Source organism: Streptomyces sp. NPDC029169 (assembly GCF_055563935.1).
The window spans coordinates 56,743-113,709 of sequence record NZ_JBVHXA010000007.1; the positions used below are offsets into that span (position 1 = coordinate 56,743).

At 70.3% G+C, this 56,967-nt stretch carries 53 protein-coding genes and 3 tRNA genes (2 of these 56 cut by a window edge); 19 read left to right on the top strand and 37 right to left on the bottom strand.

Annotation, left to right across the window (positions count from 1 at the left end):
• Positions 1-287, bottom strand: partial view of an alpha-ketoacid dehydrogenase subunit beta gene (locus tag ACZ4VI_RS15285; RefSeq protein WP_467999694.1) — the beginning only. The gene continues 733 nt to the left of window position 1, outside the view; only the first 287 of its 1,020 coding nucleotides appear in the window; it begins with the start codon at positions 285-287; the stop codon falls past the left edge of the window.
• Positions 287-1,450, bottom strand: a complete 1,164-nt coding sequence (gene pdhA / locus ACZ4VI_RS15290; protein WP_467999695.1) for a pyruvate dehydrogenase (acetyl-transferring) E1 component subunit alpha — start codon at positions 1,448-1,450, stop codon at positions 287-289. The genes ACZ4VI_RS15285 and pdhA overlap by 1 nt, the downstream gene beginning before the upstream one ends.
• A 177-nt stretch (positions 1,451-1,627) precedes the next feature.
• On the opposite strand from pdhA, the gene ACZ4VI_RS15295 reads away from it, so the two are divergent.
• On the top strand, positions 1,628-2,164 hold the full coding sequence (locus ACZ4VI_RS15295) for an Lrp/AsnC family transcriptional regulator (protein WP_467999696.1): 537 nt from the start codon (positions 1,628-1,630) through the stop codon (positions 2,162-2,164).
• A 43-nt stretch (positions 2,165-2,207) separates the two neighbouring features.
• Here ACZ4VI_RS15295 and ACZ4VI_RS15300 read toward each other — a convergent pair whose 3' ends face one another.
• Positions 2,208-2,801, bottom strand: coding sequence for a TetR/AcrR family transcriptional regulator (locus ACZ4VI_RS15300; RefSeq protein WP_467999697.1), 594 nt, complete (start codon positions 2,799-2,801; stop codon positions 2,208-2,210).
• The gene (locus ACZ4VI_RS15305; protein ID WP_467999698.1) at positions 2,798-4,384 is read right to left on the bottom strand and encodes a 3-hydroxyacyl-CoA dehydrogenase; all 1,587 of its coding nucleotides are present in this window, start codon (positions 4,382-4,384) and stop codon (positions 2,798-2,800) included. The genes ACZ4VI_RS15300 and ACZ4VI_RS15305 overlap by 4 nt, the downstream gene beginning before the upstream one ends.
• Before the next feature lie 124 nt (positions 4,385-4,508).
• Between ACZ4VI_RS15305 and paaN the strand changes: the two genes are divergently transcribed.
• Positions 4,509-6,206, top strand: a complete 1,698-nt coding sequence (gene paaN / locus ACZ4VI_RS15310; protein ID WP_467999699.1) for a phenylacetic acid degradation protein PaaN — start codon at positions 4,509-4,511, stop codon at positions 6,204-6,206.
• A 47-nt stretch (positions 6,207-6,253) separates the two neighbouring features.
• Here the strand turns inward: paaN and ACZ4VI_RS15315 are convergent, their stop codons facing one another.
• Genes ACZ4VI_RS15315 through ACZ4VI_RS15325 form a run of 3 tightly spaced genes read right to left on the bottom strand, consistent with a single transcriptional unit; the run spans position 6,254 to position 8,906 of the window.
• Positions 6,254-6,916, bottom strand: a complete 663-nt coding sequence (locus tag ACZ4VI_RS15315) for a TrmH family RNA methyltransferase (protein WP_467999700.1) — start codon at positions 6,914-6,916, stop codon at positions 6,254-6,256.
• Complete coding sequence (locus tag ACZ4VI_RS15320; RefSeq protein WP_467999701.1) at positions 6,913-8,172, bottom strand: HTTM domain-containing protein; 1,260 nt, start codon at positions 8,170-8,172, stop codon at positions 6,913-6,915. Before ACZ4VI_RS15320 ends, ACZ4VI_RS15315 begins: the two co-directional genes overlap by 4 nt.
• A complete protein-coding gene (locus ACZ4VI_RS15325; protein ID WP_467999702.1) occupies positions 8,169-8,906 on the bottom strand; it encodes a DUF5819 family protein in 738 nt (245 codons plus the stop codon). Before ACZ4VI_RS15325 ends, ACZ4VI_RS15320 begins: the two co-directional genes overlap by 4 nt.
• A 114-nt stretch (positions 8,907-9,020) precedes the next feature.
• On the opposite strand from ACZ4VI_RS15325, the gene paaA reads away from it, so the two are divergent.
• The 6 genes from paaA to ACZ4VI_RS15355 all read left to right on the top strand — a co-directional run bounded on the left by paaA (position 9,021) and on the right by ACZ4VI_RS15355 (position 13,893).
• Positions 9,021-10,073 carry a 1,2-phenylacetyl-CoA epoxidase subunit PaaA gene (paaA, locus tag ACZ4VI_RS15330; protein WP_467999703.1) on the top strand — a complete coding sequence of 351 codons (1,053 nt, stop codon included), beginning with the start codon at positions 9,021-9,023 and terminating at the stop codon, positions 10,071-10,073.
• Complete coding sequence (paaB, locus tag ACZ4VI_RS15335) at positions 10,070-10,357, top strand: 1,2-phenylacetyl-CoA epoxidase subunit PaaB (RefSeq protein ID WP_260228409.1); 288 nt, start codon at positions 10,070-10,072, stop codon at positions 10,355-10,357. The genes paaA and paaB overlap by 4 nt, the downstream gene beginning before the upstream one ends.
• The gene (gene paaC / locus ACZ4VI_RS15340; RefSeq protein ID WP_467999704.1) at positions 10,354-11,097 is read left to right on the top strand and encodes a 1,2-phenylacetyl-CoA epoxidase subunit PaaC; all 744 of its coding nucleotides are present in this window, start codon (positions 10,354-10,356) and stop codon (positions 11,095-11,097) included. The genes paaB and paaC overlap by 4 nt, the downstream gene beginning before the upstream one ends.
• Positions 11,091-11,591, top strand: coding sequence for a 1,2-phenylacetyl-CoA epoxidase subunit PaaD (paaD, locus tag ACZ4VI_RS15345; RefSeq protein WP_467999705.1), 501 nt, complete (start codon positions 11,091-11,093; stop codon positions 11,589-11,591). Before paaC ends, paaD begins: the two co-directional genes overlap by 7 nt.
• The gene (locus ACZ4VI_RS15350) at positions 11,592-12,680 is read left to right on the top strand and encodes a 2Fe-2S iron-sulfur cluster-binding protein (protein ID WP_467999706.1); all 1,089 of its coding nucleotides are present in this window, start codon (positions 11,592-11,594) and stop codon (positions 12,678-12,680) included.
• Positions 12,681-12,759: 79 nt separating this feature from the next.
• Positions 12,760-13,893 (top strand): acyl-CoA dehydrogenase family protein, encoded by a 1,134-nt coding sequence (locus tag ACZ4VI_RS15355; protein ID WP_467999976.1) that lies wholly within the window; start codon positions 12,760-12,762, stop codon positions 13,891-13,893.
• 22 nt (positions 13,894-13,915) lie between these two features.
• On the opposite strand, the gene ACZ4VI_RS15360 is transcribed toward ACZ4VI_RS15355, so the two are convergent.
• The 6 genes from ACZ4VI_RS15360 to ACZ4VI_RS15385 all read right to left on the bottom strand — a co-directional run bounded on the left by ACZ4VI_RS15360 (position 13,916) and on the right by ACZ4VI_RS15385 (position 19,743).
• Positions 13,916-14,260: a rhodanese-like domain-containing protein gene (locus ACZ4VI_RS15360; RefSeq protein WP_467999707.1), complete on the bottom strand. Its 345-nt coding sequence runs from the start codon at positions 14,258-14,260 to the stop codon at positions 13,916-13,918.
• A 79-nt stretch (positions 14,261-14,339) separates the two neighbouring features.
• Positions 14,340-15,197: a hypothetical protein gene (locus ACZ4VI_RS15365; RefSeq protein WP_467999977.1), complete on the bottom strand. Its 858-nt coding sequence runs from the start codon at positions 15,195-15,197 to the stop codon at positions 14,340-14,342.
• 104 nt (positions 15,198-15,301) lie between these two features.
• A complete protein-coding gene (locus ACZ4VI_RS15370) occupies positions 15,302-16,750 on the bottom strand; it encodes a DUF2252 domain-containing protein (RefSeq protein WP_467999708.1) in 1,449 nt (482 codons plus the stop codon).
• A 319-nt stretch (positions 16,751-17,069) separates the two neighbouring features.
• Positions 17,070-17,729 carry a response regulator gene (locus ACZ4VI_RS15375; protein WP_467999709.1) on the bottom strand — a complete coding sequence of 220 codons (660 nt, stop codon included), beginning with the start codon at positions 17,727-17,729 and terminating at the stop codon, positions 17,070-17,072.
• Positions 17,730-17,768: 39 nt separating this feature from the next.
• Entirely contained in the window at positions 17,769-19,511 is a 1,743-nt protein-coding gene (locus tag ACZ4VI_RS15380) for a sensor histidine kinase (RefSeq protein WP_467999710.1), read from the bottom strand.
• A gap of 145 nt (positions 19,512-19,656) precedes the next feature.
• Positions 19,657-19,743 (bottom strand) — tRNA-Leu (locus ACZ4VI_RS15385).
• 469 nt (positions 19,744-20,212) lie between these two features.
• Here ACZ4VI_RS15385 and ACZ4VI_RS15390 point away from each other — a divergent pair.
• The 7 genes from ACZ4VI_RS15390 to ACZ4VI_RS15420 all read left to right on the top strand — a co-directional run bounded on the left by ACZ4VI_RS15390 (position 20,213) and on the right by ACZ4VI_RS15420 (position 29,529).
• Complete coding sequence (locus tag ACZ4VI_RS15390; protein WP_467999711.1) at positions 20,213-21,067, top strand: FhaA domain-containing protein; 855 nt, start codon at positions 20,213-20,215, stop codon at positions 21,065-21,067.
• Between the two features lie 10 nt (positions 21,068-21,077).
• On the top strand, positions 21,078-21,599 hold the full coding sequence (locus ACZ4VI_RS15395; protein WP_467999712.1) for an FHA domain-containing protein FhaB/FipA: 522 nt from the start codon (positions 21,078-21,080) through the stop codon (positions 21,597-21,599).
• A gap of 176 nt (positions 21,600-21,775) precedes the next feature.
• Entirely contained in the window at positions 21,776-23,284 is a 1,509-nt protein-coding gene (locus tag ACZ4VI_RS15400; protein WP_467999713.1) for a Stp1/IreP family PP2C-type Ser/Thr phosphatase, read from the top strand.
• Positions 23,285-23,310: 26 nt separating this feature from the next.
• Entirely contained in the window at positions 23,311-24,741 is a 1,431-nt protein-coding gene (locus ACZ4VI_RS15405; protein ID WP_467999714.1) for an FtsW/RodA/SpoVE family cell cycle protein, read from the top strand.
• Positions 24,738-26,204, top strand: coding sequence for a peptidoglycan D,D-transpeptidase FtsI family protein (locus tag ACZ4VI_RS15410; RefSeq protein WP_467999715.1), 1,467 nt, complete (start codon positions 24,738-24,740; stop codon positions 26,202-26,204). Before ACZ4VI_RS15405 ends, ACZ4VI_RS15410 begins: the two co-directional genes overlap by 4 nt.
• A gap of 153 nt (positions 26,205-26,357) precedes the next feature.
• Positions 26,358-28,340: a Stk1 family PASTA domain-containing Ser/Thr kinase gene (pknB, locus tag ACZ4VI_RS15415; RefSeq protein WP_467999716.1), complete on the top strand. Its 1,983-nt coding sequence runs from the start codon at positions 26,358-26,360 to the stop codon at positions 28,338-28,340.
• 178 nt (positions 28,341-28,518) lie between these two features.
• A complete protein-coding gene (locus tag ACZ4VI_RS15420) occupies positions 28,519-29,529 on the top strand; it encodes a restriction endonuclease (protein ID WP_467999717.1) in 1,011 nt (336 codons plus the stop codon).
• A 179-nt stretch (positions 29,530-29,708) separates the two neighbouring features.
• On the opposite strand, the gene ACZ4VI_RS15425 is transcribed toward ACZ4VI_RS15420, so the two are convergent.
• Genes ACZ4VI_RS15425 through ACZ4VI_RS15450 form a run of 6 tightly spaced genes read right to left on the bottom strand, consistent with a single transcriptional unit; the run spans position 29,709 to position 33,901 of the window.
• Entirely contained in the window at positions 29,709-30,386 is a 678-nt protein-coding gene (locus tag ACZ4VI_RS15425) for a class E sortase (RefSeq protein ID WP_467999718.1), read from the bottom strand.
• Between the two features lie 45 nt (positions 30,387-30,431).
• Positions 30,432-31,589 (bottom strand): class E sortase, encoded by a 1,158-nt coding sequence (locus ACZ4VI_RS15430; protein ID WP_467999719.1) that lies wholly within the window; start codon positions 31,587-31,589, stop codon positions 30,432-30,434.
• Positions 31,586-32,224: an aminodeoxychorismate/anthranilate synthase component II gene (locus tag ACZ4VI_RS15435; RefSeq protein WP_467999720.1), complete on the bottom strand. Its 639-nt coding sequence runs from the start codon at positions 32,222-32,224 to the stop codon at positions 31,586-31,588. The genes ACZ4VI_RS15430 and ACZ4VI_RS15435 overlap by 4 nt, the downstream gene beginning before the upstream one ends.
• Positions 32,221-32,391 (bottom strand): hypothetical protein, encoded by a 171-nt coding sequence (locus tag ACZ4VI_RS15440; RefSeq protein ID WP_467999992.1) that lies wholly within the window; start codon positions 32,389-32,391, stop codon positions 32,221-32,223. Before ACZ4VI_RS15440 ends, ACZ4VI_RS15435 begins: the two co-directional genes overlap by 4 nt.
• A gap of 55 nt (positions 32,392-32,446) precedes the next feature.
• Entirely contained in the window at positions 32,447-33,118 is a 672-nt protein-coding gene (locus ACZ4VI_RS15445) for a class E sortase (RefSeq protein ID WP_467999721.1), read from the bottom strand.
• A gap of 15 nt (positions 33,119-33,133) precedes the next feature.
• On the bottom strand, positions 33,134-33,901 hold the full coding sequence (locus tag ACZ4VI_RS15450; RefSeq protein ID WP_467999722.1) for a DUF881 domain-containing protein: 768 nt from the start codon (positions 33,899-33,901) through the stop codon (positions 33,134-33,136).
• A gap of 151 nt (positions 33,902-34,052) precedes the next feature.
• Between ACZ4VI_RS15450 and crgA the strand changes: the two genes are divergently transcribed.
• Entirely contained in the window at positions 34,053-34,307 is a 255-nt protein-coding gene (gene crgA / locus ACZ4VI_RS15455; protein WP_467999723.1) for a cell division protein CrgA, read from the top strand.
• Positions 34,308-34,590: 283 nt separating this feature from the next.
• On the opposite strand, the gene ACZ4VI_RS15460 is transcribed toward crgA, so the two are convergent.
• Both ACZ4VI_RS15460 and ACZ4VI_RS15465 read right to left on the bottom strand, forming a co-directional pair.
• Entirely contained in the window at positions 34,591-35,457 is an 867-nt protein-coding gene (locus tag ACZ4VI_RS15460) for a rhomboid family intramembrane serine protease (RefSeq protein WP_467999724.1), read from the bottom strand.
• A gap of 120 nt (positions 35,458-35,577) precedes the next feature.
• The gene (locus ACZ4VI_RS15465; protein ID WP_467999725.1) at positions 35,578-36,105 is read right to left on the bottom strand and encodes a peptidylprolyl isomerase; all 528 of its coding nucleotides are present in this window, start codon (positions 36,103-36,105) and stop codon (positions 35,578-35,580) included.
• Between the two features lie 185 nt (positions 36,106-36,290).
• On the opposite strand from ACZ4VI_RS15465, the gene ACZ4VI_RS15470 reads away from it, so the two are divergent.
• Complete coding sequence (locus ACZ4VI_RS15470; RefSeq protein WP_467999726.1) at positions 36,291-37,055, top strand: DUF5324 family protein; 765 nt, start codon at positions 36,291-36,293, stop codon at positions 37,053-37,055.
• A gap of 121 nt (positions 37,056-37,176) precedes the next feature.
• Here the strand turns inward: ACZ4VI_RS15470 and ACZ4VI_RS15475 are convergent, their stop codons facing one another.
• From ACZ4VI_RS15475 to ACZ4VI_RS15490, 4 genes are all read right to left on the bottom strand, one after another.
• Positions 37,177-37,554 (bottom strand): DUF6344 domain-containing protein, encoded by a 378-nt coding sequence (locus ACZ4VI_RS15475; RefSeq protein WP_467999727.1) that lies wholly within the window; start codon positions 37,552-37,554, stop codon positions 37,177-37,179.
• Between the two features lie 157 nt (positions 37,555-37,711).
• Complete coding sequence (locus ACZ4VI_RS15480; RefSeq protein WP_467999728.1) at positions 37,712-38,971, bottom strand: MFS transporter; 1,260 nt, start codon at positions 38,969-38,971, stop codon at positions 37,712-37,714.
• Between the two features lie 143 nt (positions 38,972-39,114).
• Positions 39,115-39,600 (bottom strand): SAM-dependent methyltransferase, encoded by a 486-nt coding sequence (locus ACZ4VI_RS15485; protein WP_467999729.1) that lies wholly within the window; start codon positions 39,598-39,600, stop codon positions 39,115-39,117.
• A gap of 101 nt (positions 39,601-39,701) precedes the next feature.
• Positions 39,702-39,774 (bottom strand) — tRNA-Ala (locus ACZ4VI_RS15490).
• Between the two features lie 128 nt (positions 39,775-39,902).
• On the opposite strand from ACZ4VI_RS15490, the gene ACZ4VI_RS15495 reads away from it, so the two are divergent.
• Both ACZ4VI_RS15495 and ACZ4VI_RS15500 read left to right on the top strand, forming a co-directional pair.
• Positions 39,903-40,451: a helix-turn-helix domain-containing protein gene (locus tag ACZ4VI_RS15495; protein WP_467999730.1), complete on the top strand. Its 549-nt coding sequence runs from the start codon at positions 39,903-39,905 to the stop codon at positions 40,449-40,451.
• A gap of 67 nt (positions 40,452-40,518) precedes the next feature.
• Positions 40,519-41,808 (top strand): serine/threonine-protein kinase, encoded by a 1,290-nt coding sequence (locus ACZ4VI_RS15500; RefSeq protein ID WP_467999731.1) that lies wholly within the window; start codon positions 40,519-40,521, stop codon positions 41,806-41,808.
• A gap of 12 nt (positions 41,809-41,820) precedes the next feature.
• On the opposite strand, the gene ACZ4VI_RS15505 is transcribed toward ACZ4VI_RS15500, so the two are convergent.
• The 12 genes from ACZ4VI_RS15505 to dnaA form a co-directional block, all read right to left on the bottom strand.
• Entirely contained in the window at positions 41,821-43,179 is a 1,359-nt protein-coding gene (locus ACZ4VI_RS15505; RefSeq protein ID WP_467999732.1) for a hypothetical protein, read from the bottom strand.
• Positions 43,176-45,083 carry a vWA domain-containing protein gene (locus ACZ4VI_RS15510; protein ID WP_467999733.1) on the bottom strand — a complete coding sequence of 636 codons (1,908 nt, stop codon included), beginning with the start codon at positions 45,081-45,083 and terminating at the stop codon, positions 43,176-43,178. The genes ACZ4VI_RS15505 and ACZ4VI_RS15510 overlap by 4 nt, the downstream gene beginning before the upstream one ends.
• 189 nt (positions 45,084-45,272) lie before the next feature.
• Complete coding sequence (locus tag ACZ4VI_RS15515; RefSeq protein WP_003958712.1) at positions 45,273-45,407, bottom strand: DLW-39 family protein; 135 nt, start codon at positions 45,405-45,407, stop codon at positions 45,273-45,275.
• A 260-nt stretch (positions 45,408-45,667) separates the two neighbouring features.
• Positions 45,668-45,744: transfer RNA gene (locus ACZ4VI_RS15520), tRNA-Ile, on the bottom strand.
• A 122-nt stretch (positions 45,745-45,866) separates the two neighbouring features.
• A complete protein-coding gene (locus ACZ4VI_RS15525) occupies positions 45,867-46,448 on the bottom strand; it encodes a DUF3566 domain-containing protein (protein WP_467999734.1) in 582 nt (193 codons plus the stop codon).
• A 105-nt stretch (positions 46,449-46,553) separates the two neighbouring features.
• Entirely contained in the window at positions 46,554-49,157 is a 2,604-nt protein-coding gene (gene gyrA, locus ACZ4VI_RS15530; protein WP_467999735.1) for a DNA gyrase subunit A, read from the bottom strand.
• Between the two features lie 41 nt (positions 49,158-49,198).
• Positions 49,199-51,247 (bottom strand): DNA topoisomerase (ATP-hydrolyzing) subunit B, encoded by a 2,049-nt coding sequence (gyrB, locus tag ACZ4VI_RS15535; protein ID WP_467999736.1) that lies wholly within the window; start codon positions 51,245-51,247, stop codon positions 49,199-49,201.
• A 333-nt stretch (positions 51,248-51,580) separates the two neighbouring features.
• Positions 51,581-52,138, bottom strand: a complete 558-nt coding sequence (locus ACZ4VI_RS15540) for a DciA family protein (RefSeq protein ID WP_467999737.1) — start codon at positions 52,136-52,138, stop codon at positions 51,581-51,583.
• A gap of 37 nt (positions 52,139-52,175) precedes the next feature.
• Complete coding sequence (gene recF / locus ACZ4VI_RS15545) at positions 52,176-53,297, bottom strand: DNA replication/repair protein RecF (protein WP_467999738.1); 1,122 nt, start codon at positions 53,295-53,297, stop codon at positions 52,176-52,178.
• A gap of 56 nt (positions 53,298-53,353) precedes the next feature.
• Positions 53,354-54,232 carry a phosphogluconate dehydrogenase (NAD(+)-dependent, decarboxylating) gene (gene gnd / locus ACZ4VI_RS15550; RefSeq protein WP_467999739.1) on the bottom strand — a complete coding sequence of 293 codons (879 nt, stop codon included), beginning with the start codon at positions 54,230-54,232 and terminating at the stop codon, positions 53,354-53,356.
• A gap of 120 nt (positions 54,233-54,352) precedes the next feature.
• Entirely contained in the window at positions 54,353-55,483 is a 1,131-nt protein-coding gene (gene dnaN / locus ACZ4VI_RS15555; protein WP_467999740.1) for a DNA polymerase III subunit beta, read from the bottom strand.
• Positions 55,484-56,290: 807 nt separating this feature from the next.
• Positions 56,291-56,967: the end of a chromosomal replication initiator protein DnaA gene (gene dnaA / locus ACZ4VI_RS15560; RefSeq protein ID WP_467999741.1), read on the bottom strand. Its footprint extends 1,117 nt past the window's final position; 677 of the gene's 1,794 nt are visible here — the last part of the coding sequence; its start codon lies beyond the right edge, outside the window; the stop codon is at positions 56,291-56,293.

Sequence of the window (56,967 nt, forward strand, 5' to 3'; positions counted from 1 at the left end):
AAGGCGTCGAACTGCATCTCGACGACCGGCCGCAGCCCATACATCGCCATGCCGACGGCCGTGCCGAGGATGCCGGCCTCGGCCAGCGGGGTGTCCGTACAGCGGTCCTCGCCGAACTCCTTGGCAAGGCCGTCCGTGACCCGGAAGACACCGCCGAGCGTGCCGACGTCCTCGCCCATCACATGGACGGTCGGGTCCTCGGCCATCGCGTCCCGCATCGCCCGCTGAAGGGCCTGCGCCATGGTGGCGGGCTTGGCCGCGGTCTTGGCGGGGGCCTTGGTCGTCATCACGCCTCGCTCTCGGCGTCGAGCTCGGCGCGCAGCTGCGCCGCCTGCTCGCGCAACTGCGCCGTCTGCTCCGCGTAGACGTGCGCGAACAGGTCCATCGGGTCGAGCACCGGGTCGGCGTTCATCCGCTCGCGCAGCGCCGCCGCCATCGTCTCGGCGGCCTCGGCCGCCGCCCGCTTCCCGTCCTCGTCGAGCACGCCGCGCTCCGTCAGCTCCCGCTCCAGGATCAGGATCGGGTCGTGCGCCCGCCAGGTCTCGACCTCGCTGTCCCCGCGGTAGCGGGTCGCGTCGTCGGCGTTGGTGTGAGCGTCGATGCGGTACGTGACGGCCTCGACCAGCGTCGGTCCGCCGCCGCGCCGCGCGCGTGCCACGGCCTCGGTCAGCACCTGGTGGACGGCGACCGCGTCGTTGCCGTCGACGAGCCGGCCCGGCATGCCGTACCCGACGGCCTTGTGGGCCAGCGAGGGGGCCGCGGTCTGCTTGGCGAGCGGCACGGAGATCGCGAAGCCGTTGTTCTGCACCAGGAAGACCACTGGGGCCTGCCAGACGGCCGCGAAGTTCAGCGCCTCGTGGAAGTCGCCCTCGCTGGTGCCGCCGTCGCCGACCATGGCGAGCGCGACCACGTCGTCGCCCTTGAGCCGGGCCGCGTGGGCCAGTCCCACCGCGTGCGGCAGCTGGGTGGCGAGCGGGGTGCTCAGCGGCGCTATGCGGTGCTCACGCGGGTCGTAGCCGGTGTGCCAGTCGCCTCGCAGCAGCGTCAGCGCCTGGACCGGGTCCAGGCCGCGGGCGACGGCCGCGAGGGTGTCGCGGTACGAGGGGAAGAGCCAGTCCCGGTCCTCCAGGGCCAGCGCGGCCGCGACCTCGCAGGCCTCCTGGCCGGTCGTCGACGGGTACACGGCCAGCCGGCCCTGCTTGGTGAGCGCCGTGGCCTGCGCGTTGTACCGACGGCCGCGCACCAGCTCCGCGTAGAGCCGCCGCAGCAGCTCGGGGTCGGTGTGGGCGACCGCGTCCGTGCCGAGGACACGGAACGGCTCGGCGTCGGGCAGCAGCGGGGCCGGGTCCGTGCGCGGCTTCCACGCCGGGGGCGGGGTGGGCCGGTAGGCAGGGGCAGCGGCACCGGGCGGCTCTTGGACTGTCGAACTGCGCTGTTGCAACGAGTCCACCTCCTCGTGGGAGCGGGCATAAGACCCGAAGGCGGGTGGCGCGAGTGTGGCGCGCCTCACCTACCGATTGTTCGGTCGTGGAGGCATTTTGGCTACAGGCACCCTCAGCCTGTGGACAATCGGTTCTCCACAGCCTGGGATAGAGACATGTCGTCCATGGATGAGAGGCGGGGGGACATGGCGGATGAACAAATGGCCGACGACTGGGAGCAGGTCCTGGCCCAGAGTCCGGCCGGAACACAGGCCGGAGCACAGCAGGGCCCACCGGCCCGCCCGCTCGACGCGATCGACCGCGACATCCTGCGCATCCTGCAGACGGACGGTCGCGCGTCGGTACGTTCCGTGGCCGAGCGGGTCCATGTGTCCCGGGCCAATGCCTACGCGCGGATCAACCGGCTGATCGACGACGGGGTGATCCGCGGCTTCAGCGCCCGGGTCAACCACGAGCGCGCGGGACACGGCGCCTCGGCCTACATCACGCTCAAGATCGTCCAGAACTCCTGGCGCACCGTGCGCGAGCAGCTCCAGGCCCTCCCGGGCGCCGCGCACATCGCCCTGGTCAGCGGGGACTTCGACGTCCTCCTGCTGGTCCACACGCCCGACAACCGGACGCTGCGCGAGCTGGTGCTCACCAAGCTCCAGTCGATCCCCGAGGTGCTCTCCACCCGCACGCTGCTGGTCTTCGAGGAGACAGACCTCGATCCGCACCACTGACAGCCCGCCGACGGTCGTGCGACGGGTCCTGCCGACGGTCCGCTCAGCGGGCCGTCCGCAGCCCGTCGAAGGCGAGGTGGACCACGGTGTCCGCGAGCTGCTCCCGCTCGGCGTGAGCGCCCGGCAGCGGCCGGTACCACTCCACCAGCGAGTTGATCATGCCGAAGAGCAGCCGGGTGGCGAGCTTTATGTCCACATCGGCCCGCAGGTCCCCGTCGGCCACCGCCCCCTTCAGCAGCTCCGCCACCTTGTGGTCGAACTCCCTGCGGCGCTCCATCGCCCAGCGCTCGGTGCCGGTGTTGCCCCGGACACGCAGCAGCAGCGTCACGTACGGAAGCTCGGCTATCAGCACCTCGACGGTGCGCCGCGTGACGTACTCGACCCGCTCGATGGCCCGGCCGCGCCCCGCGCCCGGCTCGTCCAGGATCCCGAAGAGCCCGTCGAGCGCACGGCTGACCGCCCGCCGCAGCAGCTCCTCCTTGCCCGCGACATGGTGATAGATCGAGGACTTGGAGATCCCGGCGGCCTTGGAGAGGTGCTCCATGGACGTGCCGTCGTAGCCGCGCTCGTTGAAGACGCCCACGGCGACGGAGAGCAGCGTCTCGGGGGTGTACGTGTCGCGCTTCGCGGTGGTCATCGGGCGTCCTCCGCTTCCTCGGCATAGCCCCGGCGGACGAGGGCGAGGCTCGGCGCGTACCTGCCCGCCGGATAGCGTTCCTCCAGCGCCCTGAGCAGGGAGCACACCCGCCGGTACCCCACCTTCCCGCCCCACTCCAGCGGCCCGGCCGGGTAGTTGACCCCGAGCCGCATCGCCGTGTCCACGTCCTCGGCGGTCGCGACCCCCCGGTCGACGGCGTCGGCCGCGAGATCCGCCAGCATCGCGACCGTACGGGCCACGATCATGCCGGGCACGTCACCGACCACGGACACCTGCTTGCCGAGCGCCTGGAAGAGCCCCACCGCTTCCGCGAGGACCTCGGGGGCCATCCCCTCCCGGGTGGACAGGACGATCCGGCTCGCGCGCGCGTAGTCGAGCGCGAGGTCGAAGTAGATGACCTCGTCGTTCCAGTACTCGAAGGAGGTCTCGCCGTCCGCGAGGCTCAGCCGGCCACCTCCGGGGAGCAGGATCTGTCCGTCGCCCCGCTTGCGCCGCACCGCGATCCCGGCCTCCTCGAAGAGGCCCACGAGCGGTTCGGCGGGGCCGAGGTCGCCGCGGACGACGATCCTGCCCGGAGCCTCCGCCGGCGGCGCCGTGTGCGGCTCGGGGGCCGCCGCGCCCTCCCCGTACGGGAACCAGCCGTGCCCCGACTTGCGGCCGAGCCGCCCCGACTCCACCAGCCGCCGCTGCGCCAGCGAGGGAGTGAACTTGGGGTCCTGGTGGAAGGAGTCCCAGACGGACCGGGTGACGGCCTCGTTCACGTCCTGGCCGATGAGATCGGTCAGCTCGAAGGGGCCCATGCGGAAGCCGCCGCACTCGCGCAGGGCGGCGTCGATGGTGGCGGGGTCGGCCGCGCCCTCCTCGTACACCCGCAGCGCCTCCGCGTAGAAGGGCCGGGCGATCCGGTTCACGATGAAGCCGGGGGTGTCGGCGCAGCGCACCGGTGTCTTCCCCCAGCTCTTCACGGTCTCGTACGCGCGCGTGGCGGCCGATTCGTCGGTGGCGAAGCCGCTGACGACCTCGACGAGCGGCAGCACCGGCGCCGGGTTGAAGAAGTGCAGTCCGACGAACCGGCCGGGCAGCCGGAGCCCTCCCGCGATCGCGGTGACGGAGAGGGAGGAGGTGTTCGTGGCGAGCAGCGTGTCGTCGCCGACGATCTTCTCCAGCTCGGCGAAGAGCTGCCGCTTGACCGGGAGTTGCTCGACGATCGCCTCGACGACCAGCGCGGCGTCGGCCAGATCCGTCAACTCGGCGGCGGCGTGCAACCGAGCCACGGCGGCCTCGCGCGCGGCACCGTCCATCCGCCCCTTCTCGACCAGGCGGTCCAGGCGGGCGGAGAGCGCCGCCACGGCCTCCTCGGCCCGGCCGGGGGCACTGTCGTAGAGCCGTACGGGATGTCCGGCAACCAGGGCGACCTGGGCGATTCCCTGGCCCATGGTCCCCGTGCCGACGACGGCGACGGTACGGCTCCGGTCGAGGGCTCCGGCACCGGAATCCGGCGCCGCGGCCGGTCCGGCGTCAGGCCTGGCGTCCGGCGCGGAGTCGCTCATATTGGCGGTCATACGACTGATCCTCCCCGATGGGTTGTCCACAGCTTCGACAGACCCCCTTGTCCCGACCGATCGTTCGGTTACTCTAACTCTGTCAGTCACTCACTGCCCAGCTCGACGAGGAGTTGGTCCTGCAATGGCCACCGCTCAGCTGACCACCGACGCCCTGGCCGAGAAGCACCGGTCCACACTCGACCAGGCTCTCGACACCATCCGCACCCGTGCCTACTGGTCGCCCCACCCCGAGCACGCCAAGGCCTACGGCGAGAACGGCTCGCTGGACGCCGCCGCCGGCCTCGAGGCGTACAAGGCGCTCCTGAACACCCGCTTCGAGCTGGACCAGCCCGGCACGGACGGCTGGACCGGTGACGAGATCTCGCCGTACGGCCCGGCCCTCGGCATCGAGTACCCGCACGCCGACATCGACGTCCTGCTGCCCGCGATGCGCGCCGGCATGAGTGCCTGGCGCGACGCCGGCCCCGAGGTCCGCGCCCTGGTCTGTATGGAGATCCTCGCCCGGATCTCCGCCCGCACCCACGAGTTCGCGCACGCCGTCATGCACACCAGCGGCCAGGCGTTCATGATGGCGCTCCAGGCCGGCGGACCGCACGCCCAGGACCGCGGTCTGGAAGCGGTGGCCTACGCCTACGCCGAGCAGACCCGCACCCCCGGCAGCGCCGCCCACTGGTCCAAGCCCCAGGGCAAGCGCGACCCGCTGGAGCTGACCAAGGAGTTCACCCCCGTCGCCCGCGGCATCGCGCTGGTCATCGGCTGCAACACCTTCCCGACGTGGAACGGCTACCCCGGCCTCTTCGCCTCCCTCGCCACCGGCAACCCCGTCCTGGTCAAGCCGCACCCGCGCGCCGTCCTCCCGCTGGCGCTCACCGTCCGCGTCGCCCGCGAGGTCCTCGCCGAGACCGGCTTCGACCCGAACCTGGTCGCGCTCGCCGTCGACCGGCCCGGGGAGGGCATCGCCAAGACCCTGGCCGTCCGCCCCGAGATCCGGATCATCGACTACACCGGCTCCACCGCCTTCGGCGACTGGCTGGAGGCCAACGCCCGCCAGGCGCAGGTCTACACGGAGAAGGCCGGCGTCAACACGGTCGTCGTCGACTCCACCGACGACTACAAGGGGATGCTCTCCAACCTGGCGTTCTCCCTGTCGCTCTACAGCGGCCAGATGTGCACCACCCCGCAGAACCTGCTGATCCCCCGCGACGGCATCACCACCGACGCCGGCCCCAAGTCGTACGACGAGGTGGTCGCCGATCTCGCCGCGGCGGTCGGCGGGCTGCTGGGCGACGACGCCCGGGCGAACGCCCTGCTCGGCGCCCTGGTCAACCCGGACGTGAAGGCGCGCCTGGAGGCCGCCGCGGGCCTCGGCGAGGTGGCCCTGGCCTCCCGCGAGGTGGCGAACCCGGACTTCCCCGACGCCGTCGTCCGTACACCGGTCATCGTCAAGCTGGACGGCACCAAGCCGGACGCGGACGCCGCGTACTTCTCCGAGTGCTTCGGGCCGGTGTCCTTCGCCGTCTCCGTCGACTCGACCGCCGACGCGCTGGAGCTGCTGCGGCGCACGGTCCGCGAGAAGGGCGCGATGACGGTCGGGGCGTACACCACCTCGGCCGAGACCGAGCGCGCCATCGAGGAGGTCTGCCTGGAGGAGTCGGCCCAGCTCTCGCTGAACCTGACGGGCGGGGTGTACGTCAACCAGACGGCGGCGTTCTCCGACTTCCACGGCTCCGGCGGAAACCCGGCCGCGAACGCGGCACTGTGCGACGGAGCGTTCGTCGCCAACCGCTTCCGGGTGGTGGAGGTCCGCCGCCAGGCGTGACCCCCGGTGCTCGCGGGGGCCCTACGGGGCCTCCGCGAGGCCTCCGCTCACGCGCCCGGGGTGATCTCGGCGTACCGCTGCACCCACGCGTGCATCGCGATCGCCGCCGCGGCCCCGGCGTTGATCGACCGGGTGGAGCCGAACTGGGCGATCGAGCAGACCATCTCCGCGTGCTTGCGGGCCTCCTCGGTGAGGCCCGGCCCCTCCTGCCCGAAGAGCAGCACACAGCGCCGCGGCAGGACGGTACGCTCCAGCGGCACCGCGCCCGGCAGATTGTCGATCCCGATGATCGGCACGCCCTCGGCCGCCGCCCACGCCGTCAGCGACTCGGTGTCCGGGTGGTGGCGCACATGCTGGTAGCGGTCGGTGACCATCGCCCCGCGCCGGTTCCAGCGCCGCCGCCCGACGATGTGGATCTCCTTCGCCAGGAAGGCGTTGGCGGTCCGCACCACCGACCCGATGTTGAAATCGTGGCCCCAGTTCTCGACCGCGACATGGAAGTCGTGGCGCCGGGTGTCCAGGTCGGCGACGATCGCCTCCCGCGTCCAGTACCGGTACCGGTCGACGACATTGCGCCGGTCCCCGCCGGCGAGCAGCTCGGGGTCGTAGCGCTCGCCCTCCGGCCAGGGCAGCGGATGCGGCCCCACGCCGACCTCGGGGGCGTACCCGTCGTCGTACTGGATCGGCTCGGACTGTTCAGCGGTGCTCACCCCACGAGGGTACGGGGGGCGGGTTCCTCACCCGTACGGCGCTGCTCGGGCAGCTCGCCGCGCGGCCGGGACAGCAGCCGGTCCCTGCCGCGCGCCCCCCGCGCGCCCAGCCACACCAGGAACGCCGTCGGCAGGAACACCGCGTCCGCAGAGATCATCGCGAGCGAGAACAGCGGCAGTCCGAGGAGGACGGCGATGCCGGCGTGCTCCAGCATCATCGCGACCAGCAGGACGTTCTTGACCTTGCGGTTGAACAGGGTGAACGGGAAGGCGACCTGGATCAGCACGGTGCCGTAGGTCAGCACCATCACCATCACCCCGCTGGAGCCGAGCAGATCGGACAGGGCGGGCCAGGGCGTGAAGTAGTCCAGCTGGAGCGGGTAGTAGAGCGCGGTGCCGTCCTGCCAGCGCGAGCCCTGGATCTTGTACCAGCCGGCTGTCGCGTAGATAAGACAGACCTCGGCCATGATCACGACGAGGGCCGCGTTGTGGGTGAGGTTGGCGAGGACGTCGAGGAGGGTGCGCGGCTCGCCCGGCGCGTAGCGGCACACCGCCCACCACAGCGCCTGCGCCAGCCACAGCACCCACAGCAGCACCAGAAGCCACATCGAGCCGGTGGTGCCGGCGAAGTACGTGGCGGCGAGCAGGAAGCCGCCAAGGACCGTCCACAGGGGCGGGCCGACGACATCGCGGCGGGTCTGCGCCCGCCCCTCCTCCGCCGCACGTGCCTCGCGGGCGGCCCGGCGAGCGTCCAGGGACCAGACCTGGCCGCAGCGGGTCAGGACGAGGTAGATCGCGGCGAGGTGGACGACGTTGTCCCCGCCGTCACCCACGAAGACGGAGCGATTCTGCAGGGACAGCACACCGACCATGAAGACCACCGACATGGCGCGGGTGCGCCAGCCGAGCAGCAGCAGGACGGCGGAGAGCACGGCGAGCGCGTACACGGTCTCGAACCAGAACCCGCCGTCCGACCACATCAGAGCCGTGAACGCCTCGTTCTCGGCGATCAGCTGCCGGCCCATCTCCCACGACCAGGGGCTGTCCGGCCCGTAGAGCTCATGCCGGTGGGGCAGCTCGCGCAGCAGGAAGAGCAGCCAGGTCAGGGAGAAGCCGATCCGGACGACCGCGCTCTGGTACGGGCCGAGGGCCGAGCCCGTGACCCGCTGCACGCGCCGGGCGAGCCGCCGGTCGAACGGCTCCCGGGGCGCCGGGACCGCGCTCCCGGCGGACTGCTGCTCGGTCGACCGGTTCACCGGGCCGCCTCCGTACGATCGTCCCGCGCCCCGCCCGGCAGATCGGCGGCGCTCACCTTCCACCACGGGAACTCCCGGTGCACAGGGTCCGTGCCGGTCTTCTCGGTGCTCCACGACGGGGCGGGAACGGTGCGCACGGTGGAGCGGAGCTGGATCCGCTCCACCGCGCCGCCGAGTGGCCGCCCGTCGAGACGGAGCATGACGATCCGGCGGACGTAGCTCTCGGAGAGCCGGCCGCGCAGACCGTTGGGGCGATGATCCTCGGAGTGGGAGTTCAGATAGAAGTCCCACGCCCGGCGGAGCTCGTTCTGTTCGGTGTGGCTGGGCACGAGGCTGCCGCGGATCGCCTCGGTGTCCTGCGCGGTCAGATCGATCCAGCCGGTCGTGCGCCGCGAGCCGTCGGCGCCCGCGACCTCGGCCCGGACCTGGACGGCGACATTCTGCTGGAGCGGGTTGGGGGCGAAGAGCTTCCAGTTCTGCTCGAACTCGGGATAGACCCAGTCGTCGACCGCCTCGCCGTGCCGCTTGGTCAGCGTGTTCGACGGCGCGACGTGCAGGAACACCATCGCGAGGTGCACGCAGGCGAGGACTCCGACGACGGCGAGCGCGACGGCGGCGACGACCTGGTACGGGAAGGAGAGCGAGGCGATCCCGGTGCCATGGGCGCCCGCTCGTGGCCCCGGTGCGGGCAGGGTGGGCTCCTCGTGTGCGTCCGCGTCGTCGTGCGCTTCCATCCCGCCCCGATCCCGATCGGTCCACCCTCTAGTTATCCACAGGGTTGACACCATACGGGCCGTCGACCGACCATTGAAGTCATTCAACCGAACGATCGGTCGGTAGGGAGTGCGATGACCGCAGGGACGGCAGCGACCGCAGTGACCGCGGGCGCACAGGACACAGGGGCGGCCGCGCGGGACGCGCGGGACGACAGGGCCACCGCGGCGGCCCAGGCCGCCTACGAGGCGGTGTTCGACGCCGCCGTCGCCGCCGACGAGCGCATCGAGCCGCGCGACTGGATGCCCGACGCCTACCGGGCCTCCCTCGTCCGCCAGATAGCGCAGCACGCCCACTCCGAGATCATCGGCATGCAGCCCGAGGCCAACTGGATCACCCGCGCGCCCTCGCTGCGCCGCAAGGCGATCCTCATGGCCAAGGTCCAGGACGAGGCCGGCCACGGCCTGTACCTGTACAGCGCGGCGGAGACCCTCGGCACCGGCCGCGACGAGCTCCTCGACAAGCTCCACTCCGGCCGCCAGAAGTACTCCTCGATCTTCAACTACCCCACGCTGACCTGGGCCGACGTCGGCGCGATCGGCTGGCTCGTCGACGGCGCCGCCATCACCAACCAGGTCCCGCTCTGCCGCTGCTCCTACGGTCCGTACGCCCGCGCGATGGTCCGTATCTGCAAGGAGGAGTCCTTCCACCAGCGGCAGGGGTACGAAGCGCTCCTCGCCCTCTCCCGGGGCACCGAGGAGCAGCACGCCATGGCCCAGGACGCGGTGGACCGCTGGTGGTGGCCCTCGCTGATGATGTTCGGCCCGCCGGACGACGAGTCGTCGCACTCCGCCCAGTCCATGGCCTGGAAGATCAAGCGGCACTCCAACGACGAGCTGCGCCAGCGCTTCGTCGACATCGCCGTCCCCCAGGCCGAAGCCCTCGGACTCACCCTCCCTGACCCGGACCTGCGGTGGAACGAGGAGCGCGGGCACTACGACTTCGGCCCCATCGACTGGGCCGAGTTCTGGGACGTCCTCAAGGGCAACGGCCCCTGCAACGAGCAGCGGCTCGACCGGCGCCGCCAGGCCCACGAGGACGGCGCCTGGGTCAGGGAAGCAGCCGCGGCATACGCCGAGAAGCACACGACGGCACAGCAGCACACGAACGGGGAGGCACGGGCATGACCACCGACGGATGGCCGCTGTGGGAGGTGTTCGTGCGCTCGCGCCGCGGACTGTCCCACACCCACGCCGGCAGCCTGCACGCGCCGGACGCAGAGATGGCGCTGCGCAACGCCCGCGACCTGTACACCCGCCGCAACGAAGGCGTCTCGATCTGGGTGGTGCCCTCCGCCGCGATCACCGCCTCCTCGCCCGACGAGAAGGACCCGTTCTTCGAGCCGTCGGCCGACAAGCCCTACCGCCACCCGACCTTCTACGAGATCCCCGAGGGGGTGAAGCACCTGTGAGCGCCACCACCGGCACGGCCGACACCACCGCCGCGATCACCGAAGCCGCCCTGGCCCTTGGCGACGACGCCCTCGTGCTCTCCCACCGGCTGGGGGAGTGGGCGGGCAACGCCCCCGTCCTGGAGGAGGAGGTCGCCCTCGCCAACATCGCGCTCGACCTGCTCGGCCAGGCCCGCATCCTGCTCTCCCTCGTCGGGGACGAGGACGAACTGGCCTACCTCCGCGAGGAGCGGGCCTTCCGCAACACCCAGCTCGTCGAACAGCCCAACGGCGACTTCGCCCACACCATCGCCCGCCAGCTCTACTTCTCCACCTACCAGCGACTCCTGTACGGACAGCTGGCAGCCGAAAACGGGCCGCTGAGCGGGCTCGCGGCGAAGGCCGTCAAGGAAGTCGCCTACCACCAGGACCACGCCGAGCACTGGACCCTGCGCCTCGGCGACGGCACCCCCGAGAGCCACCAGCGCATGCAGCGCGCCTGCGACGCCCTCTGGCGCTACACCGGCGAGCTGTTCCAGCCCGTCGCGGGCCTCGACGTGGACCACGAGGCCCTGCGGAGCGCCTGGCTCGACTCGGTCACGGCCGTCCTCGAACGGGCCACCCTCACCGTCCCGAGCGGGCCGCAGACCGGCGCCTGGCGCGCGGGAGCCGGCCGGCAGGGCCTGCACACCGAGTCCTTCGGACGGATGCTCGCCGAGATGCAGCATCTGCACCGCAGCCACCCGGGGGCGACATGGTGACCGCCATGACGGACCTGGAGCGGGAACTGAGCCGGATCGCCGGCGCCGTCCCCGACCCCGAGCTGCCCGTCCTCACCCTCGAAGAGCTCGGCGTCCTGCGCGGCGTCCAGGTCCTCGGCCCCGGCCGTGTCGAGGTCGAGCTGACGCCGACGTACACCGGCTGCCCGGCGATCGAGGCGATGTCCTCGGACATCGAGCGCGCCCTGCACGAGCACGGCGTCCCCGAGGTCTCCGTCGTCACCGTCCTCGCGCCCGCCTGGTCGACGGACGACATCAGCGACGAAGGACGCCGCAAGCTCGCCGAGTTCGGCATCGCCCCGCCCCGCCCCCAGGGCCCGGCCGGCGGCCCCGTCCCCCTCACCCTGGCGATCCGCTGCCCGCACTGCGGCTCCACCGAGACCGAACTGCTCAGCCGGTTCTCCTCCACCGCGTGCAAGGCACTGCGCCGCTGCACGGCCTGCCGCGAACCGTTCGACCACTTCAAGGAGTTGTAGATGCTGTCCTCAGGCTCCGGACGGGCCGGGTTCCATCCGCTCCGGGTGAGCGAGGTCGAACAGCTCACGGACGACTCGGTGGCCGTCACCTTCGCGGTCCCACCCGAACTGCGCGACGCCTACCGCCACACCCCCGGCCAGCACCTCGCCCTGCGCCGCACCGCACGCGACGGCGAGGAGATCCGCCGTACGTACTCGATCTGCACGGCCGCCGCCCCCGCCGGGCAGGAGCCCGTCCTGCGGGTCGGCATCCGGCTGGTCGACGGCGGCGAGTTCTCCACGTACGCACTGAAGGAACTGGCCGTCGGCGACACCGTCGAGGTCATGGAGCCGATGGGCCGCTTCACCCTGACGCCCCGGCCCGGGCACTTCGCCGCCGTGGTCGGCGGCAGCGGCATCACCCCGGTCCTGTCGATGGCGGAGACCCTGCTCGCCCAGGAACCTCAGGCCCGGTTCTGCCTCGTCCGGAGCGACCGCACCGCCTCCTCCACGATGTTCGTGGACGAGGTCGCCGACCTCAAGGACCGCTTCCCCGACCGCTTCCAACTCGTCACCGTGCTCTCCCGCGAGGAACAGCAGGCGGGCCTGCCGTCCGGGCGCCTCGACCAGGAGCGGCTGACCGGCCTGCTCCCCGCGCTCCTGCCCGTCGGCGACATCGACGGCTGGTTCCTGTGCGGCCCCTTCGGCCTCGTCCAGTCCGCCGAACGCGCCCTGCGCGGACTCGGCGTCGACCGTTCCCGGATCCACCAGGAGATCTTCCACGTCGACGACGGCTCGGCTCCCGCCCCCGCGCCCCGCGCCGACGCCCCCGTCCACGCCACGCTCACGGCGACCCTGCACGGCCGGTCCGGCAACTGGCCCGTCCAGGAAGGCGAGACGCTGCTCGAAACGGTGCTCCGCGCCCGCGCCGACGCCCCCTACGCCTGCAAGGGCGGGGTGTGCGGCACCTGCCGCGCCTTCCTCGTCGGCGGCGAGGTGCGGATGGACCGCAACTTCGCGCTCGAACCGGAGGAGACCGAGGCCGGATACGTCCTGGCCTGCCAGTCCCACCCGGCCACCGCGGAAGTGGAGCTGGACTTCGACCGCTGACCGCCCCCGCGCCATTCCCTTCCCCTAGAACCTGTTCTATCTTGACGGTCCGTCAGATGGGCAACGGGAGGGCATGGCCGTGGACTTCACCTTCACCGAGGAACAGCAGGCGGCCGTCGAGGCGGCCAAGGCGGTCTTCTCCGGCGTCACACCCGACGCCGTACCGAGCCCCGCGCTCACCCCCGGAGCCGTCGCCGACGACTTCGACCGCCCGCTCTGGTCCCGCCTCGCCGCCGCCGACCTCCTCGGCCTCGTCCTCGCCCCCGAACACGGCGGAGCGGGCCTCGACACCATCGCTCTCTGCCTCGTCCTGCGCGAATCCGCCCGCGTCCTCGCCCGCGTACCGCTCCTGGAGACCAGCGCGGTCGCCATGACCATCCAGCGCTACGCCGGCGACGCCACAGCAGCCGAACTCCTGCCCCGCGTCGGCCGCGGCGAACTCGTCCTCACCGCCGCATCCAACGGCCGCACGGGCCACGACCCCGCCGAACTCGCCGTCACCGCCCACCGCGACGGCACCGACTGGATCCTCGACGGCCTCCAGAGCGCCGTCCCCTGGGCCCACGGCGCCGACCGGATCGCCGTCCCCGCCCACACCAGCGCAGGACAGACCGTCCTCGCCCTGATCCCCCGCACCCACCCCGGCCTCATCCTGGCCGAGCAGTACTCCACCAGCGGCGAACTCCTCGCCGAACTACGCCTGGACTCCCTACGCCTCGCCGCCGCCGACGTCATCGACACCGACGGCGCCTGGGACTGGCTCCGCGGCGTCCTCGCCACCGGAACCTGCGCCCTCGCCCTCGGCCTCGGCGAGAATGTCCTCGCGATGACGAGCCAGTACACCGGCAAACGCGAACAGTTCGGCCACCCCGTGGCCACCTTCCAGGCCGTCGCCGTCCAGGCCGCCGACCGCTACATCGACCTGCGCGCCATGGAGGTCACCCTCTGGCAGGCCGCCTGGCGCATCAGCACCGGAGCCGGCGGACCGCTGCCGCCCGCCGCGGACATCGCCGTCGCCAAGACCTGGGCATCGGAAGGCGTACGGCGCGTGGTGCAGACCGCCCAGCACCTCCACGGCGGCTTCGGTGCCGACACCGACTACCCGCTGCACCGCTACCACGCCTGGGCCAAGCAGCTCGAACTCGCCCTCGGCCCGGCCGCCGCCCACGAGGAGGCCCTCGGCGACCTGCTGGCCGCCCACCCCCTCGGCTGAGGCCGGCTACAGGACTGCAGGACTACAGGACGAAGCCCGCCGTGCCGTCGTCCGTCACGACCGGCCGCCCGGCACCGTCCCAGGCGAGCATGCCGCCGTCGATGTTCACCGCGTCGATCCCCTGCTGCACCAGATACTGCGTGACCTGCGCCGAACGGCCACCGACCCGGCACATCACATACGCGCGGCCGCCCTCGGCCACCGCCTCGGTCACCTCACCGAAACGCGCCACGAAGTCACTCATCGGCACGTGCACCGCGTCCTTGACGTGACCGGCCGCCCACTCGTTGTCCTCCCGGACATCCAGCACCAGGGCATCGGCCGGCACGGAGGCCGCTTCCACCGAGGGCAGCGGGGCGAAATTCATGGGACAGGCCTTCTCTCGTCAGGACCGCTCGTCAGGACCGCTCGGAAGGATCGAAGAAATCCGAGCTCTTCCAAAAAACCTACTGCACCAGCGTGGCGAGCTCCGCCTCACGCTCGGAGACCTGCGCGAGCAGCTGCTCGGCGATCTCCTCCAGAAGCCGGTCGGGGTCGTCGGGCGCCATCCGCAGCATCGCGCCGATCGCGCTCTCCTCCAGCTCCCGCGCGACCAGGGTCAGCAGCTCCTTGCGCTGCGAGAGCCACTCGAGGCGCGCGTACAGCTCCTCGCTCTCACTGAGCCGCTCCTCCGCGGGAGCGGGGCCGGCTGCCCACTCGGCGGACAGCTCGCGCAGCAGCGCGGCGTCACCGCGGGCGTAGGCCGCGTTCACGCGGGTGATGAACTCCTCGCGCCGCTTGCGCTCGTCCTCCTCGCGCGCCAGGTCCGGGTGGGCCTGGCGGGCCAGCTCGCGGTACAGCTTGCGGGCCTCCTCACCGGGCCGGACCCGCTTGGGCGGCTGCACCGGCTGCTCGGTCAGCATGGCCGCGGCCTCGGGGGAGAGCCCGTCGGAGTCGATCCAGTCGTGGAAGAGCTCCTCGACCCCCGGCATCGGCATCACGACGGCCCGCGCCTCCTCGGCCCGCCGCAGATCCTCCGGATCCCCGGTGATGGCCGCCCGCGCCTCGGCGATCTGCGCGTCCAGCTCGTCGAGCCGCGTGTACATGGGGCCCAGCTTCTGGTGGTGCAGCCGGGAGAAGTTGTCGACCTCGACGCGGAAGGTCTCCACCGCGATCTCGAACTCGATCAGGGCCTGCTCGGCTACGCGCACGGCCTTCTCCAGCCGCGCCTCGGGCCGCTCCGCGCCGACGTCGTCACCCGCGCCGGCACCCGGTTCCACGTCCTGGTCGTCCTGGTCCACGCCCACGTCCTCGCTCCGGTCCATCACCCCACCAGCCTACGATCCCGGGGGGCCCTCCCCCTCCCCCCTCCCGCCCCGCCCCCTCTCCCCGTGCCGACGGCGGCCCGGTGTCGGGCAGGCGTCAGCCGTCACACTCCCAGCTCGGCCGCTGTCCGGCCGTTACGGACCGCCGTCACCAGGTCCGTGTGGTCCGCCGTCGTGCGGTCCGCGTAGGCGACGGCGAAGGCCGCCACGGCCTCGTCGAACTCCTCGTTCTTGCCGCAGTAGCCGGCTATCAGGCGCGGGTCCGCGCTGTGGGCGTGGGCGCGGGCCAGCAGGGCGCCGGTCATGCGGCCGTAGTCGTCGACCTGGTCGGGGGTGAGCGCGGCCGGGTCGACACTGCCCTTGCGGTTGCGGAACTGGCGCACCTGGAAGGGACGCCCCTGCACCGTCGTCCAGCCGAGCAGGATGTCGCTGACGACCTGCATCCGCTTCTGCCCGAGCACCACGCGCCGCCCCTCGTGCCCCGGGTCCGGGACGGTGAAGCCGACGGCCGGAAGATGGGGGAGCAGCGCCGAGGGCCGGGCCTCCTTCACCTGCAGGACAAGCGCCTCGCCCCGGTGGTCGAGCAGCAGCACCACGTACGAACGGGTGCCGACGCTGCCGGTGCCGACGACGCGGAAGGCGACGTCGTGGACCGCGTACCGCGCGAGCAGCGGCAGCCGGTCCTCCGAGACGGTCTCCAGGTAGGGGCCGAGCGCGGCGGTGACGGCCACCGCCTCCTCGTCGGGCACCCGGCGCAGCACCGGCGGGGCGTCGACGAACCGCCGGCCTCCCCCGTCGGCTCCGCTGACGGACTCGGTCGACTTCGCGGCGAACCGTGCGCTGGTGTTGTTCCGGGCCTTCTCCGAGACCCTTTCGAGGGTGCCGAGCAGGTCGCGGGCGTCGGTGTGGGAGACGAGCTCCTCGTCGGCTATGGCGTTCCAGGCGTCGAGCGCCGGGAGCTTGGCCAGCAGCCGCATCGTCCGCCGGTAGGCGCCGACGGTGTCGAACGCCGCCGCCCGGCAGGTCTCCTCGCTCGCGCCCGTCTCCCGTCCGGCGAGCACCAGGGAGGTGGCCAGTCGCTTGAGGTCCCACTCCCAGGGGCCGACGACGGTCTCGTCGAAGTCGTTGAGGTCGATGACGAGCCGGCCGCGGGCGTCACCGTAGAGGCCGAAGTTCGCCGCGTGCGCGTCGCCGCAGATCTGCGCGGCGACGCCGGTGACGGGGGAGCCGACCAGGTCGTGAGCCATGAGCCCGGCGGCCCCGCGCAGGAACGCGAAGGGGCTCGCGGCCATGCGTCCGACGCGTATGGGCGCCAGTTCCGGCACGCGGTCGCGGCTCGACTCCTCGACGGCCCGGACGGCGTCGGGCCGGTCGTCGGCGATGTTCAGGATGCTGTGCCCGGAGCGCGGGACGCGCGCCCGCAGCGCCCTGCCCTGCTCCTTGGGGGAGTCCGTGGCCCCCGCGGCCGCCCGCCGGGCGAACCCGGGCACGTGCGGAACGCGCCCGCCCTCCGTGCCTCGCTGCCCCGGTACCGCCGCCTGGATCTCGCCCATGGGACGCCCTCCCCCGCCTTCGTACTGCGCCGTCCAACATCAACTGGCCCTGACGGTACCGCCGGGTTCCGCGCCCGTCTCCCCCTGTGGACAACGGCCTGTGGACAACTGCCCGAGCGGCTTCCCGCAGCGCAGCCCCGACGCCCCCATCTCCTCCTCGGCCCCCACCTCCGCCGCGGCGGGTACGGCGGCCCGGCGACAGCGCCCCTCCGCCACGCCCGCCCGCGCAGACCGTCACGGGGGCGACTGGGCGACGCCGGTGACCGTCAGGGACGCGTCGTATCGCGCCCCTACAGCCCCGCATCGACAGCCCCGCCCCTTACATCCCCGCATCACGCGCCAGCAGCGCCGCCTGCACGCGGTTCTCGCACCCCAGCTTCGCGAGGATCCGGCTGACGTACGTCTTCACCGTGGCCTCGCTCATGTGCAGTCGCCGCCCCGCGTCCGCGTTGGACAGCCCCTCCCCGAGCAGGGCCAGCACCTCGCGCTCCTTCTCACTCAGCGCCGCCACCCGTCCTCTCGCCTGCTCCGCGCGCGCCGCCTCCCGCCCCGAGGCCAGCTGCTCCACCACATGGCGGGTCGCCGCGGGCGAAAGATACGCGTCGCCTGCCGCCGCGGCCCGCACCGCCCCGATCAGCTCGGCAGGCGCCGTGTCCTTGAGCAGGAAGCCGGCGCCCCCGTACTCCAGCGCCCGCAGCACGTTCTCCCGCTCGCCGAACGTCGTCAGCACGATCACCCGCGCCGAGGGCGCCGCCCGCCGCAGCTCCGGCAGCGCGGACAGGCCGTCGAGCACCGGCATCTGGATGTCGAGCAGCACCACGTCGGCGGCGTGCGCCCGCGCCCGCTCGACCGCCTCCCGGCCGTTCGCCGCCTCCGCCACCACCTCGATGCCCTCGTCCGACGTGAGGATCATCCGGATCCCGGCCCTGATCAGCGGCTCGTCATCGGCGACCACGACCCTGATGCGCTGCCCAGCCACAGCTACTCCCCCACGGCTACCGGTTCGGGCGGGTCAGCGCTAGCGCGTGACCTCGTACGACTTCTTCTCGATCAGCTTGCCGTCCTTGAAGCAGAACCGGAAAACCGGCTCCGTCTCAATGTCCTCCGCCACCTCCGAGGACATCAGCACCAGGCACTTCGACCCCTCGGGCTCCGCGGGCCCCTTGCCGTGCAGTCCGGTGGTGGCGATCGTGTCGCCGGACGGCAGCTTGTCGCGTACCTCCTGCTCGGGCGCCCCGACCCTGACCGCGTCATACTCGCCCGGATCGATCATGCCCTTCTCCATCGCCCCCATCAGGAAGAAGATGCCGAAGCCGCCCGCCACCAGCAACAGCACCAGGGCCGCGAACGCGATCCCGCATCCCACCGCCACCCCGCTCGCCGTACTCCTGCCCCCGCCCATCGCCATCGCCAGCTCCCGTTCCGTGATCGTCCAGTCGGCCTGTCCGACCGGGACCCGGCCAAAGTCGCTCATCAGAGGCTTCGTCGACTGCTGGCGGAAGTCGTCGGCCGCATCGACCAAAGGCGCTGCTTCCACCACCCCGTACGGCAGCATCCCGGCGACCCGGAACCCCCCGCTGTCCAGCGGCCCCGCGTGGACGATGCCGCCGACGAGCCGGGCCCGCTCGTGCAGACCGGTGAGCCCCTGGCCGCCGCTGACCACGTTCCCGGGTTCCTCCGCCGCCTCCTCGTTGACGATCTCCACGACCAGCGAGTCCGGCTCGTACCGGACCTCCACGTCGATGAGCGCTCCCGGCGCGTGCTTGTAGGCGTTGGTGAGCGCCTCCTGCACGATCCTGTACGCGGCGTGGTCGGCGGCCGGCGGCAGGGGCTTGGACTCGCCGCGCCGCCGCAGCTCCACCCGGTTCCCCGCGGCCCGCGCGGCCTCGACGAGCCCCTCGATACCGGCGGTCCCCCGCGCCGCCCGACCCGACGCCTCGCGGGCCTGCGCCGGGACGGCCGCCGTCCCGGCTGGCGCGCCGACGCCGTCGCGCAGGATGCCGACGACCTCCCGCAGCTCGTGCATCGCGGTCACCGACGCGTTGCGCAGCACCCCGACCGCCTCACGCTGCCGGCCGGTCAGCTCCCGGTCGACCTCCAGGGCGCCGGCGTGGACCGCGATCAGCGCGAGCTGGTGCCCGAGGCTGTCGTGCATGTCCTGGGCGATGCGCTGCCGCTCCATGAGCCGCGCCTGCCCGACCACCATCGCCCGCTCCCGCAGCAGCTGGGCGTTGCCCTCCTGCAGGGCGTGCAGCAGGGTCCTGCGCTGCGTCCAGTACCGGTTGGCGAGGCCGGGCGCCAGGGTCGTCGCCAGGTAGTAGAGCGTCGCCATGAAGGCGACGGTGAGCGTCCGCTGGAGGTCCCAGATGTCCAGCACGCTCGCCACGACGTTCAGTACGTACGCGACGGTGTACGCGATCAGCGCCCGCCCGGCGCCCGCGATGTACCGCCCGGCCGACCAGCCGACGAGGATCAGGAGCACCAAGAAGCCCTGAACGAGCGGCGCGAGGGCTCCGGTGACGACGAGCACGCTCACGGGCAGCCGTCGGCGCAGCAGTGACAGCACCCCGGCGGCGAGCGCCACCCAGGCGAGCTCCCACCCCTCACCGCCGAGCAGCTCCTGGGTGCCGGCGGCGAGCAGCGCCATGACGACGGCGAGCACCGCCTCGCCGGCGGTCCTGCGCCGCGACCACAACTCTGGCGCCGCGAACCAGTCCCACCCGGCGCCGATCCCGGCCCTGATCTTCGAAGTCGCGTCCACGCTCGCACCCTAGGCAGCACCCCGCCCGGCCCGCGGCTCTCTTTCGTCTCGCCCCACAGCAACGAACGTCGCGCACCTCACACCCGGTCACATGGCGCGAACAACGCGGAAGCCCCGTAGGTCGATGACCTACGGGGCTTCCGTCTGGTGCGCGAGGGGGGAGTTGAACCCCCACGCCCTTGCGGGCACTGGAACCTGAATCCAGCGCGTCTGCCTATTCCGCCACCCGCGCATTGGGTGTGCTCCGGGCTCCCTCACCTTTCGGTGCGATCGCCTGGCGACATCTGAAGATTAGCACGTCGCAGACCGTGGATTCACATCCGTTGTTTGACCCTCACCCCGAGCGAACAGGGACAGAGCGAGCAGGGACAGACGGAGAACAGACACACGAGGAACACATGGGAGGAACACCTGAGGAGAGGAGACCGGGAGACGAACCGGACCGGACGGGTAGCCGGACGAGTAGCCGGACGTGTAATCGGGAGGAACAGGGACGGACCGCCCCCGCTGCCCCGCCCCACTCCTCCAGCTCGCTCCCCGGGTGCGGGACACTGTCCAGGGGCCGCCTCTACGATCCGTGGGGAAGGCCTGTGAGAGGTGACACTCGTCCACAGGGCAGAGAAGGGGAACCAGCCGATTTCCCGACGCGTGGATACGATCAGTAAGCAGTACCAGGACGGCAACGACGGAGGAGGTGCCCCATGGGAGTCCTGAAGCGTTTCGAACAGCGACTCGAAGGTCTGGTCAACGGCACCTTCGCCAAGGTCTTCAAGTCCGAGGTCCAGCCCGTCGAGATCGCGGGCGCCCTCCAGCGCGAGTGCGACAACAACGCAACGATCTGGAACCGCGAGCGGACCGTCGTCCCCAACGACTTCATCGTCGAGCTGAGCGCCCCGGACTTCGAGCGCCTCAGCCCGTACTCGGGCCAGCTCGGCGACGAGCTCGCCGGCCTGGTCCGCGACTACGCCAAGCAGCAGCGGTACACCTTCATGGGCCCCATCAAGGTCCACCTGGAGAAGGCCGACGACCTCGACACCGGTCTGTACCGGGTGCGCAGCCGCACCCTCGCGTCGAGTTCGTCACAGCAGCAGTCCCCCGCCGCCGCCCCCCAGCCGGGCCGCGCGCCCGGCGGCTACGGCTACCCCCCGGCCGGCGCTCCGCCGATGCCCGCGGCCCCGCCGCCGGGCGCCGGCGCCATGCAGCGCCCCGGCCAGGCGCCCGCCGCCGGCCGGCCCACCGCCGCCGGCCCCGGCCCCATGCCCTCCTCCGGTACCCAGGTGCGCCGGTGGATCGAGATCAACGGCACGCGCCACCAGATCTCACGCCCGACCCTGGTCCTTGGCCGCAGCACCGACGCGGACGTGAGGATCGACGATCCCGGCGTCTCCCGCCGGCACTGCGAGATCCGGACCGGAACGCCCTCGACGATCCAGGATCTCGGATCCACCAACGGCATCGTGGTGGACGGGCAGCACACCACCCGCGCTACGCTCCGCGACGGCTCGCGGATCGTCGTGGGCAGCACCACCATCGTTTACCGGCAAGCCGAAGGGTGAAGCGGGGGCAATGTCAGAGCTGACCCTGACGGTCATGCGGCTGGGTTTCCTGGCCGTTCTGTGGCTGTTCGTGATCGTGGCCGTCCAGGTCATTCGTAGCGACCTGTTCGGCACACGTGTCACGCAGCGCGGTTCGCGCCGCCAGGACGCCCGGCCGCAGCAGAACACGCGCCAGGCGGCCCAGCCGCCGCAGCAGCGCGGACAGCAGAACACGGGCGGCGGCCGCCAGCGCCGCGGCGCCCCGACCAAGCTCGTCGTCTCCGAGGGCACGCTCACCGGCACGACGGTCGCCCTCCAGGGGCAGACCATCACGCTCGGCCGCGCCCACGACTCGACGATCGTGCTGGACGACGACTACGCCTCCAGCAGGCACGCCAGGATCTACCCGGACCGGGACGGCCAGTGGATCGTCGAGGATCTCGGGTCCACCAACGGCACGTATCTCGACCGGACCCGCCTCACCACCGCCACGCCGATTCCGCTGGGCGCGCCGATCCGCATCGGCAAGACCGTCATCGAGCTGCGGAAGTAGTGCTACGTCATGAATGAGTGCGAGCGGAGCGAGCGGGTCGAGGCGGTCCCCACGACGGACCGCGCGGCGGACCGTCAGGTTCGGGCCGCGTACCGGCACGGGCTCCCGACCGGAGGGTGGGCAGTGTGGCTCGAGACCGGCTGTACCCCGAGCCGACGTCGACAGGGCAGGTGCGCATGAGCCTGTCACTGCGCTTCGCCGCCGGGTCGCACAAGGGCATGATCCGCGAGGGCAACGAGGACTCCGGCTACGCCGGCCCGCGGCTGCTCGCCATCGCCGACGGCATGGGCGGCCAGGCCGCCGGTGAGGTCGCCTCCTCCGAGGTGATCTCCACCCTCGTCACCCTCGACGACGATGTCCCCAGCTCCGACATCCTCACCTCGCTCGGTGCCGCGGTGCAGCGCGCCAACGACCAGCTGCGGATGATGGTCGAGGAGGACCCCCAGCTGGAGGGCATGGGCACCACGCTCACCGCCCTGCTGTGGACCGGCCAGCGCCTCGGCCTCGTCCACGTCGGCGACTCCCGCGCCTACCTCCTGCGCGACGGCGTCCTCACGCAGATCACCCAGGACCACACCTGGGTGCAGCGCCTCGTCGACGAGGGCCGCATCACCGAGGAAGAGGCCACCACCCACCCGCAGCGCTCGCTCCTCATGCGCGCGCTCGGCAGCGGCGACCACGTAGAACCGGATCTGTCGATCCGCGAGGTCCGGGCCGGCGACCGCTACCTGATCTGCTCAGACGGGCTGTCCGGAGTCGTCTCGCACCAGACGATGGAGGACACCCTCGCCAGCTACCAGGGCCCGCAGGAGACCGTGCAGGAGCTGATCCAGCTCGCACTGCGCGGCGGCGGCCCCGACAACATCACCGTGATCGTCGCCGACGTCCTCGACGTCGACGGCGGCGACACCCTCGCCGGACAGCTCAGCGACACCCCCGTCATCGTCGGAGCGGTCGCCGAGAACCAGGTCCAGCAGTCCGACGGCGGAGCCATGCAGACCCCCGCCGGCCGGGCCTCCGGACTCGGCCGCCCCCACCAGCAGCCCCCCGGCGCCCACCCGCCCCAGGGCTTCGGCCCGCCCGGCAGCGGCGACGACCACGGCTACGGCGGCATGCCGCCGCAGGGCTCCTTCGGCGCGTACAACGACGAGGACTTCGCCACGTACGAGAAGTTCGAGAAGCCGCGCACCGGCCGCAAGTGGCTGGGGCGCAGCTTCATCCTCCTCCTCGCGCTCGGCCTGATCGGCGGCGGCCTCTACGGCGGCTGGCGCTGGACGCAGACGCAGTACTACGTCGGCTCCAACGACGAGCACGTCGCGCTCTACCGCGGCATCAGCCAGGACCTCGCCTGGGTCTCGCTCTCGGACGTGGAGAAGGACCACCCCGAGATCGAACTCAAGTACCTTCCGGAGTACCAGCGGAAGCAGGTCGAGGAGACCATCGCCGGCGGCAGCCTCGGCAAGGCCCAGACGAAGATCGCGGAGCTCGCCGCGCAGGCCTCCGCCTGCAAGAAGACCGAGCAGCGCCGCGAGGCCGCCGAGAAGGCCGCTGACCAGGCGGCGAGCAAGCCGCCCGCCGACGGCGCGACCACGCCCGACTCCAAGCCCACCACAGCCGCTCCCTCCCCGGGCCCCACCCTCACGGAGGACGAGCAGAAGCTGGCCTCGAACTGCGGCAAGCAGTAAGCACCCGTAGGGGGCCTTTCACCACCATGAGCGTTGTCACCAACACGACCACCATCGGCGCGATCGAGGCGCCGAGCCGCCGCAACACCGAACTGGCGCTGCTCGGCTTCGCCGTCGTCATCCCGGTCTTCGCGTACCTCAACGTCGGCCTGGCGATCGACGGCGAGGTGCCCGCGGGCATGCTCGGGTACGGGCTCGGCCTCGGCCTGCTCGCGAGCGTCGCGCACCTCGTGGTGCGCAAGTTCGCGCCGTACGCGGACCCGCTGCTGCTCCCGCTGGCGACGCTACTCAACGGCATGGGCCTGGTACTGATCTGGCGCCTGGACCAGTCGCCGCGCATCATCAACCGGTACAAGACGTTCACCCCGGACGCCCCGAGCCAGATGCTGTACTCGGCGATCGCCATCGCGATGTTCGTGGGCGTGCTGCTGATCCTGAAGGACCACCGGGTCCTCCAGCGCTACACGTACATCTCGATGGTGGCAGCCCTCGTCCTGCTGCTGCTCCCGCTGGTGCCGGGCCTCGGCGCCGATGTCTTCGGCGCCAAGATCTGGATCAGCGTCGCCGGTTTCTCCATCCAGCCCGGCGAGTTCGCCAAGATCATCCTCGCGGTCTTCTTCTCCGGCTACCTGATGGTGAAACGGGACGCGCTGGCACTGGCCAGCCGCCGGTTCATGGGCCTCTACCTGCCGCGTGGCCGTGACCTCGGCCCGATCCTCACCATCTGGGCCGTCAGCCTCCTCATCCTCGTCTTCGAGAACGACCTCGGTACGTCGCTGCTGTTCTTCGGCATGTTCGTGATCATGCTGTACGTGGCGACGGAGCGGACCAGCTGGGTCGTCATGGGTCTGCTGATGTCCACCGCGGGTGCGGTCGTCGTCGGCTCCACGGCCGGCCACGTCAAGTCCCGTGTGGCCGCCTGGCTCGACCCGTTCGAGTGCCTGAAGACAGCCCCTGAGAACTCCAACATGGCCGCGGCCTGCGACCAGATGACCCAGGTGCTGATGTCCTTCGGCTCCGGCGGCATCCTCGGCACCGGCCTCGGCCAGGGCAACTCCGACCTCATCGGCTTCGCCGCCAACTCCGACTTCATCTTCGCCACCGTCGGCGAGGAGCTCGGCCTGGCCGGCGTCATGGTCTTCCTGCTCCTGTACGGCCTGATCATCGAGCGTGGTGTCCGCACGGCCCTCGCGGCCCGCGACCCGTTCGGCAAGCTGCTCGCGATGGGCCTGTCCGGCGCCTTCGCGCTCCAGGTCTTCGTCGTCGCCGGCGGTGTGATGGGCCTCATCCCGCTGACCGGTATGACCATGCCGTTCCTCGCGTACGGCGGTTCCTCCGTGATCGCCAACTGGGCCCTGATCGGCATCCTCATCCGTATCAGCGACACCGCACGCCGCCCGGCGCCCGCCCCCGCCCCGTCCCCCGATGCCGAGATGACCCAGGTGGTCCGTCCGTGAACAAGCCCCTGCGCCGGGTCGCGATCTTCTGCGGCCTGCTGGTCCTCGCCCTGCTGATCCGCGACAACTGGATCCAGTACGTCCGCGCCGACGAGCTGAACGCCCACCCGAAGAACCGGCGCGTCACGATCGAGCGGTACGCCAACGAGCGCGGCAACATCATCGTCGACGGCCAGCCGATCACCGGGTCGGTCGACTCCCAGGACCCCTACTACCGGTTCAAGCGCACCTACACCGACGGCCCCATGTGGGCCCCGGTGACCGGCTACGCCTCGCAGGCCTACGACGCCAACCAGATCGAGAAGATCGAGGACGGCATCCTCACCGGCAACGACGACCGGCTCTTCTTCGACCGCACCCTGGCGATGTTCACCGGCGACAAGAAGAAGGGCGGCGACGTCGTCACGACGCTGAGCGGCGCCGCCCAGAAGGCCGCCTTCGAAGGCCTCGGCGACAAGACCGGCGCCGTCGTCGCCATCGAACCCAAGACCGGCAAGATCCTGGCGCTGGCGTCCACCCCCTCGTACGACCCCTCCACCTTCTCCGGCTACTCCGCCAAGGACGAGAAGGCCTGGGTCGCCCTGGAGAAGGACAAGAACAAGCCGAAGCTCAACCGTGCGCTCCGCGAGATCTACCCGCCCGGCTCCGTCTTCAAGGTCGTCACCGCCGCCGCAGCGCTGGAGAACCGCAAGGTCACGAACATCGACGCGCCGACGGATACCCCCGAGCCGTACAAGATCCCACTCTCCACCACGCCCATGATCAACCACGCGAGAGGGTGCGAGAACGCCAGCCTGAACAGGGCGCTCGAAGTCTCCTGCAACTCCGTCTTCGCCAAGCTCGGCGACGACGTCGGCCGCGACAAGATGGTCGAGATGGCCGAAAAGTTCGGTTTCAACGCCGAACAGTTCACCCCGGTCCGCTCCGCCGCCTCCGTCTACGACAAGAAGGCCGACCGCGGCGGAAACGCGCTCTCCTCCATCGGCCAGTTCAACACCGCGACCACGCCGCTCCAGATGGCCATGGTCACGGCCGCCATCGCCAACGACGGCAAGCTGATGAAGCCGTACATGATCGACAAGCTCGTGGCGCCGAACCTCGACGTGATCAAGGCGAACGAGCCCGAGGAGATGAGCCGCCCGGTCTCCCAGGAGACCGCACAGAAGCTCCAGCAGATGATGGAGAACGTCGTCTCCAACGGCACCGGCGGCAAGGCCGACCTCAAGATGGACGGCGTGAAGGTCGGCGGCAAGACAGGCACCGCCCAGCACGGCGAGAAGAACTCCAAGCGCCCCTACGCCTGGTTCATCTCCTACGCCAAGACCGACCAGGGCTCCCCGGTCGCCGTCGCCGTCATCGTCGAGGACTCCGCCGGCACCGACCGCGAGGACATCTCCGGTGGCGGCCTCGCCGCCCCCATCGCCAAGGCCGTGATGAAGGCGGTACTGAAAAGCAGGAGCTGAGCTTGCAGCCGGGCACCGGCCAGGTACCGGTCAGGTATCAGGTGCCGGTCGCGGGCGGATCGCCCTCCCGTGGCCGGTAGCCTTTGCGCGAACAGCACACCGCCGGACCACACACGGGTGCGGTCGGGACAGACGGAGAGGGCTGGATCAGTTATGGAAGAGCCGCGTCGCCTCGGCGGCCGGTACGAGCTGGGCTCGGTGCTCGGCCGTGGTGGCATGGCAGAGGTCTACCTCGCCCACGACACCCGGCTCGGCCGCACCGTCGCCGTGAAGACGCTGCGGGCCGACCTCGCCCGCGACCCGTCCTTCCAGGCCCGGTTCCGCCGTGAGGCCCAGTCGGCCGCCTCGCTCAACCACCCGGCGATCGTCGCGGTCTACGACACCGGCGAGGACTACGTCGACAACGTCTCCATCCCGTACATCGTGATGGAGTACGTCGACGGCTCGACCCTCCGCGAGCTACTGCACTCCGGGCGCAAGCTGCTGCCCGAGCGCACGCTCGAAATGACGGTCGGCATCCTCCAGGCGCTCGAGTACTCGCACCGCGCCGGCATCGTCCACCGCGACATCAAGCCGGCGAACGTCATGCTGACGCGCACCGGTCAGGTCAAGGTCATGGACTTCGGCATCGCACGCGCCATGGGCGACGCCGGCATGACCATGACGCAGACCGCCGCGGTCATCGGCACTGCCCAGTACCTCTCCCCGGAGCAGGCCAAGGGCGAACAGGTCGACGCCCGCTCGGACCTGTACTCCACCGGCTGCCTGCTGTACGAGCTGCTCACCGTCCGCCCGCCGTTCGTGGGCGACTCCCCGGTCGCGGTCGCCTACCAGCACGTACGGGAAGAACCGCAGCCCCCGAGCAACTTCGACCCCGAGATCACGCCCTCCATGGACGCCATCGTCCTCAAGGCCCTGGTCAAGGACCCCGACTACCGCTACCAGTCCGCCGACGAGATGCGCGCCGACATCGAGGCCTGCCTCGACGGCCAGCCCGTCGCGGCAGCAGCAGCCATGGGCGCAGCGGCCTACGGCGGCGGCTACGGCAACGGCTACGGCGGCTACGCCCCGGACGACCAGCCGACGACCGCCCTGCGCCAGGCCGACCCGGCCGGCCAGACCTCCATGCTCCCGCCCATGAACCCGGACGACGGCGGCTACGGCTACGACGACCGCCCGGACCGGCGCCGCCAGAAGAAGTCGAACACCTCGACGATCCTGCTCGTCCTCGCGGGCATCCTGGTCCTCGTCGGCGCCATCCTCATCGGCCGCTCGATCTTCGACACCAAGGAGGGCGCGGGTCAGGTGACGATCCCGTCCCTCGTCGGCCACACCCTCCAGGAGGCCGAAAACCTGGCGAAGAACTCCCAGGTCAAGGTCACCAAGGCGGGCTCCGAGCGATGCGAGCAGCCCAAGGGCAAGATCTGCAGCCAGACGCCCATTGCCGACGGCGTGGCCAAGATGGATGTCAACACGACCATCTCGGTCATCGTCTCCGAGGGCGCCCCGCAGATCGAGGTCCCGGACGTCACGGAGAAGTCCCAGGACAACGCGGAGCAGGCGCTCAAGGACAAGGGCTTCAAGGTCAAGATCGAGTACGAGGAGTCCGACGAGGAGGCCGGCCGGGTCCTGAAGCAGAACCCGACGGGCGGCTCCAAGGCGGAGCAGAACTCCGAGGTCACGATCACGGTCTCCAAGCAGGAGAAGTCGCAGCTCCCGGACGTCACCGGCCGTAACATCGACCAGGCCATCCAGGACCTCAAGACGCTCGGCTTCGAGAACGTCGCCCGCCAGGACGAGGACTCGCAGCAGCCCGCCGGCACGGTCATCGGAATGACCCCGAACGGCAACACGGACCAGCCGAAGGACGTCCAGATCACGCTGAAGGTCTCCAAGGGCCCGCAGCAGACCCAGACGACGATCCCGGCGGGCCTCGCGGGCAAGAAGTTCGAGGAAGTCAAGCAGCAGCTCCAGGCCCTGGGCCTGAACGTGCAGCAGCAGGGCTCGGACAAGAACGACGCCACGGTCCTCGGCACCAACCCGCCGGAGGGCACCCCGGTCACCGCCGGCCAGACGGTCACCGTCTACACGGCGGGCGGCAACGGCAACGGCGGCGACGGCGGCTTCTTCGACTAGCCGCGCCGACGAGCACGCGGAGAGCCCCGGCATCCTTCTGGATGCCGGGGCTCTTTGCATACATCGGCCTGTGGCACAAGCTCTCGAAATCCGCTCGTGTCTTCATATGTCCCGACTCGTTGGCAGGGTGGGGTGGGGACCTTGCCTTGCCCCGACGTCATCGGAGAAGGGCAGAAGCGTGATCAACGAAGTGGTGTTGCTGGAATCGAGGGCGATGCGCGAGGGCGTCGCCGAACGGACCGAGGTACTCGACAGGGTCAAAGCGCTGTCGCTGCTGCCGGACGGCATGCATGTCACGGCCGCGATGGTGGCGACGTACTTCGAAGTAGGCATCGAAGCCATCAAGTCGCTGGTGAAGGACCATCGAGACGAGCTCGCAACCAACGGCTACCACGTTTTGACAGGTACAGAACTGAGGTCCTTCAAGGACCTCAGTTACATCCAGTCACAGACTCCGGCACTCGCCCTCTTCTCGCGACGGGCCGTCCTCAACGTCGCGATGCTGCTCCGGGACAGCGAAGTCGCACGTCAGGTCCGCACCTACCTCCTCAACATGGAGTACCTGGCGCGGACCCGGCAGCCTGTGGATAACCCCGTCAAGAGTGACAGCGTGTCACTCTCCGACCGCATCGACCAGCGCATCACCCACATCCTCGGCAAGACCGTCGTCCCCATGCTCAACGCCCTCATCGAGACCGCGGGCGAGCACCGACGAGAGCTGATCTCCCTCCGCCAGGACGTCGACAGGATCGAGCGCGAACTCTCCGACCACGCTCCCCAGGGCCCCCGCCCCTACACCGGGATCATGGCGTCCATCGACGGCATGAACTGGCGGGAGTTCGAGCACCACGTCGCCATCCTGCTCCGCCGCGACGGCTGCACCGACATCCTCGTCCACGGCGGGCCCGGGGACCGGGGTGTGGACGTCACCGGGCGGACAGCGGACGGCCGCAGGATCGTCGTTCAGTGCAAAAGCTTCGCGCCGTACCGGCCCGTGTGGAGCGCCGAGATGCAGAAGTTTCTCGGAGCCTCGTTCGTCCAGCACCAGGCCGATCTGGCCCTCTTCGTCGCCTCGACAACCTTCACCCCGGACGCCCGCGCCATCGCCGACGAGCACGGCGTGACCGTCGTGGACCGTGCGGCCCTGGAGAAGTGGAGCGCCGGGGTCTCCCTCCCCGTCCTCCTGTAGTCGAGCAACGGCAAAGGCCCGAAGTCGCAAGGAGAAGTTGCGGCTTCGGGCCTCGGCCATGCTACGGCGACAGCCCTCCTCAAAGGGGGCCTGTCGCCTCAGTTAGCGTGACAGCGTGTCACGCTAACTGAGGTCCTGAGGGGACCTCAGTCACGACTGGCTCACTCGAAGCGAGTCAGTCACCCCAACTCCACCGGCCGCGTCCGCGCCCCGTCCACCTTCTCCGTACGCACCAACTCGCCCCACACGATGTACCGGAAGTCCGACGTATACATCGGCGTGCACGTCGTCAGCGTGATGTAGCGGCCCGGCTTCGACTTGCCCGATGCCTTCGGGACCGGCTGGAGGACGTCCACGTCGTACTTCGTCGTCTTCGGCAGGGTCTTGTAGACCTTGTAGACGAACCACGTGTCCTTCGACTCGAAGACGATCGCGTCGCCGTTCTTCAACTTGTGGATGTTGTGGAACTTCGCCCCGTGCCCGTCCCGGTGCGCCGCCAGCGTGAAGTTGCCCTGCTTGTCCTGCGGGAGGGCCGACTTGATCGGGTCCGTGTAGTAGCCGGCGACGCCGTTGTTCAGCGTCTTCGTCTCGGTGCCCTTCTTGACGAGTATCTCGCCGCCGCCCATCACCGGAACGTGCAGGAAGCCGATGCCGTCCTTGGTGTCCAGGGCGCCCGGCCCCGACGCCGCCCAGTGGTCGCGGACCTGGTCGCCGTCCTTGCCTGCGGCGCGGTCGGCCAGGACGTTGGTCCACCACAGCGAGTAGACGACGAAGAGACCGAGCACCAGGCCCGCGGTGATGAGGAGTTCACCGAAGACACTGATGACTCCGGCGATCCGGTTGCGCGCACGTGCCACTGCGTCGTCCCGTCCTGAGGTGTGGGGTGGTGAGTTCGTCGGGTCTCAGCCTACGAGCGCGTCCGGTTTTCCCTTGCTGCGCGGGCGTTCCTCGACCATCTTGCCCCACACGATCATGCGGTACGTACTGGTGAATTCGGGCGTACACGTCGTCAGCGTGATGTACCGCCCCGGCCCCTTGAACCCGGACTGCCTCGGCACCGGAGCGATCACCGACACGTTCGACGGCGCCGTCTGCGGCAGGATGCTCGCCATCTCGTACGTGTAGTACGCGTCCTGCGTCTCCACGACGATCGGGTCCCCGGGCTCCAGCTGATTGATGTACCGGAACGGCTCACCATGCGTGTTGCGGTGCCCGGCCACCGCGAAGTTGCCCTGCTTGTCGGCCGGCATCGCCGTCTTCAGGCTGCCCTCGCTGTAGTGGCCCACCATCCCCCGGTCCAGCACCTTGGGCTTGCTGATGCCCTCGGCGACGGGCACGACCACGTCCAGCTTGGGGATGTACATGATCGCGAAGCCCTGCCCCGGCTCGAACGCCCCCGGCGCCCGGCCCTTGGACCAGGCGTCCTCGATCTGCTCCTTGGCCTGGTTCGTCTGCTGGCCGGCCCGGACGTTCGTCCACCACAGCTGGTACGTGACGAACAGCAGCATCACCACGCCGAAGGTGATGAACAGCTCGCCCACCACCCGGCTCGCGACGACGCCCACGCTGTCCTTCGCCGCCCGGGCCGCACGGCGCGCCTCGACGCGGGACATCGGCGCTGCAGGAGTGGTCTCGGACGCCGCTGCGGCCGGCGGTGCGCCCCTGCGGCCCTTCCCCCTCCCCTTGGCGGCGCGGCGACGCTCGGCCCTGCCAGGGCCGGGAAGGGGCGTCACGGGCGTCTCAGGCGGCTCAGGGCCTTCCACGGTCCGCAGGGCCATCGTCTCGTCCCGAGGCTCGTAGGAAGCCTCATACGGCGCCTCCTCATGCGGCGCTTCGTACGACTCCTCGTAAGGCTCCTCGTACGGCTCCTCGTGAGGCTCCTCGTACGCCTCCTGCGGCGCCTCGTACCGCTGCTCAGCGACAGCTTCCGGTATCGACTCGTACGCGTACCCCTGCTCGTACGCGTACGAGGTGTCCTCCTGCCCCGGTATCGGCGCCCCCGCCCCCGGCTCCCCCTCCGGCAGGTTCGTCGCCCGGAACCACGGCGACCCCGCCGTCACGCGACAGCCTTGCCCACCACCGGCGCGAGCCCCGCCGACCGGCCGACCGCCCCCTTGTCGCCGCACCGCTCCAGCCAGTTGGCGAGCATCAGGTGGCCGTGCTCGGTGAGCACCGACTCGGGGTGGAACTGCACGCCCTCGACAGCCAGTTCACGGTGGCGCAGCCCCATGATGATGCCGTCCTCCGTCCGGGCCGTGACCTCCAGCTCCGCCGGCAGCGTCCCGGGCTCCGCGGCCAGCGAGTGGTAGCGCGTCGCCGTGAACGGCGACGGCAGCCCCGCGAAGACGCCCTTGCCCTCGTGCGTGACGAGCGAGGTCTTGCCGTGCAGCAGCTCCGGGGCGCGGTCCACGACACCGCCGTACGCCACCGCCATCGACTGCATCCCCAGGCACACCCCGAAGACCGGCACCCCGGTCGCCGCACAGTGCCGCACCATCTCGATGCAGACACCGGCCTGTTCGGGCGCGCCCGGACCGGGCGACAGCAGCACGCCGTCGAAACCGTCCTGGGCGTGGCTCAGCTCCACCTCGTCGTTGCGCAGCACCTCGCACTCGGCGCCGAGCTGGTAGAGGTACTGAACGAGGTTGAAGACGAAGCTGTCGTAGTTGTCGACGACGAGAATCCGCGCGCTCACTGTCCGTCCACCGTCACATCGTTGAACGGAAGCAGAGGCTCCGCCCAGGGGAAGACGTACTGGAAGAGGGCGTACACGACCCCCAGGACGAGCACGAGCGAGAGCGCCCCCCGGACCCACGCGTTGCCCGGCAGATGCCGCCAGATCCAGCCGTACATGACGTCCACTGCCCCTTCCGTTCGTTACCGGCACCAGAGTACGGGTCGAAGCAGCCGCCAGGGGTCAGCCCGCCAAAGCCGGCGGCTTGCCCTGCGTCACAGGCTGGGTGGCGTCCAGGTGCGCCCAGGCGATCAGCCGGTGGCTGCTGCCCCACTCCGGCTCACAGGTGGTGAGCGTCAGATAGCGGCCCGGTCCGTCGAAGCCCGACTTGCGCGGTACGGGATCGATCACGCCGACGTCGGTGGGAACGGTCCGGTACGGCGTGCGCTCGATCCGGTACGTGAACCAGGTCGTGCCGTCCGTGAGGACGACCGCGTCACCCGGCCGCAGCCGCGGGAAGTCCTTGAACGGATCTCCGTACGTGCGCCGGTGCCCCGCCACCGAGAAGTTGCCGGTCTCGCCGAGCCGGGCGGTCGCGGCATAGTGACCGAGGCCCTTCTTCAGGACGGCCGTGGTCGTGCCCTCCAGGACCGGCCACTCCCAGTCCTCGCCGAGCCGGGGAACGTACATGACCGCGATGCCCCGGCCGGCCACGTACGGCTTCGGGGGCGGCGGGGCCGCGGCGGCGTCGGCCACGGGCCGGTCCACCCACTCCCGCTCCAAGGTGTCGATCTGCCCGGCCGTCGCGCTCTCCGCCCGGACACCGGTCCAGAACATCACGTACACGACGAACAGGACGATCACGGTCCCGACGGTGATGCACAGCTCGCTGAACGTCCTGACGAGCAGTCGCATCAGATCCCCCAGGCGTCAGCTCACCGGCTTCGCGTAGTGGAGATCCACTGTGCCGGAGTAGCCGGGAAGAGTCACCGCCCTGTGCTCGTCGACTTTCCAGCCGAGCCCGTACGCCTTCACATACAGCTGGTAGTTCTGCACGGCAGGCGAGTCGGCGAGCGCCTTGGCCAGCTTCCCCCTGTCACCCACGGCGGTGATCTTGTACGGAGGCGAGTAGACCCGGCCCTGGAGGATCAGGGTGTTGCCCACGCAGCGCACGGCACTGGTCGAGATGAGCCGCTGGTCCATGACCTTGATGCCCTGCGCCCCGCCCTGCCACAGCGCGTTCACGACCGCCTGGAGGTCCTGCTGGTGGATGACGAGGTCATTGGCCTGCGGCTCGGGGTATCCGGGGGCCGCCCGGGCGTCCGGCGGGGCGTCGTTCAGGGTGACCGTCAGACCCGCCCCCGACGTCTCCGTGGTCCCGGCGGCCGCCTCCAGCGCGCGCAGCTTCGCGTCCTCGGCGCTCGTGGAGCCGTCGTCGCGGGCCGCGAGGGCGTCGACCTGACCGCGCAGGGCGGCGGTGGACTCGTCCAGGCCGGCGTTCTTGTGGCTGCGCTCCTGGATCAGGTCGGAGAGCCGCAGGAGCGAGGCGTCCGTCCGGATGTTGGTGCCCTTGGCGGTGTTGAAGCTGGTCACGAAGATCAGCCCGGCGAGGGCGAAAACGGCAGCGGTCAGCAGCCGGACGGGGCGCCACCTGGAGGGTCGGCCCGGCCCGGGGGAAGAGTCGGCAGAATTGCTCAACGTACCCTGATCCCCTTCGGTGCCGTGGAACCACTACGCTAACGGACGCCCGGGGGACGCAGTGGTCTCCTACGTCACCCAGCCGTCCCACCCCGGCGCCAGCCACAAGTTCCCTGCGCGGTCACGCAGCGCATCGACAGGAGAGTCCCTCGTGCCGAAGTCACGTATCCGCAAGAAGGCCGACTTCACGCCCCCGCCCGCCAAGCAGGCCACCAACATCAAGCTGACCAACCGCAGCTGGGTGGCTCCGGTGATGCTGGCGATGTTCCTTATCGGGCTGGTGTGGATCGTCGTCTTCTACGTCACCGACGGCACGCTGCCGGTGAAGTCCATCAACAACTGGAACATCGTGGTGGGCTTCGGCTTCATCGCGGCCGGGTTCGGCGTCTCCACGCAGTGGAAGTAGCGGGGCCCGGACTGCCGGTCAACCCTTGCCCATCACTTATCCACAGCGTTGTGCACAGCACTGGATAACTTACGAAGATCTGTGGATAACTAAAGGCCCGGTTGACGCCGGTGTGACTGCGGCGCCCTCGCCCCAGAACCACCCCGCCCCTCGCTCCTGCTGGAAAAGCCCAGCTCAGGAGCGAGGGGCGCAGTCGTTCCCCGTGAGGTGCACAAGATCCACCACGCGCTGTGGATAACTCTGGGGAAAGCTTTGCTCGAAGCTCGTCCACAGCCCTCCTCGCTCAGGTGAGCGCGGCGGAGCGGGCGAGGATCAGGCCCAGGTCGATCACGAGCACCAGTCCGCAGACCGCGTACTGCACCAGGTTCCGCCGCGCCCGTGGCGCGTGCAGCAGGCCGTAGGTGACCAGGGCGCCGCCGACGAGGCCGCCGATGTGCGCCTCCCAGGAGACGCCGGGCCGGGCGAAGGTGAACACGAGCGAGAGCGCCACGAAGAGGATCACCGGCCGCATGTCGTACCGCTGCCGGCGGGTGAGCACCACCCAGGCGCCGATCAGTCCGAAGACGATGCCCGAGGCGCCCAGCGAGGCCTGGTTGGGGGCGTCGACGAGATAGACGAGGGCGGAGCCGGAGAGTCCGGAGAGCAGGCAGAGGGCGGCGTAGCGGATCCGGCCGAGCTCCGGCTCGATGATTCCGCCGATGACCCACAGGCCGATCATGTTGAAGACGAAGTGCACGGCCTCCTGGTGGAGGAAGGTCGAGGTCAGCAGCCGGTACCACTCGCCGTCCGCGACCCCGACCACCTCGCCGAGCAGCGGGCTGTACGCGTGGCCGATCATCACCAGCGAGTCCACGAGCCGTTCGCCGGCCACCCGGACGGCGATGAAGAGGGCGAGGTTGATCGCGATGAGGATCTTGGTGACGAGGCGCCCGTCGGACGCGACCCGGCCGCCGGCGAGGGTACGGGGCTGGTTGGCGTCGGGGGCGTGGCCGGTGCCGGAGCCGTTGCGTACGCAGTCGGGGCACTGGAAGCCGACGGACGCGGAGACCATGCACTGCGGGCAGATCGGCTTGTCGCAGCGGGTGCAGCGGATGCCTGTCTCGACGTCCGGGTGGCGGTAACAGCGCGGCGGGCCGGACTGCGGCTCCATGGAGATCCCTCCCGAGGAGATGGGGCGGCGAGGCAGCGCCCCGCCTTTCCTGTACGGACGGGCGGGGCGGAAAGGTTCCCCACGTCACCAGGTCGGGGCGTCAGGGCGGGTCGGCTCGGGTCAGCGGGTCTCGATGACGACCGACTTCAGAATGATGTCGTCGAGCGGCCGCTTGGTGCTGGGGTTGACCGGCGTGGCCGCGATCGTGTCGACGACCTTCTTGCTGGCCGCGCTGACGATCTCGCCGAAGATGGTGTGCTTGCGGTTCAGCCAGGTCGTGGCGCCGACGGTGATGAAGAACTGGGAGCCGTTGGTGCCCGGGCCTGCGTTGGCCATGGCGAGCAGGTAGGGGCGGTCGAAGAAGAGCTCGGGGTGGAACTCGTCGGCGAACTCGTAGCCGGGCCCGCCCGTGCCGTTCCCCAGCGGGTCGCCGCCCTGGATCATGAAGCCCTCGATGACCCGGTGGAAGACGGTGCCGTCGTACAGCGGAGCTGCCGCGACCTTGCCGGTGGCCGGATGCGTCCACTCCCGCTCGCCCCGGGCGAGTTCGGTGAAGTTCCTGACCGTCTTCGGGGCGTGGTTCGGCAGCAGCCGAATCTCGATGTCGCCCTGGCTGGTCCTGAGAGTGGCGTAGAGCTGCTCGGCCACGGTCCGCCTTCCGTAAGTCCCAAAATCCCGCTGTTCTCCGCTGACGCGCATCGCATCCTCGCACGGAAGCGTCGTGGGTATGCCCCGGATGCCCGCCCCGCATGCCGGACGGCGATCGGGCAGGCATGATTTCGAAAAGGGTGGAAAGGCGAAAAACCGACACCGCCACCGAGTAGGAGGATCCCGTGACCCGGATGGACAGCGTGCGCGCCGCGACCGATTCGGCCAAGGACAGCGTGCTGCACGCCGCGGAAGTGGTGGCGCCCTATGCCGGCACGGCCAAGGAGCAGGCCGCGCAGTACGCCGGTACGGCCAAGGACCAGGCCGCGCGCTATGCGCACGAGGCACGCGTCCGGCTCGCGCCGAAAGTCTCGAAGGCCGCTCATCAGGCCCGTGTTCAAGCTCGTGTGCAGTACGACGCCCGTGTCGCACCGCATGTACCGCCGCGGGTCGACGAGGCCGCGCATCGCGCGGCGAAGGTGACCCGCAAGGCCGCCCGTCAGGCGGCCGACTACACCGTTCCGCGTGTCGAGCACGCGGTCGCGGCTACCGGTCCCGTTCTGGACGAGGCCGGATCGCGTTCGGTGGCCGCCTGGGCCGCGCTGCGCGGTCAGGTGACACCGAAGGAGATCGAGAAGCTCGTGCGGAAGCACGAGCGTCGCGCCAGGGCGGGGCGCCTTGCCAAGGGACTCGCTGTCCTGGGCGTGGTGGCCGCCGGCGTCTTCTGTGCGTGGAAGTGGTGGGACAAGCAGGCCAACCCGGACTGGCTGGTCGAACCGCCCGCTCCTACCGAGGTCGATGAGGATCTGTCGGAACCGTCGTCCCGTACGTCGCCGCTGTCGTCCGTCGACGGCAGTGGGGGTGTCGATCCCGAGGTGGAGGCCAAGGAGGCCGATGCCCAGGGGGACGAGGACGCGGATACGGATGCGGGGCGCGACGACCGTCGCTGACCGCCGGACCGCTGACCGCTAACTGCTGGACTGCTGGACCGCTGACCGCTGAACCGCTGACCGCTGGACTGCTGACCGCGGCTGTCGTGGCGCGGGGAGGAGTGGATCGACTCCCCGCGTCCTACGCCGTCGCCGCCGCGGCGAGCGCCAGGCCCGACAGCTTCGTCTGGTCCGCGAGTGCGGTGTCGAGCGGGGAGTCGGCGCGCAGGTGGCGTACGGAGGGCGAGGAGTTGTGGGCCTCGGCGCCGATGCGCTGCTTGATGGTGGGCGGCAGGGAGCGCTCGCGGACGGTGGGCCACTGATGGGCCGTGCGTTGTGCCGGTACGGCGGCGGTGGTGCGGGCTCCGGTGGTGGCGGGCGTGCCGGCCGGCTCCTCCGGCTGCTGGATGGCGGGGGCCTGCGCGGCGGTGGCGGTGGACGCCAGGCCGACGGAGGCGAGCAGGGCGAAGAGTACGGAGATGAAGGCGGTCCAGAACTGCTTGACCTTGGCGGTGGCCATGGCCCCTCGCTTTCGTCGTCGCTTTCGTGGTGTTCTCGGATGGTTCATTTCGAATTGCGCGCTTTTCGTACCTTCCTCATGATGGGGAGGCGGATCCGGATTGCCCGGAGCGACGCCGCTGCCGCGCAGTTCTTCCGATGAACACCACTCGTCCGGCTCAGTGGGCGACGAGGGGTTCCGTGGTGGCGTGGGTGCCGGTTGCCTGGGCGCGGGACCGCTCGGCCCAGCGGACCGCGGGCTTGGTGACCGCTCCGGTCGCCAGGAAGATCCCGCCGAGCAGCAGCCAGCCGGGTACGCCCCAGGTGACGAGAAGCGCCGTGACCAGGAGGGGGCCGAGGGTGCGGGCGACGGGGACGCCGGTTCCGTAGAAGCCCTGGTACTGGCCGATCCGGCCGGCGGGGGCGAGGGTGAAGCCGATCTGCCAGGAGCCGGCGGAGTGGCGCATCTCGGCGAGGACCTGGAGTACCGCGCCGAGGGTGAGTACGGCGACGGTGGTCCAGGGCCCGAGGCCTGCGGCGGTCAGCGCGAAGACGGCACACGAGGCGAGCATGATGGCGCCGGCCCGGCCCACCGCGCGCGTGGCCTGGGGAAGGCCGGTGACCTTTCTGGCGGTCCGTACCTGGAAGAGCATCACGGCGCCGGTGTTGAGGACGAAGAGCGCGGAGACGATCCAGCCGGGTGCCGAGGTCCGCTGCACGATCCACAGCGGGAGGGCGAGGCTGAGCAGGGGGAGCCGCAGGAGCATGAGTGCGTTGAGGAGGGTGAGCAGGGCATAGGGGCGGTCGCGGAGGACTGCCAGGCGGGGTTCGCCGGCGGCGGCGACGGGGGCGGGGGGCACGGGTGGGAGTCCGCGCAGCACGAGGGCGCAGATGAGGAAGCCGGCGGCGTCGAGGGCGAAGACGGACAGGTAGGCGGTGCGGGTGCCGGCGTGCAGGGCGAGTCCGCCGAGGCCGGCGCCGAGGGCGAGTCCGGCGTTGAGGGTGGACTGCAGCCTGGCGAGTACGTCCGTACGGGCCGAGGGCTCGACGAGTCCGGCGAGCAGGGCCTGGCGGGCGGCGGCGAGGCCGCTCTGGGCGGTGGCGTATACCGCGGCCGCGATGAGGAACGGTACGAAGGAGCGGATGAGGAGGAAGGAGCCGACGGCCGCCGAGGTGGCCAGGGCGAGCAGGACGGCGGTGGTGCGGGGGCCGCGCCGGTCGGCGAGGTGTCCGAGCCAGATGCCGGCGACGGATCCGACGGCCCAGGCGAGGGTGAGGCCGATGCCGATGCGTGCGGCGGACAGGCCGACGATCTGGCTGAAGTAGAGGGCCGAGGTGACATAGAAGGCACCGTCGCCGATCGAGTTGCTCAGCTGGGCGAGGAGCAGCGCGCGGGGGGCGTGGGAGGCCTGCGGCGCCGGGGAGGGGGTGTTCGCCATGGACACGACGTTATGGGCCTGTGGCCCAGCCAGACAGGTCCATTACGACCCCGGGAATGTGGGCCAATCAGCGAAGCCCTCCGTGCCGCGTTTCCACGGCGGGGAGGGGCCGGCGTCTCCGGCGATTCGGCGCGCCGGGCTCCTCAGTAGTAGTGGCGCATGATCTCGCCGGCCCAGGCAGGCTGGGTGGTGGTGCCGCCCTGGGGGCCGAACTCGCTCATGTAGGGCTTGATGTCGAGGACGGGCGTGCCGTCGACGGCGTCGAGGCCCTGGACGTGCAGGTCGTGTCCGTCGGTGCGCAGCAGGCGGCAGCGGGATACGCCGATGCGGTTGGGGCGGTTCTTTCCGCGCTGGGCGAAGATGCCGACCAGGGGCCAGTCGGTGTTGCCGCGGGGGTGGCGGGCGCCGGTCTCGATCTTCTCCTCGGGGACGCGGTCGAAGTGGTAGACGACCTCCAGGTGGGAGAAGGAGTCCAGGCCGGCCAGCGCGTCCGGGCCGAACCGGTCGGCGTCCAGGCGGATGACGGCCTCGACCGTGCCCCAGTCGTCGTCACGGACCTCCTCCCGCCCACCGACCACCCGGCCCACCGGAATCGAGACCACCTGCGCCGGGGCGCTGTCCTCGGACATCTGGCCCGCCTTTCCTCAGAAGATCAGCTGTCACTGCCGCACCGCACCACCGAAAACACCCCCCTGACCGCGTTTCCGCAGGTCAGAGGGGTGCACATGTGTGGAGCCTAGGGGAGTCGAACCCCTGACATCTGCCATGCAAAGACAGCGCTCTACCAACTGAGCTAAGGCCCCGGAACGAGAACAGAGTACCGGGTCACCCCCTCTTTCCCGCAAAAGGATTGGGACTCCCCGTCGGCGACCACGCTCCGTAAGATGCTGACCGGGGTTCGCAGTGGCGAACCAAGGGATGGGGAGAAGTAATGGACGCAGGACAGCAGGAAGCCACGGCAAGAGCCCGGGAGCTTCAGCGCAGTTGGTACGGGGAGCCACTGGGGGCGCTCTTCCGTCGGCTGATCGACGATCTCGGTCTCAATCAGGCCCGGCTCGCGGCTGTGCTCGGACTGTCGGCACCCATGCTCTCCCAGTTGATGAGCGGCCAGCGGGCCAAGATCGGCAACCCGGCCGTCGTCCAACGCGTCCAGGCCCTGCAGGAACTCGCGAGTCAGGTCGCCGACGGCAGCGTCAGCGCGGCCGAGGCCACGGACCGGATGGACGAGATCAAGAAGTCCCAGGGCGGCTCCGTCCTCACCGGCACCAGCCAGACCACGACCAGCTCGGGCGCGCCGACCGTGCGCCGGGTCGTCCGCGAGATCCAGTCGCTGCTGCGCTCGGTCGCGGCCGCCGGCGACATCATCGATGCGGCCGACTCACTCGCCCCCGCCCACCCGGAGCTGGCAGAGTTCCTCCGGGTGTACGGCGCCGGGCGCACCGCTGACGCGGTCGCGCACTACGAGTCGCACCAGAACTGACGCAGAGCATCCGGTCCGGCAGCCACCGCCGGACCGGCGAGGCACGACGGGGAGCGGGCGCAGCGCAATGGGTGAGGTCTTCGCTGGTCGGTACGAGCTGATCGACCCGATCGGACGCGGTGGTGTCGGCGCCGTATGGCGCGCCTGGGACCACCGGCGCCGCCGGTATGTGGCGGCCAAGGTGCTCCAGCAGAGCGATGCCCACACGCTGCTCCGCTTCGTCCGGGAGCAGGCGCTCCGGATCGACCACCCGCACGTCCTCGCCCCGGCCAGCTGGGCCGCCGACGACGACAAGGTGCTGTTCACCATGGATCTGGTGGCCGGCGGGTCTCTGGCGCACGTCATCGGCGACTACGGTCCGCTGCCGCCGCGCTTCGTCTGCACCCTGCTGGACCAGCTGCTCTCCGGATTGGCCGCGGTGCACGCGGAGGGGGTCGTGCACCGCGACATCAAGCCGGCGAACATCCTGCTCGACGTCACCGGAACCGGGCGGCCGCATCTGCGGCTGTCCGACTTCGGCATCTCGATGCGCAAGGGCGAACCCCGCCTGACGGAGACCAACTACGTGGTGGGGACGCCCGGTTACTTCGCGCCCGAGCAGATGATGGGCGCGGAGCCGGACTTCCCGGCCGACCTCTTCGCCGTCGGCCTGGTCGCGCTCTATCTGCTCCAGGGCCAGAAGCCCGACTCGCGCGCCCTGATCGAGTACTTCATGGCCCACGGGACTCCGGGAGCCCCGGAGGGGATCCCGGAGCCGCTGTGGCAGGTCCTCGCGGGCCTGCTCCAGCCCGACCCGCAGGCCCGCTTCAAGACGGCCACGGGTGTACGCAAAGCGCTGACCGCCGCCGTCGAGATGCTGCCCGAGCCGCGCGCGGACGAGGAGCCCGTCGAGGTCTTCGACCAGATCGGACCGCTGCCCGCCGGCTTCGGCCCGAACGGCCCCGAGGCCCCCAAGCCCCAGCCCCCGGCCGCGTCGCCGGCACCCACCCACGTACAGCCCCAGCAGCAGGCACAGCCACCGGCTCAGCCGCAGCAGCAGCCGCTGACGAGCCCCTCCGAGACGGGCAGCTTCCACCTGCCCCCGCCGCCCCACCAGCCGGTCCCCGCCTCCTCCGCGCATACGGCCTCCCCCCATCCCGCCGCCGCGCCGGACCTCGCCCAGGCGCCGACGGCCGCGGTGTCGTTCCCACAAGCTTCTACTCGTCAATACACCGCTCACGCCGCACAGGTTCCCGCCCAGGCGACGCCGAATGCCCCGGCAAAGCAGCCGGGACCGCCCCCGAAGGTGGCGATCCCGGTCCTGTTCGTCGCGCTGATCTGCTTCGCCGTCGGGATCTGGGCGCTCACCCAGACCTGACCGGCCGGGCCACTACCAGCCCTGCGGCGGCCCGCCCGTCGGCGGCCCGAACTGCGAGCCCTGCGAGCCGCCCTGCGCCGCGTCCCGCGCCGCCCGCCGTCGCCCGGCGAACATCCACAGGCCGAGCCCGACGATCAGCACCGTCCCGGCGCCGATCCCGGCCGCCGCGACCAGGGCCATGCTGTCGCTCTTCTGCGCCTCGGACCCGCTCGCGCCGCTGGCGGCGGCGTCCCGGTCGTCGTCGGTGACCTTGAACGGCCCGGCGTCCCCGGCGTACGCGGGCCCCGCCTGCGACGTGCCCGTGACGTTCACCCGCAGGGTCAGCGGCATCGGCTTGTCGCCGTACCCCTTGGCGACCTCCGGGCTGAGCGTGGCCTTCAGGTAGTACCAGCCGGCGAACCGCATCGCGCTGGTGGAACTGTCGGACTCGTAGCGGTTCTCGTACGCGACCGGCGGCTGCGGGTCCAGTGCGAGCGTCGCCTGCTTCCCGTCGTACGCGACCGTGTTGGAGTCGACGAATCCGCGGGCCGGGTTGTGCAACGACATCGCCAGCGCGTTGCCGAGGTACGTGTCGCCCGTGGGGCTGCTGCCGAGCTCGGCGGTGGCGAAGATCTGCTGCCCCCAGTCGACCGGCACCCGGTAGAAGAGCGTCTGCCCCGGCTTGATGTTGTCCCGCCATTCGCCCTGCTTCAGGCTGGTGGCGTCGTAGAAGCCGGTGCCGCCCGCACGCGGCTGCGGACCGCCGGCGGGCGGCGGCGGCGAGGCGGAGGGCCAGCTCTCGGGCGCCTCGGTCGGGCCGGCCGACTTGAGGGCGGGCTCGGTGAGGTGGCGGATCTCCAGCTCCCAGTCGTCGGGAGTGGAGGTGGCCTTGGTGGTCCGCTCGACCAGTACGTAGTACGCGCCGGCCCGCTGGCAGGTGCTGCTGTCGGCCTCGATCCTCCGCGACGCGTAGGCGGCGATCGGCCGGGTGTAGTCCGCCGCCCCGAAGTTCGCGTCCTCCGAGCTGCACTGCGAGCCGGAACCGTCCTGCACACTGATCTCGATGCCGTCGCCGTAGTCGGCCTTGCCCCCGGGCGGCGGCACGGCGACCACCGACACGTACGCGTTCTGCTTGTCGTCGAGATCGACCCGGTAGTAGAGCTTGCCGTCCTTCTTGATGGTGTCCCGGTAGGACTGACCGGCCTTCAACTGCTGGGCGTCCAGGCTGGAGGCGGCACCCTTGATCCGCTGGGTGCCGGGGTCGAAGGCGTACGGGCTCTCACCGGCCGCCCAGGCCTGTCCCGGCAACGCGGCGGCCATGAACACCGCCGCGGCCAGCGCCCCGGCCACCCGTCCCGTGCGGAGCCCGCCCCGCCCGCGCTGCGTCTTCACGCGCCTCTCCTCGTCGTGTCCGTAGCCGCTCTGCCCCGTACCCGCACCAGGGCGAACACCGCCCCCGCGACGAGTACGACCGCTCCGCCGCCGATGCCGGCGACCTCGATGACGGTCCATCCTGCCCCGCCCGTCCCTCCGCTGTCTGCGCGGGCGGTGGTTTCCCCCTGCTTGTCGGCATTTCCCTTGGCAGGGGCCGCGTTGTGCTCGGGCCCGGACAGCTCCTCGCCGAGGACCGCGACCCGCAGCACCACCGCGATCTGCGGGTTCTCGGCGATCTCGGCGGACTCCGCGCCCAGGGTGACGGCGATGTAGAAACCGCCCGGGGTGTGCACCGGGACGACGTTGGGGTTGCTCTCGTACCGGTTGGTCCAGGCGACCGGCACCGTGCCCATCTTCAGCGCGGTGGGGTGCCCGTCGTAGACGACCTGGGAGTTGAACATGCCCGTTCCGCCGCCGACCGGATGACGGGCCGGGGTGTAGACCTCGGTGGCCCCGTACGACATCACGGACGAGGACCGTCCCCTGACCGTCGGCTCGTTGGCGAACTCGACGTCGTAGCGCAGCTGCTGGCCCCAGCCGACCGGCACCTTGTACCAGAGCGTCTGCGAGGGCAGCACACGGTCGCGCCACACGCCCGGCCCGAGCTCCCGCGCGTCGTTGAAGCCGGTCCCGCCGCGGACGTCCCTGGGGTCGCCGGTCGGCAGGACGGCGTCCTTGCCGCCGGCGCCGTACTCCGGCCGCGACTGCGCCGCGGTCACCCCGGCCGGGAGCGGTGTCTCGGCGCCGAGGACCAGCTCCAGCGGCCAGCGGGCCGCGTCGGACGCGGGCTTGCTCGTGCGCTCGACGACGAACCAGTAGCGGCCCGCCTTGTCGCAGGTCGAGTACCGCTTCTCGGTCGGGATACGGGAGACGGCGGAGGTCAGCGGGACGGCGCCCTCGTCCTGGTGGAAGATCTCGCTGTTGGTCACGCAGGTGCCCTCACCGCTGACCGAGGCGTAGACGAGGCTGGTGGTCAGCTTGTCGACGGTGTCCACGGCCGCTCCGTGCTGCGGCACGGCCGTCGCCGAGAGGTTCACCGTGGAGACGTCGTCCAGGTCGGCCGCGTAGTACCGCTTCTCACCGGGCCCGATGCTGTCCAGATACTGCCCCGGTACGAGTACGGGCGCCTGGTCGCTCGTCGGGGTGCCGGCGACCCGCTCGCCCCGCAGCCGGTAGCCGTCGGCCGAGAGCTGAGCGGCCCGCTGGAGCTGCCGGGCCAGCGCGTCGGCGTCCGGAGCGTCGTAGTAACGGCCGTTGCCCGCCTCGGCGATGCACTCCAACTGCCCCCGCGCGGCGCCCTTCACCTGGAAGCCGACGGTGTCGATCCGCAGCCCGATGCCTTCCTTGGCGAGCTGCGCGGCGACCTCGCAGGGCTTGGGGTCGCCGCAGGTGTCCTCGCCGTCGGAGATCAGCAGGATCGTACGGGTCCCGATCGTCCCGCCCGTGGGCGTGGGAAGGTCCTGGGCGGCCTTCTGGAGGGAGAGCCCGATCGGGGTGTCCCCGGTGGGCTTCAGGGCCGCGACGGCTGCCTTGAGCCCGGCCCGGTCCAGCGGTGCGACCGGCTGGACGAGCCGGGTGTCCGTGCAGCCCTTGGGCCGGTCGGCGCCGTAGACCCGAAGGCCGGTGGGATGCCCGTCCGGGAGGCCGTCCACGACGGTGCCGACGGCCGTGCGGGCCGCTTCCATCCTCGTACGCCCCGAGCCGTCGTCGTCGCCCATGGAACCCGAGGAGTCCAGCACCATCACCAGGCTCCCGCCGCCGGCCGCCTCCCCGTCGGCCGCGGCCGCCCCCTGCGCCGGCACGAGCAGCAGGGCGAGCAATGCCCCCACCACGCACCCGGCCGCTGTTCGTCGCACTCTCATGTGACTGCCCCCTTGACCGCGATCACTCAACTTTGCGTTAGCAACCTAGTGATTTGCTCAGGTGAACTCAAGGGGATTACGTCACGGTCCTGAAACAGGGCCCGGAAGCCCTGGCAGCCGGGCCCAGAACGGCGTGGAGCCCCGGCCGCTCGAACGCGGCCAGGGCTCCACCCTCAGACAATCTGCGACTCAGACACCCGAACCTGCGGGCACGGAGTCGGTCGCCTCCGTCCACAGATCCTGCTCGGCGCGATCCGCCTGGATCTGGCGGTACACGAGGAGCCCGCCGATGGCGGCCAGTGCGACCAGGAGAAGCTTCTTCACCGCGCGACCTCGTCTTTCGTTGACGTAGGAGACTTCTGACGCCCACTCTACACACCGACCGATACCGATCGGTGACCTAGGCCGGGCCGGTGACAACAAAAGCAATCGGCCCGGACGGGTGAACCATCCGAGCCGATCATCGCGTTCGCCCGGGGCGGTCACGTAAGTGACGGGGGAGTAGCGGGGTAGCAAGATCCGGATATGGAGAAGGCCCTGCAGAACCAGTGGTTCTACAGGGCCTCTGACCTACTCGAGGTCGATGGTGGGGCTAACAGGATTTGAACCTGTGGCCTCATCCTTATCAGGGATGCGCTCTAACCAACTGAGCTATAGCCCCGCCGCGCTCTGCGGTGTGTGTCCCGCGCGCTGACTCCTGAAGATTAGCGCACGTGGGGGCCAGTCCCAAAATCGCCCGGGGCCGGAGGACCCTGATCGAAACCGCGGATGGCCCTCCGCAGGTCACTCGTCCTCCGCCAGCGTGAGCTCGACACCGCCCACGAATCCGGCCGACAGGTTGTAGATGAACGCCCCCAGCGTCGCCAGCGCGGTCATCAGGACCACGTCGATCACGGCGATCACCGAGGTGAACATCAGCACCCGCGGAAGCGACAGGAACGACTGCAGATCGAAGCCGTTGGACTCGTTCGAGCCCGTCGCCTCGCTGATCGTGCCGCCCACGGTCGAGAAGACGCCCATGGCGTCCATGACCATCCACAGCACCGACGCGGCCACGACCGTGCAGATGCCCAGCGCGATGGAGAGCAGGAAGCTCACCTTCATCACCGACCACGGGTCGGCCTTGGCCACCCGCAGCCGCGCCTTGCGCGTACGCGGCGTGGTACGTGCCCCGGTACGCGGCACGCGCACGGCACCCGTGTTCTGACCGCCCCCTCGGCCCGCCGGACCGGCGGCCGGCGCCTGAGCGCCGTACGCCTGCGGCGGATGGTACGGCCCGCTCGGCTGCTGCGCGCCCGCGCGCTCGCCGGGCAGCGGCCCGTTGTACGTCTCGTACGAGGGCTTCGGCCCTCGAGTGTCCGTCACCGCAACCCCCTGGGAGTCCGTGGCGGAACCACGGGCGCCGTCCGCTCCAGCACCGCCAGAAGCTCCGGCAGCCGCCGATCCGGCACCCGTGGCTCCACTCACGCTCTACTCCTCGTGCTCCCCGGCCGAGGGCTGGCTGCCCTCAGCTGCCTCGGCCGCGGTCGCGGCTTCGACGCCATCGCCGATCTCGGCCTCGACGACCTCTTCGGCCTCGCTGCCCGCCTCGGCGTTCCGCGCGATGCCGACGACGGCATCGCGCTTGCCCAGGTTGATCAGCTGGACGCCCATGGTGTCACGGCCGGTCTCCCTGACTTCGTTGACTCGCGTACGAATCACACCGCCGGACAGCGTGATGGCGAGGATCTCGTCCGTCTCCTCGACCACCAGCGCACCCACGAGCGAGCCACGGTCCTCCACGATCTTGGCGGCCTTGATACCGAGGCCACCGCGACCCTGGACGCGGTACTCGTCGACGTTGGTCCGCTTCGCGTACCCACCGTCGGTGGCGGTGAAGACGAACGTACCCGGCCGGACGACATTCATCGAGAGCAGCTCGTCGCCCTCGCGGAAACTCATCCCCTTGACGCCCGACGTGGCGCGTCCCATCGGGCGCAGCGCGTCGTCCGTCGCGGTGAACCGGATCGACTGCGCCTTCTTGCTGATGAGCAGCAGATCGTCCTCCGCCGAGACCAGCTCGGCGCCGATCAGCTCGTCGTCGCTGCCGTCCTCGGTCTCCCGCAGGTTGATCGCGATGACACCGCCCGCCCGCGGGGAGTCGTAGTCCTTCAGCGCGGTCTTCTTCACCAGACCGGCCTTCGTGGCCAGCACCAGGTACGGCGCGGCCTCGTAGTCGCGGATCGCCAGGATCTCGGCGATCTGCTCGTCCGGCTGGAAGGCCAGCAGGTTGGCGACGTGCTGGCCGCGCGCGTCCCGGCCGGCGTCCGGAAGCTCGTACGCCTTCGCCCGGTAGACCCGGCCCTTGTTGGTGAAGAACAGCAGCCAGTGATGGGTCGTGGACACGAAGAAGTGGTCGACGATGTCGTCCTGCTTCAGCTTCGTACCGCGCACACCCTTGCCGCCGCGCTTCTGCGAGCGGTAGTCCTCGGTCTTCGTCCGCTTCACATAACCGCCACGCGTGATCGTGACGACGATGTCCTCCTCGGCGATCAGGTCCTCGATGGACATGTCACCGTCGAAGGGCACCAGCTTGGAGCGGCGGTCGTCGCCGAACTTCTCGACGAGCAGCGCCAGCTCCTCGCTGACGATCTGCCGCTGCCGCTCCTCGGACGCGAGGATCGCGTTGTACTCGTTGATCTTCGCCTGGAGCTCGTCGTGCTCCGCGACGATCTTCTGCCGCTCCAGGGCGGCGAGCCGGCGCAGCTGCATCTCGAGGATGGCGTTGGCCTGGATCTCGTCGATCTGGAGGAGGCCCATCAGGCCCTCGCGCGCGACCTCGACCGTGTCGCTGCGCCGGATGAGCGCGATGACCTCGTCGATCGCGTCCAGCGCCTTCAGCAGACCGCGCAGGATGTGGGCGCGCTCCTCGGCCTTGCGCAGCCGGAAGCGGGTCCGGCGCACGATGACCTCGATCTGGTGCGTCACCCAGTGGCGGATGAACGCGTCCAGCGAGAGCGTGCGCGGCACACCGTCGACGAGCGCCAGCATGTTCGCGCCGAAGTTCGTCTGCAGGTCGGTGTGCTTGTACAGGTTGTTGAGGACGACCTTGGCGACGGCATCGCGCTTGAGCACGATGACGAGCCGCTGGCCGGTACGGGACGAGGTCTCGTCGCGGACGTCGGCGATGCCGCCGATCTTGCCGTCCTTCACCAGGTCGGCGATCTTCTGCGCGAGGTTGTCCGGGTTCACCTGGTACGGCAGCTCCGTGACCACCAGGCACTGGCGGTTCTGGATCTCCTCCACCTCGACGACCGCGCGCATCGTGATCGAGCCACGGCCGGTGCGGTACGCCTCCTCGATGCCCTTGCGGCCCACGACCAGCGCACCGGTCGGGAAGTCCGGGCCCTTGATCCGCTCGATGAGCGCGTCGAGGAGCTCCTCGTGCGTGGCCTCCGGGTGCTCCAGCGCCCACTGGGCACCGGCCGCGACCTCGCGCAGGTTGTGCGGCGGAATGTTGGTCGCCATGCCGACCGCGATACCGGCCGAGCCGTTGACCAGCAGGTTCGGGAAGCGCGCCGGCAGAACCGTCGGCTCCTGGTTCCGGCCGTCGTAGTTGTCCTGGAAGTCGACGGTCTCCTCGTCGATGTCCCGGAGCATCTCCATGGCCAGCGGCATCATCTTGCACTCGGTGTACCGCATGGCGGCGGCCGGGTCGTTGCCCGGGGAACCGAAGTTGCCGTTGGAGTCCACCAGCGGCATGCGCATCGACCAGTGCTGGGCCAGGCGGACCAGCGCGTCGTAGATCGAGGTGTCGCCGTGCGGGTGGTACGTACCCATGACGTCGCCGACGACGCGGGCGCACTTGTAGAAGCCCTTCTCGGGCCGGTAGCCGCCGTCGTACATCGCGTACAGCACACGGCGGTGGACCGGCTTCAGGCCGTCCCGCACGTCGGGCAGCGCACGCGACACGATGACGGACATCGCGTAGTCGAGGTAGGAGCGCTGCATCTCCGTCTCGAGCCCGACGGGCTCGACACGCAGGGCGACAGGCTCTTCTTCTTCGGTGGTGGCGGGGATGTTTTCGTCGGCCATTGCTGGTCGCGAGTCCTTTCGTACGGTCAGCTGAGGCCGACTCAGATGTCGAGGAAGCGAACGTCCTTGGCGTTGCGCTGGATGAACGAGCGCCGCGCCTCGACGTCCTCACCCATCAGCACCGAGAACAGATCGTCGGCCTGCGCCGCGTCGTCCAGGGTCACCTGGCCGAGCACACGGTGGTCCTGGTCCATGGTCGTGATGCGCAGCTCCTCGGCGTTCATCTCACCGAGACCCTTGAAGCGCTGGATCGAGTCCTCACGGATCCGCTTGCCGTTCTGCTTGCCCAGCTCGACCAGCGCGTCGCGCTCACGGTCCGAGTACGCGTACTCGAAGTCGTCCCGGCCCCACTTGATCTTGTAGAGCGGCGGGCGGGAGAGGTAGACGTGCCCGGCCTCGACCAGCGGACGCATGAAGCGGAAGAGGAAGGTCAGCAGCAGGGTGTTGATGTGCTGGCCGTCGACGTCGGCGTCCGCCATCAGAATGATCTTGTGATAGCGGAGCTTCTCGATGTCGAAGTCCTCGTGGACTCCGGTGCCGAAGGCCGAGATCAGCGCCTGGACCTCGGTGTTCTGCAGGATCTTGTCGATCCGCGCCTTCTCGACGTTCAGGATCTTGCCGCGGATCGGCAGGATGGCCTGGTACATCGGGTTACGGCCGGACTTCGCCGAGCCACCGGCGGAGTCACCCTCGACGATGAAGATCTCGCACTTGGTCGGGTCGTTCGACTGGCAGTCGCTCAGCTTGCCCGGCAGCGACGCCGACTCGAGCAGACCCTTCCGGCGGGTCAGGTCACGGGCCTTGCGGGCCGCCACGCGCGCGGTGGCCGCCTGGATCGACTTACGGATGATGTCCGCGGCCTCGACCGGGTTCCGGTCGAACCAGTCGTTGAGGTGCTCGTGGACGATCTTCTGCACGAAGGTCTTGGCCTCCGTGTTGCCCAGCTTGGTCTTCGTCTGGCCCTCGAACTGCGGCTCGCCCAGCTTGATGGAGATGATCGCCGTCAGACCCTCGCGGATGTCCTCACCCGTGAGGTTGTCGTCCTTCTCGCGCAGCAGCTTCTTGTCACGCGCGTACCGGTTCACCAGACCCGTCAGCGCGGCCCGGAAGCCCTCCTCGTGCGTACCGCCCTCATGGGTGTGGATCGTGTTCGCGAAGGAGTACACGCCCTCGCTGTACTGCGAGTTCCACTGCATCGCGATCTCGACCGAGAGCATCCGCTCCTTGTCCTCGGCCTCGACGTCGATGACGGTCGGGTGGATCAGATCGCCCTTGCGCGAGTTGAGGTACTTCACGAAGTCGACGATGCCGCCCTCGTAGTGGTACTTCACCGTGCGCGCGGTCGGCTCGGCGGCGGCCTCGGCGTCCGGGTCGTCGGCGCCGACCGTGGCCTTCGCGGACTCGCGCTCGTCGGTGAGCGTGATGGTGAGGCCCTTGTTCAGGAAGGCCATCTCCTGGAAACGGCGCGAGAGCGTCTCGAAGGAGTACTCGGTCGTCTCGAAGATGTCCGGGTCGGACCAGAACGTGACCGAGGTGCCGGTCTCGTCGGTCTCCTCGTGCTTGGCGAGGGGCGCGGTCGGGGCGCCCAGCTTGTAGTCCTGCGTCCAGCGGTGGCCGTCGGTCTTGATCTCCACCGAGACCTTCGTGGAGAGGGCGTTGACGACGGATACGCCGACGCCGTGCAGACCGCCGGAGACCGCGTAGCCGCCGCCGCCGAACTTGCCGCCCGCGTGGAGGACTGTCAGCACGACCTCGACGGCCGGCTTGCCCTCGGACGCAACGATGCCCACCGGGATGCCACGGCCGTTGTCGACGACACGCACGCCGCCGTCGGCGAGGATCGTCACATCGATGGTGTCCGCGTGCCCGGCCAGGGCTTCGTCGACCGAGTTGTCGACGACCTCCTGCACCATGTGGTGCAGGCCGCGCTCACCGGTCGACCCGATGTACATGCCGGGTCGCTTGCGGACCGCGTCCAGACCCTCGAGCACGGTGATCGCGCTGGCGTCGTACGACGCAGCGTTGGCGGACGGAGTGTTCTCGTTGGGGTTGCCGGAATCGGCCACGAAGCGCCCTTTCTGGCACAGCACAAGCCGTTCTCCGGGCATACGGGAGCGGCTGCGTCGTTCGACATGTTCCGCGGGGTGGCGGGATTGTCTACCAGTCTACCGGTAGCGCCGACACGAATGGGGGTTTGCCGGTACCTGAGTCCGCATGTGCCGCCCTGAGCGGGAGCGAGACGACTCCCCATATCCAGGCAGGGGCTCCAAAGGGCTCTGACGGCCACCCAGCGCTTCGAGCTGTTACCAGCTGTGGGCAATCGTTCCGCAGGGCGGAACGGGTGGGCACAGCCCACGAACGCGCTGCCCGCGCCAGGGCCCCGCACCACGGCACCCCGGGGCGCCCGAGGCCCTCAGGCAACGTCAGCCGTACGTATCCCCAGGCCCGACGGACCCGGGCGCCCTCAACGGCCCGTACCCCCGCCGGGGCCCGGCGGACGGCCCGAGGACCTTGATCACCCGCACCGTCCCCTGCCCCAGATCCTCGTTCAGCCGCGCCACCAGCCTCGGCGCCAACAGCCTCAGCTGCGTCGCCCACGCCGTCGAGTCGCACTGCACGGTCAGCACCCGCTCCTCCGGGTCCTCGTCGTACTTCAGCGGTACGCAGTGCTTCGCCAGGTCCTCGCCCACGATCTGCGGCCAGCGCCCCATGACCCCGCCCACCGCCGCCGGCGTCTCCCAGCCGCGCTCGGTGATGAGCCGGTTGATCGCCGCGCCGAGGCCGATCGGGTCCCGCCCGTCGGCATGCGCGCCCGACCGCAGCCCGCCACCCCGCCGGGCCTGCTTCTTCTGCTGGGCCGCCGCGCCCCGCGCCTTCGCCTGCTCCTTGGCGGCGCGCAGCGCGACCCGCGCGAGATCCACACCCGACGGCTCGGGCGCCTTCGGGGCCGGGGCACCCTGGGGACTCTCGTTCTCGCTCACGACCTCACGCCCCTCATGGCGCCCCTCACGACGCCCCTCACAGCCTCTCCACCGAACCCCCCGCGACCCCGTACCGAGCCCCCGCCAGCACCCCCGGCACGTCGTCGTCCACCGCCGCCGTCACCAGCACCTGCTCGCCCGGCGCCACCAGCTCCGCGAGCCGCTCCCGCCGGCGCGCGTCCAGCTCGGCGAAGACGTCGTCCAGGACCAGTACCGGCTCGTTCCCCTCCGCCCGCAGCAGGTCGTACGAGGCCAGCCGCAGCGCCAGCGCGTACGACCAGGACTCCCCGTGACTCGCGTACCCCTTCGCCGGCAGATCGCCCAGCTTGAGCACCAGCTCGTCCCGGTGCGGACCGACCAGCGTCACACCCCGCTCGATCTCCTGCTTGCGCACCTCCGCCAGCGCGGCGATCACCTGCTCGTACAGCTCCTCGCGCGTATGCCCGGGCCCCGGCGCCGACGGCCGGTACTCCAGCAGAATCGGTCCACCGCCCGGCGCCAGCTGCTCGTACGCCTTGTCCGCCAGCGGCTGCAGCACACCGATCAGATCCAGCCGCTGTGCAAGGAGCTCGGCACCCGCCCGCGCCAGATGCTGGTCCCACACGTCCAGCGTCGACAGATCCATGCCACGACCGCCGTGCCGCCGCGCCATCGCCGCCGACTTCAACAAGGTATTGCGCTGCTTCAGCACCCGCTCGTAGTCGGAACGCACACCCGCCATACGCGGCGCACGCGCCGTGATCAGCTCGTCCAGGAACCGCCGGCGCTCCCCGGGATCGCCCTTGACCAGCGCCAGATCCTCCGGAGCGAACAGCACCGTCCGTACGATCCCCAGCACGTCACGCGGCCTGACCTGCGAGGACCTGTTGATACGCGCACGGTTCGCCCGCCCCGGGTTCAGCTCGAGCTCGACCAGCTGAGAGCGCTCGCCCTGGGTGACCGCGGCCCGGATGATCGCCCGGTCAGCCCCCATCCGTACGAGCGGCGCGTCCGAGGCGACGCGATGGCTCCCCAGGGTCGCGAGATAGCCCACGGCCTCGACCAGATTGGTCTTCCCCTGACCGTTCGCGCCCACGAACGCGGTGACGCCCGGATCGAGCGGGACCTCGACCCGGGCGTAGGAGCGGAAGTCGGCCAGCGACAGATGCGTGACATGCATGGTGTACGCCGACCTTCCCCCGGCTGCTGCGCACCGCAGGGTGCACAGCCTGTGGATTACTTTTTGGACTCGACCGCGTGGCCACCGAACTGGTTGCGCAGCGCGGCGATCATCTTCATCTGCGGGGAGTCGTCCTGACGCGACGCGAACCGCGCGAACAGCGACGCCGTGATCGCCGGCAGCGGCACCGCGTTGTCGATCGCGGCCTCCACCGTCCAGCGTCCCTCACCGGAGTCCTGCGCGTAACCGCGGAGCTTCTCCAGGTGCTCGTCCTCGTCCAGCGCGTTGACCGCCAGGTCGAGCAGCCAGGAACGGATGACCGTGCCCTCCTGCCACGAGCGGAAGACCTCGCGCACGTCCGTGACGGAGTCGACCTTCTCCAGGAGCTCCCAGCCCTCGGCGTACGCCTGCATCATCGCGTACTCGATGCCGTTGTGGACCATCTTCGCGAAGTGGCCGGCACCGACCTTGCCCGCGTGCACCGAACCGAACTCGCCCTCGGGCTTCAGCGCGTCGAAGACCGGCTGCACCCGCGCCACATGCTCGGCGTCGCCGCCGTACATCAGCGCGTAGCCGTTCTCCAGGCCCCACACACCACCGGAGACTCCGCAGTCGACGAAGCCGATGCCCTTGGCGGCGAGCTCCTCCGCGTGCTTCTCGTCGTCGGTCCAGCGGGAGTTCCCGCCGTCCACGACGATGTCGCCGGGGGACAGCAGATTCGCCAGCTCGTCGATGGTGGACTGGGTCGCGGCACCCGCCGGAACCATGACCCACACGACGCGCGGACCCTTCAACTTGCCCACAAGCTCTTCCAGGCTGTGGACATCGGCGAGGTCCGGGTTGCGGTCGTATCCGATGACGGTGTGGCCTGCGCGGCGGATGCGCTCACGCATGTTGCCGCCCATCTTGCCGAGACCGACGAGACCGAGCTCCATCAGAGATTCCTTAAGCGTTGTGTGCGGTTTACCCGGGTCCGAGCCTACGCCCGGCCCCTTGTGCACACCTGTGGGGTCAGCCGCTCAGTCGACGGCCGCCCGAGAGCGGTCCTCCCGGCGTCAGCCGCTCAGCCGCACCGGCATGATCAGGTACTTGTACGCCTCGTCCGCCTCCGCGTCCACGGCCGGCTTGCCGCTCAGCAGCGCCGGCTTGGTGGAGGTGGTGAAGGAGAGCTGGGCGACCGGGGAGTCGATCGCGCTCAGGCCGTCCAGCAGGAAGGTCGGGTTGAAGGCGATCGAGATGTCGTCGCCCTCCAGCCGCGCGTCCACACGCTCCACAGCCTGTGCGTCATCGCTGGAACCGGCCTCCAGGATCAGCACGCCCTGCTCGAAGCTCAGCCGGACCGGGGTGTTGCGCTCGGCCACCAGGGCCACACGCTTGACGGCCTCCACGAACGGGGCGGTCTCGATCACCGCGACCGAGTTGAACTCGGTGGGGAAGAGCGTCCGGTACTTCGGCAGGTCGCCCTCGAGCAGCCGCGTGGTAGTGCGGCGGCCGGCGCCCTCGAAACCGATCAGACCCTCGCCCTTGCCGGAGCCCGAGAGCGCCAGGGTGACGGTGTCGCCGCTGGTCAGCGCCTTGGCCGTGTCCAGCAGGGTCTTCGCGGGCACCAGGGCGACCGCGGAGACGTCCGGGGACTCCGGCTTCCACAGGAACTCGCGGACCGCGAAGCGGTAGCGGTCGGTGGAGGCCAGGGTGACCGTGTCGCCCTCGATCTCGATGCGCACACCGGTCAGCACCGGCAGCGTGTCGTCACGGCCGGCGGCGATGGCGACCTGGGCCGCGGCGGAGGCGAAGACCTCACCGGGCACGGTGCCGGTCGCGGTGGGCATCTCCGGCAGCGCCGGGTACTCCTCCACAGGCAGGGTGTGGAGGGTGAAGCGGGAGGAGCCGCAGACCACGGTCGCCCGTACACCGTCTGTGGAGATCTCGACGGGGCGGTTGGGGAGGGCGCGGCAGATGTCGGCGAGCAGGCGGCCGGAGACCAGGACGGTGCCGTCCTCCTCCACCTCCGCCTCGACCGAGACACGGGCCGAGACCTCGTAGTCGAAGCTCGAGAAGCTCAGCGCGCCGTCCTCGGCCTTCAGCAGAAGGCCCGCGAGTACGGGCGCCGGCGGACGGGCCGGGAGGCTACGGGCCACCCAGGCCACCGCCTCCGCGAGTACATCGCGCTCCACCCGGATCTTCACCGGAACCGCCTCCTGCTGTTGCTGGCTCTTCGTCGACTGCGGGAACCAGTCTGACGTACGCCACCGACACTCGGTGCGGCTCGGGGTCAAGTCGCGACAAGCGGCCAGGGAGCGGCCGACCCCAAGTTGTGCACAGGCCCCACTTCGAAGCGGATTCCGGGCTAACTCTATGTGGGAGTAGTAGTAGGGCCTGTGGAAACGGTGGATAACGCTATATGCGCAGGTCACCACCCGTTTTTTGTCCACCGACCCTGTGGGCGGACCCAGTGGACAACTCAGGAGTTCTGTGGACACCCGAAAGTTCTGCACACCCGGTACACAGGCCACTGGGACTTCTCCCCAGCGCTGTCCCCAGCTTTACCCATGTTCCCCACAGCCCAACCGTCCCCCTTGGTGTGACCGCTTTCACTCGACGCGGTGACCCCGGGCGTTTCGTTGCCGAACAGTGGACAGGGGTGTGGAGAACGTGTGGGCAACAGACCCACCCCTGTGGGTTGCCAGTGGACAACTCACGGCACCCCCTGTGGACGAAAGATTCATCCACAAGCTGTGGATCAAGGTTGCCAACAATTCCACACCCACCTGACCTGCGGTGTTGCCCTCCCACCCACCCAGCCTATGGAGGGGCTCCGGATAACTCGCAGAGTCCCCACCCTGTGGACGGAAGATCATCCCGCAATCTGTGGAGAACGCACTACGGCCCCCAAGAAATCGAACAGCCCCACCCGCGCACCCCTGTGCGGAACACGCCGAAGGGCGCCCCGGGAGGTGTCCCGGAGCGCCCTTCGGGGGGTGCGAGCGGCTCTCTCAGCCGTTCTTGATGCGGTTGGTGAGCTCGGTGACCTGGTTGTAGATGGAGCGCCGCTCGGCCATCAGCGCGCGGATCTTCCGGTCGGCGTGCATGACGGTGGTGTGGTCGCGGCCGCCGAACTGCGCGCCGATCTTCGGCAGGGACAGGTCGGTGAGTTCGCGGCAGAGGTACATGGCGATCTGCCGGGCTGTCACCAGGACGCGGCTGCGGGAGGACCCGCAGAGGTCCTCGACGGTGAGGCCGAAGTAGTCGGCCGTGGCCGCCATGATCGCGCCGGCCGTGATCTCGGGGGCGGAGTCCTCGCCGCCGGGGATCAGGTCCTTGAGGACGATCTCGGTCAGCCCGAGGTCCACCGGCTGCCGGTTGAGGCTGGCGAAGGCCGTCACCCGGATCAGGGCGCCCTCCAGCTCACGGATGTTCCGCGAGATGCGGGAGGCGATGAACTCCAGCACCTCCGGCGGGGCGTTGAGCTGCTCCTGTACGGCCTTCTTGCGGAGGATCGCGATCCGCGTCTCCAGCTCGGGCGGCTGCACGTCGGTGGTGAGGCCCCACTCGAAGCGGTTGCGGAGCCGGTCCTCCAGGGTCATCAGCTGCTTGGGCGGCCGGTCCGAGGAGAGCACGATCTGCTTGTTGGCGTTGTGGAGCGTGTTGAAGGTGTGGAAGAACTCCTCCT

What these genes read in the sequence shown, in the direction of transcription:
- ACZ4VI_RS15445 (WP_467999721.1), bottom strand. Translation starts at nt 33,118, where the DNA reads ATGCGACTGCTCGTCAGGACGTTCAGCGAGCTGTGCATCACCGTCGGG.
- gnd (WP_467999739.1), bottom strand. Translation starts at nt 54,232, where the DNA reads ATGGAGCTCGGTCTCGTCGGTCTCGGCAAGATGGGCGGCAACATGCGT.
- ACZ4VI_RS15460 (WP_467999724.1), bottom strand. Translation starts at nt 35,457, where the DNA reads ATGGAGCCGCAGTCCGGCCCGCCGCGCTGTTACCGCCACCCGGACGTC.
- paaB (WP_260228409.1), top strand. Translation starts at nt 10,070, where the DNA reads ATGACCACCGACGGATGGCCGCTGTGGGAGGTGTTCGTGCGCTCGCGC.
- ACZ4VI_RS15475 (WP_467999727.1), bottom strand. Translation starts at nt 37,554, where the DNA reads ATGGCCACCGCCAAGGTCAAGCAGTTCTGGACCGCCTTCATCTCCGTA.
- ACZ4VI_RS15295 (WP_467999696.1), top strand. Translation starts at nt 1,628, where the DNA reads ATGGCGGATGAACAAATGGCCGACGACTGGGAGCAGGTCCTGGCCCAG.
- ACZ4VI_RS15480 (WP_467999728.1), bottom strand. Translation starts at nt 38,971, where the DNA reads ATGGCGAACACCCCCTCCCCGGCGCCGCAGGCCTCCCACGCCCCCCGC.
- ACZ4VI_RS15390 (WP_467999711.1), top strand. Translation starts at nt 20,213, where the DNA reads ATGGGAGTCCTGAAGCGTTTCGAACAGCGACTCGAAGGTCTGGTCAAC.
- paaD (WP_467999705.1), top strand. Translation starts at nt 11,091, where the DNA reads ATGGTGACCGCCATGACGGACCTGGAGCGGGAACTGAGCCGGATCGCC.
- paaA (WP_467999703.1), top strand. Translation starts at nt 9,021, where the DNA reads ATGACCGCAGGGACGGCAGCGACCGCAGTGACCGCGGGCGCACAGGAC.
- paaN (WP_467999699.1), top strand. Translation starts at nt 4,509, where the DNA reads ATGGCCACCGCTCAGCTGACCACCGACGCCCTGGCCGAGAAGCACCGG.
- ACZ4VI_RS15350 (WP_467999706.1), top strand. Translation starts at nt 11,592, where the DNA reads ATGCTGTCCTCAGGCTCCGGACGGGCCGGGTTCCATCCGCTCCGGGTG.
- pknB (WP_467999716.1), top strand. Translation starts at nt 26,358, where the DNA reads ATGGAAGAGCCGCGTCGCCTCGGCGGCCGGTACGAGCTGGGCTCGGTG.
- ACZ4VI_RS15370 (WP_467999708.1), bottom strand. Translation starts at nt 16,750, where the DNA reads ATGGGCGAGATCCAGGCGGCGGTACCGGGGCAGCGAGGCACGGAGGGC.
- ACZ4VI_RS15325 (WP_467999702.1), bottom strand. Translation starts at nt 8,906, where the DNA reads ATGGAAGCGCACGACGACGCGGACGCACACGAGGAGCCCACCCTGCCC.
- gyrA (WP_467999735.1), bottom strand. Translation starts at nt 49,157, where the DNA reads ATGGCCGACGAAAACATCCCCGCCACCACCGAAGAAGAAGAGCCTGTC.
- ACZ4VI_RS15395 (WP_467999712.1), top strand. Translation starts at nt 21,078, where the DNA reads ATGTCAGAGCTGACCCTGACGGTCATGCGGCTGGGTTTCCTGGCCGTT.
- recF (WP_467999738.1), bottom strand. Translation starts at nt 53,297, where the DNA reads ATGCATGTCACGCATCTGTCGCTGGCCGACTTCCGCTCCTACGCCCGG.
- ACZ4VI_RS15300 (WP_467999697.1), bottom strand. Translation starts at nt 2,801, where the DNA reads ATGACCACCGCGAAGCGCGACACGTACACCCCCGAGACGCTGCTCTCC.
- ACZ4VI_RS15305 (WP_467999698.1), bottom strand. Translation starts at nt 4,384, where the DNA reads ATGACCGCCAATATGAGCGACTCCGCGCCGGACGCCAGGCCTGACGCC.
- ACZ4VI_RS15360 (WP_467999707.1), bottom strand. Translation starts at nt 14,260, where the DNA reads ATGAATTTCGCCCCGCTGCCCTCGGTGGAAGCGGCCTCCGTGCCGGCC.
- ACZ4VI_RS15510 (WP_467999733.1), bottom strand. Translation starts at nt 45,083, where the DNA reads ATGAGAGTGCGACGAACAGCGGCCGGGTGCGTGGTGGGGGCATTGCTC.
- ACZ4VI_RS15495 (WP_467999730.1), top strand. Translation starts at nt 39,903, where the DNA reads ATGGACGCAGGACAGCAGGAAGCCACGGCAAGAGCCCGGGAGCTTCAG.
- ACZ4VI_RS15500 (WP_467999731.1), top strand. Translation starts at nt 40,519, where the DNA reads ATGGGTGAGGTCTTCGCTGGTCGGTACGAGCTGATCGACCCGATCGGA.
- ACZ4VI_RS15365 (WP_467999977.1), bottom strand. Translation starts at nt 15,197, where the DNA reads ATGGACCGGAGCGAGGACGTGGGCGTGGACCAGGACGACCAGGACGTG.
- ACZ4VI_RS15405 (WP_467999714.1), top strand. Translation starts at nt 23,311, where the DNA reads ATGAGCGTTGTCACCAACACGACCACCATCGGCGCGATCGAGGCGCCG.
- ACZ4VI_RS15400 (WP_467999713.1), top strand. Translation starts at nt 21,776, where the DNA reads ATGAGCCTGTCACTGCGCTTCGCCGCCGGGTCGCACAAGGGCATGATC.
- ACZ4VI_RS15485 (WP_467999729.1), bottom strand. Translation starts at nt 39,600, where the DNA reads ATGTCCGAGGACAGCGCCCCGGCGCAGGTGGTCTCGATTCCGGTGGGC.